The sequence below is a fragment of the Bifidobacterium sp. UTCIF-1 genome (genome assembly GCF_006408915.1).
Lineage (GTDB): Bacteria > Actinomycetota > Actinomycetes > Actinomycetales > Bifidobacteriaceae > Bifidobacterium > Bifidobacterium reuteri.
Genome location: NZ_JFAG01000018.1, coordinates 1 through 57,671, shown reverse-complemented (window position 1 = coordinate 57,671; position 57,671 = coordinate 1). Strand labels below are relative to the sequence as shown.

45 protein-coding genes, 1 tRNA gene and 2 pseudogenes (1 of these 48 running past the window's edge) are annotated in these 57,671 nt (G+C 61.6%); 26 read left to right on the top strand and 22 right to left on the bottom strand.

The features are described from left to right. From BW09_RS08835 to BW09_RS08820, 4 genes are all read left to right on the top strand, one after another. Positions 1-4,557: the 3' portion of a type I polyketide synthase gene (locus BW09_RS08835; protein ID WP_140463361.1), read on the top strand. Its footprint begins 5,076 nt before the window's first position; the window shows 4,557 of its 9,633 coding nt (coding positions 5,077-9,633); the start codon falls outside the window, past its left edge; its stop codon occupies positions 4,555-4,557. Between the two features lie 608 nt (positions 4,558-5,165). Next, on the top strand, positions 5,166-5,711 hold the full coding sequence (locus tag BW09_RS08830) for a holo-ACP synthase (protein WP_140463377.1): 546 nt from the start codon (positions 5,166-5,168) through the stop codon (positions 5,709-5,711). 220 nt (positions 5,712-5,931) lie between these two features. After that, positions 5,932-7,959 carry an alpha-amylase family protein gene (locus tag BW09_RS08825; RefSeq protein WP_181161809.1) on the top strand — a complete coding sequence of 676 codons (2,028 nt, stop codon included), beginning with the start codon at positions 5,932-5,934 and terminating at the stop codon, positions 7,957-7,959. 99 nt (positions 7,960-8,058) lie between these two features. Beyond that, positions 8,059-8,132 (top strand) — tRNA-Gly (locus tag BW09_RS08820). 208 nt (positions 8,133-8,340) lie between these two features. Here the strand turns inward: BW09_RS08820 and BW09_RS08815 are convergent. Continuing rightward, complete coding sequence (locus tag BW09_RS08815) at positions 8,341-9,594, bottom strand: Fic family protein (protein ID WP_044090466.1); 1,254 nt, start codon at positions 9,592-9,594, stop codon at positions 8,341-8,343. Positions 9,595-9,982: 388 nt separating this feature from the next. On the opposite strand from BW09_RS08815, the gene BW09_RS08810 reads away from it, so the two are divergent. From BW09_RS08810 to BW09_RS08765, 9 genes are all read left to right on the top strand, one after another. Then, the gene (locus BW09_RS08810; RefSeq protein WP_181161808.1) at positions 9,983-12,490 is read left to right on the top strand and encodes a SpaA isopeptide-forming pilin-related protein; all 2,508 of its coding nucleotides are present in this window, start codon (positions 9,983-9,985) and stop codon (positions 12,488-12,490) included. Between the two features lie 194 nt (positions 12,491-12,684). Further along, entirely contained in the window at positions 12,685-14,286 is a 1,602-nt protein-coding gene (locus BW09_RS08805) for a SpaH/EbpB family LPXTG-anchored major pilin (RefSeq protein WP_140463357.1), read from the top strand. A gap of 120 nt (positions 14,287-14,406) precedes the next feature. Beyond that, positions 14,407-15,018: a hypothetical protein gene (locus BW09_RS08800; protein WP_140463355.1), complete on the top strand. Its 612-nt coding sequence runs from the start codon at positions 14,407-14,409 to the stop codon at positions 15,016-15,018. 436 nt (positions 15,019-15,454) lie between these two features. After that, the gene (locus BW09_RS11195) at positions 15,455-15,856 is read left to right on the top strand and encodes a hypothetical protein (protein ID WP_258185040.1); all 402 of its coding nucleotides are present in this window, start codon (positions 15,455-15,457) and stop codon (positions 15,854-15,856) included. Between the two features lie 16 nt (positions 15,857-15,872). After that, on the top strand, positions 15,873-16,100 hold the full coding sequence (locus BW09_RS10990; protein WP_258185039.1) for a hypothetical protein: 228 nt from the start codon (positions 15,873-15,875) through the stop codon (positions 16,098-16,100). An 84-nt stretch (positions 16,101-16,184) separates the two neighbouring features. Then, entirely contained in the window at positions 16,185-16,865 is a 681-nt protein-coding gene (locus BW09_RS08785) for a hypothetical protein (protein WP_140463352.1), read from the top strand. Positions 16,866-17,030: 165 nt separating this feature from the next. Further along, complete coding sequence (gene rpsO, locus BW09_RS08780; RefSeq protein WP_044089619.1) at positions 17,031-17,300, top strand: 30S ribosomal protein S15; 270 nt, start codon at positions 17,031-17,033, stop codon at positions 17,298-17,300. A 312-nt stretch (positions 17,301-17,612) separates the two neighbouring features. Continuing rightward, entirely contained in the window at positions 17,613-20,432 is a 2,820-nt protein-coding gene (locus BW09_RS08770; RefSeq protein WP_044089618.1) for a polyribonucleotide nucleotidyltransferase, read from the top strand. 646 nt (positions 20,433-21,078) lie between these two features. Then, positions 21,079-22,101 carry a hypothetical protein gene (locus BW09_RS08765; protein WP_223847896.1) on the top strand — a complete coding sequence of 341 codons (1,023 nt, stop codon included), beginning with the start codon at positions 21,079-21,081 and terminating at the stop codon, positions 22,099-22,101. A gap of 273 nt (positions 22,102-22,374) precedes the next feature. Here BW09_RS08765 and BW09_RS08760 read toward each other — a convergent pair whose 3' ends face one another. Then, a complete protein-coding gene (locus tag BW09_RS08760) occupies positions 22,375-23,106 on the bottom strand; it encodes an ABC transporter ATP-binding protein (RefSeq protein ID WP_140463350.1) in 732 nt (243 codons plus the stop codon). A 242-nt stretch (positions 23,107-23,348) separates the two neighbouring features. Further along, entirely contained in the window at positions 23,349-25,091 is a 1,743-nt protein-coding gene (locus tag BW09_RS08755; RefSeq protein ID WP_044089615.1) for an ABC transporter permease, read from the bottom strand. A gap of 475 nt (positions 25,092-25,566) precedes the next feature. Here BW09_RS08755 and BW09_RS08750 point away from each other — a divergent pair, with 475 nt between their 5' ends. From BW09_RS08750 to BW09_RS08735, 4 genes are all read left to right on the top strand, one after another. Beyond that, complete coding sequence (locus tag BW09_RS08750; protein WP_044089614.1) at positions 25,567-26,145, top strand: LemA family protein; 579 nt, start codon at positions 25,567-25,569, stop codon at positions 26,143-26,145. Beyond that, positions 26,145-28,415, top strand: coding sequence for a DUF2207 domain-containing protein (locus tag BW09_RS08745; RefSeq protein WP_044089613.1), 2,271 nt, complete (start codon positions 26,145-26,147; stop codon positions 28,413-28,415). Before BW09_RS08750 ends, BW09_RS08745 begins: the two co-directional genes overlap by 1 nt. Positions 28,416-28,565: 150 nt before the next feature. Continuing rightward, positions 28,566-29,432: an aldo/keto reductase gene (locus BW09_RS08740; RefSeq protein WP_044089612.1), complete on the top strand. Its 867-nt coding sequence runs from the start codon at positions 28,566-28,568 to the stop codon at positions 29,430-29,432. Positions 29,433-29,639: 207 nt separating this feature from the next. Next, a complete protein-coding gene (locus BW09_RS08735; RefSeq protein ID WP_140463348.1) occupies positions 29,640-30,728 on the top strand; it encodes a nucleoside hydrolase in 1,089 nt (362 codons plus the stop codon). A 199-nt stretch (positions 30,729-30,927) separates the two neighbouring features. Here BW09_RS08735 and BW09_RS08730 read toward each other — a convergent pair whose 3' ends face one another. From BW09_RS08730 to ffh, 7 genes are all read right to left on the bottom strand, one after another. Continuing rightward, positions 30,928-32,178 (bottom strand): OFA family MFS transporter, encoded by a 1,251-nt coding sequence (locus BW09_RS08730; protein ID WP_044089609.1) that lies wholly within the window; start codon positions 32,176-32,178, stop codon positions 30,928-30,930. A gap of 222 nt (positions 32,179-32,400) precedes the next feature. Continuing rightward, positions 32,401-33,180 carry an SDR family NAD(P)-dependent oxidoreductase gene (locus BW09_RS08725; protein ID WP_044089608.1) on the bottom strand — a complete coding sequence of 260 codons (780 nt, stop codon included), beginning with the start codon at positions 33,178-33,180 and terminating at the stop codon, positions 32,401-32,403. Positions 33,181-33,557: 377 nt separating this feature from the next. Next, positions 33,558-34,178 (bottom strand): ribosome maturation factor RimM, encoded by a 621-nt coding sequence (rimM, locus tag BW09_RS08720; protein WP_044089606.1) that lies wholly within the window; start codon positions 34,176-34,178, stop codon positions 33,558-33,560. A 21-nt stretch (positions 34,179-34,199) separates the two neighbouring features. After that, positions 34,200-34,433: an RNA-binding protein gene (locus BW09_RS08715; protein ID WP_044089605.1), complete on the bottom strand. Its 234-nt coding sequence runs from the start codon at positions 34,431-34,433 to the stop codon at positions 34,200-34,202. 20 nt (positions 34,434-34,453) lie between these two features. Further along, positions 34,454-34,915, bottom strand: coding sequence for a 30S ribosomal protein S16 (gene rpsP, locus BW09_RS08710; protein WP_044089604.1), 462 nt, complete (start codon positions 34,913-34,915; stop codon positions 34,454-34,456). 176 nt (positions 34,916-35,091) lie between these two features. Further along, entirely contained in the window at positions 35,092-36,183 is a 1,092-nt protein-coding gene (locus tag BW09_RS08705; RefSeq protein WP_044089602.1) for an endonuclease/exonuclease/phosphatase family protein, read from the bottom strand. Between the two features lie 95 nt (positions 36,184-36,278). Continuing rightward, the gene (gene ffh, locus BW09_RS08700) at positions 36,279-37,934 is read right to left on the bottom strand and encodes a signal recognition particle protein (RefSeq protein WP_181161806.1); all 1,656 of its coding nucleotides are present in this window, start codon (positions 37,932-37,934) and stop codon (positions 36,279-36,281) included. 547 nt (positions 37,935-38,481) lie between these two features. On the opposite strand from ffh, the gene BW09_RS08695 reads away from it, so the two are divergent. Next, positions 38,482-39,390, top strand: a complete 909-nt coding sequence (locus BW09_RS08695) for a cation transporter (RefSeq protein ID WP_044089600.1) — start codon at positions 38,482-38,484, stop codon at positions 39,388-39,390. A 250-nt stretch (positions 39,391-39,640) separates the two neighbouring features. Here the strand turns inward: BW09_RS08695 and cysS are convergent, their stop codons facing one another. Then, positions 39,641-41,290: a cysteine--tRNA ligase gene (gene cysS / locus BW09_RS08690; protein ID WP_140463347.1), complete on the bottom strand. Its 1,650-nt coding sequence runs from the start codon at positions 41,288-41,290 to the stop codon at positions 39,641-39,643. A 517-nt stretch (positions 41,291-41,807) separates the two neighbouring features. Between cysS and BW09_RS08685 the strand changes: the two genes are divergently transcribed. From BW09_RS08685 to BW09_RS11325, 3 genes and pseudogenes are all read left to right on the top strand, one after another. Beyond that, positions 41,808-42,545, top strand: a complete 738-nt coding sequence (locus tag BW09_RS08685) for a type 1 glutamine amidotransferase (protein WP_140463346.1) — start codon at positions 41,808-41,810, stop codon at positions 42,543-42,545. Between the two features lie 265 nt (positions 42,546-42,810). Further along, positions 42,811-44,755: pseudogene (locus BW09_RS08680) on the top strand (ABC-F family ATP-binding cassette domain-containing protein); the annotation flags it as partial. Positions 44,756-44,859: 104 nt separating this feature from the next. Beyond that, positions 44,860-45,087, top strand: a pseudogene (locus tag BW09_RS11325) (ABC transporter C-terminal domain-containing protein); the annotation flags it as partial. Between the two features lie 228 nt (positions 45,088-45,315). Here BW09_RS11325 and BW09_RS08675 read toward each other — a convergent pair. From BW09_RS08675 to coaD, 9 genes are all read right to left on the bottom strand, one after another. Beyond that, entirely contained in the window at positions 45,316-45,735 is a 420-nt protein-coding gene (locus BW09_RS08675; RefSeq protein WP_140463344.1) for a type II toxin-antitoxin system VapC family toxin, read from the bottom strand. A 3-nt stretch (positions 45,736-45,738) separates the two neighbouring features. Then, positions 45,739-46,023 (bottom strand): Arc family DNA-binding protein, encoded by a 285-nt coding sequence (locus BW09_RS08670; protein WP_044089594.1) that lies wholly within the window; start codon positions 46,021-46,023, stop codon positions 45,739-45,741. Between the two features lie 153 nt (positions 46,024-46,176). After that, entirely contained in the window at positions 46,177-46,731 is a 555-nt protein-coding gene (gene ilvN / locus BW09_RS08665; RefSeq protein WP_044089593.1) for an acetolactate synthase small subunit, read from the bottom strand. 16 nt (positions 46,732-46,747) lie between these two features. Continuing rightward, positions 46,748-48,715 (bottom strand): acetolactate synthase large subunit, encoded by a 1,968-nt coding sequence (locus tag BW09_RS08660; RefSeq protein WP_044089592.1) that lies wholly within the window; start codon positions 48,713-48,715, stop codon positions 46,748-46,750. 173 nt (positions 48,716-48,888) lie between these two features. After that, positions 48,889-49,698, bottom strand: a complete 810-nt coding sequence (gene rnc / locus BW09_RS08655) for a ribonuclease III (RefSeq protein ID WP_081886653.1) — start codon at positions 49,696-49,698, stop codon at positions 48,889-48,891. 262 nt (positions 49,699-49,960) lie between these two features. Beyond that, positions 49,961-50,155 (bottom strand): 50S ribosomal protein L32, encoded by a 195-nt coding sequence (rpmF, locus tag BW09_RS08650; RefSeq protein ID WP_044089590.1) that lies wholly within the window; start codon positions 50,153-50,155, stop codon positions 49,961-49,963. Positions 50,156-50,278: 123 nt separating this feature from the next. Then, positions 50,279-50,884, bottom strand: a complete 606-nt coding sequence (locus tag BW09_RS08645) for a DUF177 domain-containing protein (protein ID WP_044089588.1) — start codon at positions 50,882-50,884, stop codon at positions 50,279-50,281. 90 nt (positions 50,885-50,974) lie between these two features. Then, positions 50,975-51,991, bottom strand: coding sequence for a DivIVA domain-containing protein (locus tag BW09_RS08640; protein WP_140463369.1), 1,017 nt, complete (start codon positions 51,989-51,991; stop codon positions 50,975-50,977). After that, positions 51,988-52,536, bottom strand: coding sequence for a pantetheine-phosphate adenylyltransferase (gene coaD / locus BW09_RS08635; protein WP_044089586.1), 549 nt, complete (start codon positions 52,534-52,536; stop codon positions 51,988-51,990). Before coaD ends, BW09_RS08640 begins: the two co-directional genes overlap by 4 nt. A 133-nt stretch (positions 52,537-52,669) precedes the next feature. On the opposite strand from coaD, the gene BW09_RS08630 reads away from it, so the two are divergent. Beyond that, the gene (locus tag BW09_RS08630) at positions 52,670-52,963 is read left to right on the top strand and encodes a DUF3039 domain-containing protein (RefSeq protein WP_044089585.1); all 294 of its coding nucleotides are present in this window, start codon (positions 52,670-52,672) and stop codon (positions 52,961-52,963) included. A 566-nt stretch (positions 52,964-53,529) separates the two neighbouring features. Here BW09_RS08630 and BW09_RS08625 read toward each other — a convergent pair. Next, positions 53,530-53,877: a hypothetical protein gene (locus BW09_RS08625; RefSeq protein WP_140463342.1), complete on the bottom strand. Its 348-nt coding sequence runs from the start codon at positions 53,875-53,877 to the stop codon at positions 53,530-53,532. Positions 53,878-54,016: 139 nt separating this feature from the next. Here BW09_RS08625 and BW09_RS08620 point away from each other — a divergent pair, with 139 nt between their 5' ends. From BW09_RS08620 to BW09_RS08605, 4 genes are all read left to right on the top strand, one after another. Beyond that, positions 54,017-54,532 carry a glutathione peroxidase gene (locus BW09_RS08620; protein WP_140463340.1) on the top strand — a complete coding sequence of 172 codons (516 nt, stop codon included), beginning with the start codon at positions 54,017-54,019 and terminating at the stop codon, positions 54,530-54,532. An 87-nt stretch (positions 54,533-54,619) separates the two neighbouring features. Next, on the top strand, positions 54,620-55,411 hold the full coding sequence (locus BW09_RS08615; RefSeq protein ID WP_140463338.1) for a DUF1295 domain-containing protein: 792 nt from the start codon (positions 54,620-54,622) through the stop codon (positions 55,409-55,411). Between the two features lie 31 nt (positions 55,412-55,442). Next, positions 55,443-55,931, top strand: a complete 489-nt coding sequence (locus tag BW09_RS08610) for a GNAT family N-acetyltransferase (RefSeq protein ID WP_140463336.1) — start codon at positions 55,443-55,445, stop codon at positions 55,929-55,931. Positions 55,932-56,178: 247 nt separating this feature from the next. Further along, positions 56,179-57,177, top strand: coding sequence for a colicin transporter (locus tag BW09_RS08605; RefSeq protein ID WP_140463334.1), 999 nt, complete (start codon positions 56,179-56,181; stop codon positions 57,175-57,177). A gap of 106 nt (positions 57,178-57,283) precedes the next feature. Here BW09_RS08605 and BW09_RS08600 read toward each other — a convergent pair. Next, the coding region (locus BW09_RS08600) for a hypothetical protein (RefSeq protein WP_258185038.1) at positions 57,284-57,671 on the bottom strand (388 nt) is incomplete at its 5' end.

Here is a 57,671-nt window from a genome sequence, read left to right as displayed (position 1 = left end):
GCCGCCGACGACCAGAAGCTCGGCCGACTCCTGCTCACCGAGCTGCTCTCCTGGCAGTTCGCATCCCCGGTGCGTTGGATCGAGACCCAGGCGCTGCTGTTCGGCAAGCGCGAACAGGGCGGCCTCGGCGTCGAGGAGTACGTGGAGGTCGGCCTCGGCAACGCGCCGACCCTGGCCAACCTCGGTGCCAAGACCCTGCGCCTGCCCGAGTTCGCCGGCAACGATACGGTGGTTTACAACGTCGGCCGCGATGAAGGCCGCGTGTACATGACCGATTCCGATTCGCTCGTGCCCGACGACGACGCGGACGAGTCCGCATCGGCCGCGGCTTCCGCGCCGGTCGAGACCGCTCCCGCCGGCGGCTCCGCAGTCGCCAAGTTGGGTTCCGGGGTCGCCAAGCCGGCTGCCGCCTCGGCTCCCCTCTCTGAGGGGAGCGCCCGCGCAGCGGGTGAGGGGAGCGCCGCCGTCGCAGGTCAGGGGAGCGCCGGCGCCTCCGTGCCGGACCTCCCGTTCAAGGCCTCCGACGCCATCGGCGTGCTCATGGCCTACTCCGCCAAGCTGCGCATCGACCAGATCGGCAGCAACGACACCACCGATACGCTGACCAATGGCGTCTCCTCGCGTCGTAACCAGCTGCTTATGGACATCAGTTCCGAGCTCGGCGTGGCCAGCGTGGACGGTGCGGCCGAGGCCACGCTCGACAAGCTCGCCGTCATCGTCAACAAGGCAGCCCCGAACTACAAGCCGTTCGGTGCAGTGCTGTCCGAAGCCCTGCGCGACCGTCTGCGTGCGCTGTTCGGCGCCGCAGGCGTCAAGCAACAGTACATCCGCGACCGCGTGACCAACGTCTGGCAGCTCGGCGAGGGCTGGGTGGCCAGCGTGCTCGCCGCGCTCCTGCTCGACACCCGTGAGGGTGCAAGCTCCCGCGGCGGCGATCTGGCCAAGCTGCCTACCTCGGCCGTGCAGAACAAGTCCGAGGCGGACAAGCTCATCGATGCCGCCGTCGAAGCCGTGGCGCAGCTTAAGGGCGTCGCCGTCGCACTGCCCACCGCCGGTGGCGCTGCTGGCGGTGCCGTGGTCGACTCCGCCGCGCTGGACGCCTTCGCCGAGAAGGTCACCGGTGCCAACGGCGTGCTCGCCGCCACCGCCCGATTCGTGCTGAACGAGCTCGGCGTGGCCGCGCCTGTGCCCGAGGAAGGCGAGGATGAGAACGCGGCCGTAGTGGCCGCCGTCGACGCCGAGCTTGGTTCCGACTGGCCCAAGCAGGTGGCACCGCGCTTCGACGCCAACAAGGCCATCCTCTTCGACGACCGTTGGGCCTCCGCCCGCGAGGATCTGGCCCGCGCGTTCTATGAGCAGGACGCTTCGGCTCTGAACGGTAGCTTCATCGGCCTCGGCAAGGCCATCGCAGCCGAAGCCCAGTGGTATGCCTCTCAAGCTCCCTCTGATGAGAGAGCTGGCGTGCGCAGCGCGACTGAGGGAGAGACCAAGAGCATCCTGCGCGATGCCTTCGCTCGCGTCGCTTCTGAAGCCCTCGAAGCCGTCGCCGCCGACAAGAACGCGTCCCGCTTCGCGAACGACATCGCCATCGTGACCGGTGTGAGCCCGAACTCAATCGCCGCCCAGGTGGTCGAAGGACTGCTCGCTGGAGGCGCCACCGTGGTGGCCACCTCGCACAGCTTCAAGCCGTCCATCAAGGCATGGGCCAAGCAGGCGTACCGCGAGCACGCCACCGGCAGCGCCAAGCTCTGGCTGGTCCCGGCCAACCTGTCCAGCTACCGTGACGTGGACGCGCTGGTCGACTGGGTGGGCCACGAGCAGAAGAAGACTTCGGGTGCCACCACGACCATCCTGAAGCCGGCGTGGGAGCCGACCCTGTTCTTCCCGTTCGCCGCCCCGCCAGTGCACGGCACCTTGGCCGACGCCGGCGACCTGTTCGAATCGCAGGCCCGACTCATGCTGTGGGGCGTGGAACGCGCCATCGCCGGCTTCTCGAAGATCGGCGAGGACACCAACGTGCAGCACAAGCTGCACGTGGTGCTGCCCGGCTCCCCGAACCGTGGCGTCTTCGGTGGCGACGGTGCATACGGTGAAGTCAAGAGCGCCTTCGACGCCATCGTGAACCGTGCGCGCGCCGAGCGCGACGCATGGGCCGGTCGCGTGACCTTCGCCCACCCGAAGATCGGCTGGGTGCGCGGCACCGGCCTCATGGGCGGCAACGATCCGCTGGTCGCCGTCGTCGAGCGCCATGGCATCCACACCTATTCCACCGCGCAGATCGCGGTCAGGCTGCTCGACCTGTGCACTGCGGAATCGCGTGCGGCAGCCGTCCAGCATCCGCTCGACGTGGACCTGACCGGTGGCCTCGGCAGCGAGCCCATCGACATCAAGGCCCTGCGCGCGGAGGCGATGGCCGACGCCGCTAAGGAAGCTCCCTCTGATGAGGGAGCTGGCGCGCGCAGCGCGACTGAGGGAGAGAAGCCGGAGAACAGCGCCGAAGGCTCCGCCATCAAGGCGCTGCCCACCCCGATTATCGCCAAGCAGGCCCCGGTCGACCTCGCTGATTGGCAGAGCGTCACCGCCCGCCCGGAGGACGAGATCGTCATCGTGTCCATCGGCGAGCTGGGCCCATGGGGCTCCGGCCGCACCCGTGCGGAAGCCGAACTCGGCATCCACCCGGACGGCACCGTCGACCTGAGCGCCGGAGCGGTGCTCGAACTGGCGTGGAGCATGGGCCTGCTTACCTGGCAGGACAGCCCGAAGCCCGGTTGGTATGACACGGACGGCAACCTGGTGCCCGAGGAGGACATCGCCGAACGCTACCACGACGAGGTCGTGGCCCGCTCCGGCATCCGTCCGTTCGAGACCGGCATGGGCAACGACTACAAGGACGGCGCCGACGAGGAGGAAGCCGAGGTCTACCTCGACCACGACGTCACCTTCTCCGTGCCGTCCGAGGAGGTTGCGCGCGAGTACGTCAAGCTGGACGAGGCGCACACCTCCATCGCCGCGGATGCTGAATCCGGCGAATGGAACGTGACCCGTCACGCCGGCTCGATGATTCGCGTGCCGCGCCGCGCCACCATGACCCGCACGGTCGGCGGCCAGTTCCCGACCGGCTTCGACCCGACCCGCTGGGGCATCCCGGCCTCGATGGTCGGCGACGTGGACGAGATCGCGCTGTGGAACATCGTGACCACCGTGGACGCCTATCTGGCGGCCGGCTTCACCCCGACCGAAATCCTCCAGTCGATTCACCCCTCGTTGGTGGCTTCGACCCAGGGCACCGGCTTCGGCGGCATGATGTCGATGCGCAAGCTGTACCTCGACCGCTTCCTGAACCACGAGATCCCGACCGACATCCTGCAGGAGGCGCTGCCGAACGTGGTGGCCGCGCACGTCATGCAGTCCTACATCGGCGGTTACGGCAATATGATCCAGCCGGTCTCCGCCTGCGCCACCGCCGCTGTGTCGCTGGAGGAGGGCGTCGACAAGATCGCGCTCGGCAAGGCCGACTTCGTGGTCACCGGTGCAATCGACGACATCGGCGTGGAATCGGTGATCGGCTTCGGCAACATGAACGCCACCGCCAACTCCGAGGAGATGTACGGCAAGGGCATCGACGCGCGCTTCTTCAGCCGCGCGAACGACCGTCGCCGTGGCGGCTTCCTGGAGTCCCAGGGTGGCGGCACGATCCTCGTGACCCGTGGCGACCTGGCCCTGAAACTCGGCCTGCCTGTCGCGGCCGTGGTCGGCTTCATCCACAGCTACGCGGATGGCGCACACACCTCGATTCCGGCACCGGGCCTTGGCGCCCTAGCGGCCGGCCTCGGCGGTCGCGACTCCAAGCTGGTGCATGATCTGGCCCGTCTTGGTGTCACGGCGGACGACATCGCCGTGGTCTCCAAGCACGATACGTCCACCAACGCCAATGACCCGAACGAGTCCGAGCTGCACAACACGCTGGCCCACGCCATCGGACGCGCGGACGGCAACCCGCTGTTCGTGATTTCGCAGAAGACGCTCACCGGCCACGCCAAGGGCGGTGCCTGCGTCTTCCAGGTCAACGGCCTGACGCAGCTGTTCAAGTCCGGTGTGATTCCGGGCAATGCCTCGCTCGACTGCGTCGATCCGAAGCTTGAGCGCGACGATCACATGGTCTGGCTGCGCAAGCCGCTGCGCATCGGTGGCGGTGAGGACGAGTTCGGTCGCGTCACGCCGGGCCGTCCGGTCAAGGCCGGCTTGGCCACCTCGCTCGGCTTCGGACACGTCTCCGGATTCGTGGCGCTGGTGCACCCCGGTGCCTTCGAGGCCGCCGTGGCCAAGGCTGACGGCGAGGCCGCGCTGGAGGCTTGGCGCGAGCGTGCCAACGCGCGTCTGGCGGCAGGTCAGCGCCACCTCGAGGAAGGCATGATGGGCCGTGCGGCGCTCTACGAGCCGATCGACAACCGTCGCTTCCATGAGGATGGTCGTGGCTACGACCACCACGAGGTCGAAAAGGCGATGCTGCTGAATCCTGATGCTCGCCTCGGCGAATCCGGCTTCTTCGAAGCCTGATTTCCTCGGTTCGCATCAGGATTCCCTCGCGGGGCACCTGTGGTGTGCCCCGCTCACTTCGCCTACGGGCGATTCGCGCGAAAAGCCCCTTTTCGGAGGGGCTTTCTGCGTTACGAGGGGCTGATTTCCGCTTCTGGGAACATCTATCTGCGTTATGAGGGGCTGCTCGCCAATGTATCTACGGCTATACAGTGCGTGATGACTACGCCATTACGCCGTTTTGTCAGCCGGGTATTGCGGACGGCAACCCCTCGTAGCGCCGATAGATGCTCCTGAAGACGAAAATCAACCCCTTGTAAGCGAGAATGCATGTTTCTACTAGTGGTCTGTCTCACAAATGATTGAGCACTGCTTCTCCTGTCTCTCCCCCAGTCAGCTTCGCTGACAGCCCCCTCGTCAGAGGGGGCCAAAATACCACCGCTGTCTGTTTCATGGCAACGTCCCATCAGGGGGCCAACACCACTCAACCAATTACGAGACGGACCACTAGCTGCGCGCGTTGCCGCAAAGCGAGAATAGGGTCGTGTCGGCAATGCGCGACGGCTTGCTGACAGGTGTTCTACTGTTGAAATGGGTGCAATCAAGCGTTAAGGGAGGCGAATATGGCCATGGGCGTGCGTGGATTGGGTCATGACGTGGTGGATGTATCGGCGTTCGCGGCGCAGCTCGCCGAACCGGGAACGCGCATGCGCTCGCTGTTCTCGGTGCGAGAGGTGCGGCAGGCATTGGAACGCGCGCGCGTCAAAAACGACGGCGAGGCCGTGCATCTGGCGGCCAAATGGGCAGGCAAGGAGGCGTTCCTCAAGGCGTGGTGCGAAGCGTTGGGGGAGAGGCCTTATCCGTTCACGTTGGATGTTTTTCCATGGCGCGAAGTGGAGATCCTTGACGATTCGCACGGTGTGCCGCATGTGATGCTGTCCGGTAGGGCGGCGCGGGAGTTCCGTGATTCGTTGGCTGGCGATGGGCCCTCTGCTGGTTCGTCATTCGCGCCGCGTGCCTCCGGTGGTGGGGCGGCAGGCCGTTGCGCCGGTGATAATGGCGTGCAGCCCTTTCGCGCCGATCGCCCCGATTGTGCAGGTTCGATTCCCGGCGTCCATATCTCTCTGAGCCATGACGGTCCCATTGCTTCGGCTGTGGTGATGGTCGCCGTTTGATTCTCGAGCGATAATCGTCTCAATCGCACTCCCAATCTCGCCCCTTCATCTCACTCCCCATTGCATCCGATGCCTCGCGCGACACAATGTGCATGGGGTCGCTGGGATGCCGGTTCCTCTCCGGTGTGTCGCGCGCCATCCCGTCGAACCGGTTCGATATGATAGGCGTCAACGTCAATCGGTTGACGCAGATATGAAGCATGGAACGAAGGAGTTTCCGATGGCTCAGGGCAACCAGCCGGCACAGCACACAACTATCAGCGACACCAAGGCCGCGCAATCAGCCAAAACCGGCGCGACCAGGGCCGCGACCAAGACCGCGGCGAAGGCCCCAAAGCCAGACAAAACCGCAGCGTCGAAGCGCCCGACCGCAGCCAAATCCGTCACCGCGGCTGCCGCGGCCAAACCGAAGCGCACTGCTCCGAGCCCTGTGTTCCTCTCCCGTCTCGAATCACACAAAGCCGAACTTGAGCGCCTGTTCATGAGCCTGTACGGCGAGCGCGAAACCGCCACGGAAGACTTCAGCGCACTCCTCGGTGCCATGGCCGAAGCCTACGCCGAGCGTCCCGCCGACCTCAAACGTCTCGACAAGTCCCGCGAAGCCGATCCGGACTGGTACAAGCGCGGCGACATGTTCGGCATGACCATGTACACCGACCTGTTCGCCGGCGACCTCAAGAAGCTCGCCGACAAGATCCCGTACCTCAAGGAACAGAAGCTCACCTACCTGCATCTCATGCCGCTGCTCCAGATGCCCCGCCCGAACAATGACGGCGGCTATGCGGTCGAGGATTTCGATACCGTCGACCCGAAGCTCGGCACCAATGAGGACCTCGCGAATCTCGCCAAGAAGCTGCGCCGCGCCGGCATCAGCCTGTGCATCGACTTCGTGATGAACCACACCGCATCCACCCACCGCTGGGCCAAGGCCGCGCAGGCCGGCGACCCGGAATATCAGGATTATTACTTCTGCTTCGATGACCGGACCATGCCCGACAAGTACGAAGAGCATGTGCCGCAGGTCTTCCCGAACACCGCGCCCGGCAACTTCACGTGGAACGAACAGATGGGCAAGTGGGTCATGACCCAGTTCTACCCGTTCCAGTGGGACCTGAACTATCGCAACCCCAAGGTGCTCGTGGCGATGCTCGGCAGTGTGATGCATCTGGCGAATCTCGGTGTGGAGGTCTTCCGCATCGACGCCGTGCCGTACATCTGGAAGGAGCTCGGCACCGACTGCCGCAATCTGCCTCAGGTCCACACCATCGTGCGCATGCTGCGCATCATCCTCGAATGCGTCTGCCCGGCTGTGGTGCTCAAGGGCGAGGTCGTCATGGCCCCCAAGGAACTCGCGGCGTACTTCGGCACTCGCGAAGCGCCCGAGTGCCATATGCTGTACAACGTGTCCGTCATGGTGAACCTGTGGAGCGCGCTCGCCAGCCGTGACGTGCGCCTGCTCAAGACCCAGATCGACAAGCTGGACGCGCTTCCCGAGAACTGCTGGTTCGTCAACTATCTGCGCTGCCATGACGATGTCGGCTGGGGACTGGACGAGGACGTGGAACATGAGCTCGGCATCGATCCGCTCAAGCACAAGGAATATCTGTACCACTTCTACGAGGGCGCGGTGCTCGGCGGCTGGTCGATGGGGGAGCTCTACAACTACGACGAGGCCACGCGCGACGCCCGCAACTGCGGCACCACCGCATCGTTCTGCGGCATCGAAAAGGCCGTCATCACCCATGACAAGCCGTTGCTGGAGACTTCGATCAGGCGAGACCTGCTGATGCATCAGACCATGGCGTTCCTGCGCGGCTTCCCGATGCTCAACTGCGGCGACGAAATCGGTCAGCTCAACGGCTGGGAGTACAAGGATGATCCCGATCGTGTGGAGGACAGCCGCAACCTCCACCGCAGCAAGTTCGACTGGGACAAGGCCGCGCTGCGCAAGAAGCCCGGCACGTTGCAGAACCGTCTATGGAAAGGCATGGAAGGACTGCGCGAGATGCGTCACGACCCGTGCTTTGCCCCGGACGCCTGGGTCTCCACGTGGGATACGTCCAATGATGCCGTGCTCGCCGTGGTCCGCAAGGTTGATGACGCTGTGCTGGTCGGCCTGTTCAGCTTCTCCGAACACGAGCAGCACGTGCATCTGAACCCGGGTGCCGACGAGCAAGGCGCCGCCGTGGTCAGGGAGCCGCTCGACGCTGACCTCGCCCCGTATGAGGCGCGATTCGTGCGGCTGTAATGGCTCTGGAGGGTGTGATGGCGTCGTGAGTATGCGCGACTTGCCGCTTTCTGGGATTTGTGTATAATGTCTCAAGTCGCCAAAAGCGACGCCCTACACGCGGATGTAGCTCAATGGTAGAGCCTCAGTCTTCCAAACTGATTACGCGGGTTCGATTCCCGTCATCCGCTCCAAGCTGAAAGGCCGGAAACCCAACGATTCCAAGGGTTTCCGGTCTTTTTCGTTCCTTCTTCGATGCTCCCGTTCGCGGCCATGTCGAGTGCATCGAGCGCATCGAGGGCCTCGGACAGGTCGTGGCCCTCGATGACGAGGCCGGGCATGCCCGGGCGGAGTGCCGTGTATCCACCGAGGCTCCGGACGGGTAGGCGAGTTTCCGATTCTTCAATCGTCTATTCCGGTCTCAAGGATGCCCCTCAACGATTCCGATGCCCGGATTTTCAAAGGACGTTTCCCGGACTGGGTGACGAGGCCCGCACTCATGAGCTCACCCACATACTTTCTCGCGCTTTGCTTGGATAGGCCGATATGATATGCGGCATCGTCCAGCGTCATGGATTTGGATGAGTCGAACATCTCCTCTTGGATTACGCCGTACAGTATCGATGCCGCTTTTGCGGACAGGCCATGTTTTCGTTCAAGCTGCTCGCACATTCTTCCGCCTTTGTTGAGCTGGTCGACTCTGACCTCGAGTTCGTCGATCAGCTCGTCTTGGGATCGTCGGATGAACCCGAGGATGGTGTTCACGAAGAACGTGAGCTCGCCGCAGTTCAGTCTGTCCTCCGCCTCGGTGAATGCCTTGTAGTAGGCGTTCTTGTTCTCCGCGATGGTTCGGGACAGTGACAGCACGGTGGGCATGGTCAGGTCGTGGTTCAGGTACAGGGCTAGGAGGTACCGGCCGGTTCTGCCGTTACCGTCGTAGAACGGGTGGACGTATTCGAACAGGAAGTGCGACATGATGACAGCCGGTAGTCGGGGGATTTCGTCGGAGGTCGCAAGATGGATCATGTTGGTGAGGAGTGCGCCGATGTTGCCTTCGCCTTTGACTCCGTTGTGGATTGCAAGGCCGTGCGGTCCCTGTATCTCCACGTCGCCTTTTCGGAACAATTCGCCGTCCGGCTTGTCGTTCTCATCGATTTCGTCCAGCACGACCTTGTCGTAGATGTCGCGGATGTCCGCGATTCCCGACGGCAGCGCGGTGTCCTTGTCGGTGAGGTTCAGGTACAGCTTGGCGAATTCGCTGAACCGGGCCTTGGAGCCGTCTCCGTCCTTCCTCGCCCTGTCGGCAGCATCCACGGCGTCTAGGATTTCCTTGCGGGTGCTGCGCACGCCTTCCATCTCGTTGGTGGCGAACAGCTCCTCGCTGATGGAGTGCCGTATGTAGTCCCAGTGCATGATGCCGGGAATCTGGTTCCAGAGCCGGGACACCCGCCGTTCGGCGAGGAGTATCCTCTCCGTGAGCATGGATGTCTCGCGTGGCGTGCAGGTGAACAGTTCGCCCAGAGGGGTGATGATTCCGGTTCTGAATGTGGAGTCCGCCTCGAGCCGTTGCCTGGCGAGCTTTGCATGGTTGTTGAAGGCATCGTTCGACTTGTCGGCGTGGAACGACCGCGCCAGGCTCCTATATTTCATATCCATTGCTCAAGCAGTCTTTCCTGATTCCATCATAAATTATAGAAACTATAAGAAAGGGAAAGAAATAAGTCAAGCAAAAGCCGATGAGGATATAAATAATACAATTACAGTGCAATTGGATACGGAAGACGTGAAACAGCGGTAGGCGGCGGCCGCGAACGCGACCATGATGTTTTACGGGGTGGAGTCGAGGCAATCGAATTCCTTGTATTCCAACGATTCCTGTTATTCCGGGGTACGCAATCCCCCTATAGGGGTGTACGCATCCGCTTTCTTCTCTGAATACCTTGACGACTTGTAGGCGCATAGCTGGGCTTCCGGCGTGCGCGGTCGTGAGAGACAGGCAAGGCATATGAAGAGAATCGGACAATGGCTCGCAACGGTTGCGGGCATGATTGGTACAAGCGGCAAGCGGTTGGCGGCCGTCGTTGCCGCTGTGGCGATGCTCGTCGGTGTCGCCGGTGTGAGCGCAACCGCCATGGCCGACAATCGTTCAGACCTGTATGACAATGGAGCTTCACAGGCGAATCCCCAGGACGCTCGGGTCGAATCCCTTCAGGCGCAACGGAAGGAAGCCCTTGCCGAGGCGACTAATCTCAAGGCTGAGGCCATGCCTGCCGCTGCAGGGGATGCCGATCTGGGTGCCCCGACCCATCGTAAATACATCAAATACAACAATGACGGCACCTACTGGCTGAGTCTCGACGTGACGGGAGCCTCCCGCGCCAGTACCGAAGAGAAGCGTCAGCCCGCCGACGTGGTGCTGGTGATGGACACTTCCGCCAGCATGTCATCCTGCACGAGACCGGAATACAGCAATGGCACATGGACCTGTGCCGAGTATGCGAGCCCGTCGCGTTGGGATATCGCCAAAAAGGCGGCTTCCGATCTTGCCGAGAAGCTGCTTACCGACCAGAACGCGGCCCTGCCAGAGGATCAGCAAGTGCAGATGTCCGTGGTTGATTTTGACACCACATCCAGAATCGAAAACCTCGGCAGCGGTCAGTGGAGTACTTCGGCCCAGGCGGTCATCAACTCGTACGACGGCATGGACGTAAGCTATGAGAACGGTGGCGGCACCAACTGGGAAGCCGCCCTTGCGGATGCGAATACACTCAACACCAACCGTGCCGGCGCGCAGAAGTACATCGTATTCGTCTCCGATGGTGCCCCATCATTCCGCAACAGCGAGATGAATACGGATTGCGGCACCTTGAAGGACCCGTCGGATTCGTATACTTACGGCGACTGCGACTACCGCGACACCGAGGGCGTCTACGGCACTGGCCAATCAAATCTCGACTACAACAATTACAACTTCGATGCCGCGGTGCAGGCTGCGAACAAGCGCAACAGTGCCACGCTCTATGCAGTGAGCACCGGTGACGAGGCGAACGACAAGATGACGAAGTTCGCCGAAACGATTGATCCGCACGGTACGTTCTTCGATGGCACCGATGCCACTGGCCTGACCAATGCGTTCGACGCGATCGTGCAGCAGATCACCACTAATTCGTCCTATCAGGACGTGCTCATCAAGGACACCTTGTCCGGATACGCGGTGAACACCGATGCGAACGGCGGTACCGGTTCGTTGGTAGGAACCTCCGCCCATAAGGCCGACGGCAGTGATGTGACGCAGACGGATGCCGCCGCCAAGGCCATGACCGCTGATTACGATCCGCAGACCAAACAGCTGGAGCTGAACTTCCCCAAGGGTACGGTGCTCAGCCCGGACGTCACCTATACGGTGTCGATCATGCTCAAGCCGTCCGATGCGGCGTACGAGTATTTCATCGACCATTCCGGCGCATACCCAAGCGTCGGCGATCAGGGTACGGATGCCGAGGGCAATGCCACGAGCTCCGGCAAGCCCGGATTCTATGCGAATGCGGATGTGGCGGACGGGTCGACTTCCGCCAAGGTGTATTACAAGACGGTCACGCAGGTCGAAGGTCAGGATCCTGTGGTCAGCGAGCAGAAGAGCTCCGATTATGACCGGCCGGTCGTTCAGGTCAATGTGCCGAGCCTGACCCTCACCAAGGCCGTGGACAATACGAACGCCGGCGACTATGGTGCCAAGCCGTCCGATTGGGCGCTGTCCGCTACGAAGAACAACGGGGCCTATGGCATCCAATCGCAGGTGCCTGCTGGCCAGACCACTGCCGAAGGCGCAGTGACGAGGCAATCCGTCGCCACAACGAAGCTCGCCCCCGGAACCTACACGCTGAGCGAAACGGCCAACCTGCAATCCACATACCAGTACTTCGGCGGATATTCCGCCGGCGACTGGTCGTGCACGGACGATCGGGGAGCAGCGGTCAACGTCACCAAACGCCAGGATGGCTCGCAGACCATGAATCTCCTCCAGGGTGCGAACGTTACCTGCACCGTGACCAACACCGCCAAGCCGGGCGCCGTCCAGTGGCAGAAGGTCGATCAATACGACCAGTCCAAGACCCTGCCAGACTCCGAATGGACGCTCACTGCCAAGGACGCCGCAGCCGCGGGGTTCGCGAGCAAGAACGTCGTGGACGAAGGGGCCAACGATGACGCTGCCAGCAATCCCGGCACTGTGAAGGTTGCCAACCTCAAGTGGGGTGAATACACGCTGCAGGAGACCAAGGCGCCAGGCGGCTATGCCAAGTCCGACAAGACCTATGAGGTCTCCGTCCTGCCTCCGGCCGCATCGACCGGCGACGCTGCTGAGCTGGAATTCACGGTGAACGCCGGCGACAACGGCAAGATCACCAACACTCGGCTGGCAGTTTCCCAGTTGCCGCTCACCGGCGGCACTACTGGGCGGCAGTGGCTGATTGCCGGTGCCGGTGGCTTGGGCTTCGCGATGCTACTCGCCGCGGCCGGTCACACCATCTGGCGCAAGCGGCGATTGATCTAGTTCCGGGTAAGGGCGGGTTGGCCGGGCGATGGCGAATCTGCCGGACGCCGATCGGGAGGTAAGCCGGCATTATTCATGCCCGGCTGGCGGACAACAGAAGATTTGCGGATTGCGAAGACCCCGTGTTGCGGGACCGGAGCCTCCGCGATTGCAGAAAACATATCAACAAACAAACAGGAAAGAAGGGTTCTCTCATGGAGATGAGGAAACTGTTCGCAGGCGCGGCCGCTCTGGCCACCCTGCTGGGTGGCCTGGCGTTCGGCGCCACCACCGCCAGCGCGGCGCCGGCCGATGATGCGGCCATCACGGTGAACAATGCGCAGGACGGTCACACGTACACGGCGTACAGGTTCGCCACGTTCGACAACGCGCAGGGCGCCGGCGGCACTGCGACGTCGGTCGAGGTGAACACGGAGGCCGCGTGGCGGGAGGCCGTGTACAAGGCCGCCGATGTGGCCAACGGCGATGCGGTTGTTCCTGCGGAGTACGGTACGCCCGCAAACAATGACTACTCCGGCACGAACGCGGCCGCCTATGTGGCCACGTTCGATGCCGCCACCGCCCGCAAGTTCGTGGACGAGCTGTCCAAGAACATCCCCGCGGGCCAGACGGGTGCCGTGGCTGAGAACGGCGTTATTTCGGTGAGCGAGGGCTGGTTCCTCGTGACCGACACCTACCAGAGCGGAAATGATACCACGTCCGGCAAGTCCGCATTGGTCGCCACCCAGATCAAGAACGGCGCCGATACGTTCACGAAGCTCGCGCTTGACAAGGAAGACGGTCAGGGCGACATCGAGGTGCTCGGCGTATTCAACGCGAAGAACGAGAACGCCCCGACTCCCCCCGAGAAGACTGTTGATCATACCGCCGCGACCGTGAAGGTCGGCGACGTGCTGAACTACACCATCAAGGCCATGGTGCCGTCCACCGCTTCCGGCTACGGAACCTATGCGTTCACCATCACCGATACCGCGTCCAAGGGCCTTGACGTGACCGCTGGCGACACCAACCCGTTCACCGTGGTCGTCAAGGACTTCGACCGGAACGGCGACAAGACGTTGGCTGCCGGTACCGACTACAAGCTCACCCAGACCGGTTCCGCGGCTGCCGCGGACGGCACGACGACCACCATCGCCTTCCCGAACGTGAAGGACTATGCGGGCAAGACCATCCAGGTCACCTACAAGGGCACCGTCACCAAGGACGCCGTAGACGAGGTCACCAACAAGGCCTTCGTCAAGAACCATAACGGCCAGACCGGCGAAGGCACGCCGGTCACCAAGAAGCTCGGCAAGTTCGAGTTCACCAAGATCGGCGTCGGCAATGACGCCAAGGGTCTGGCTGGCGCCGAGTTCAACATCAAGGATAAGGATGGCAATGTCCTGAAGTTCTCCCAGGACACGGACGGCACCTATTACCCGGACGCCAACGGTTTGGGGACTCTGACCTCCTCCAACGGAGCTGGAACCCTCGGTAAGATCGCGGTGCGCGGCCTCGCCGCCGGCACTTACACCGTCGAGGAAACCAAGGCTCCTGGCGACTACGCGCAGAACTTCCGCGCCACCTTCACCGTGACCATCGGCGACAACGGCGGCGAGGGCACCCTCAACGAGGACACCCTCGGACTGGTCGGCACCACCAACAAGACCGTGAGGAACGTCAAGTCCATCACCCAGCTGCCTCTCACCGGTGCCGCGGGCACTGTGCTGTTCGTGGTCGTGGCCGCACTGCTCGCTGGCTCTGCTGTGACCGTGTACGCCAAGTCCCGCTCCACCAAGCGCGCACTCACCGCGTGAGTGGTGACAGTCATTCGACATTGATTGAGTGATTCCGAAGCCGGTCTGAGCAATCAGGCCGGCTTTTTCAATGCAAATTACGCGCGATTACATGTTGCGATGGAAGAAGAATAGTCTGAGATGCCCAATTCTATGTATCAGAGAAAAAGAATGAATGACCGAGGGAATGCGATGGGAGTAATCCCGCCAGTGTATTACGGTCGTAGACATTTATTTAAATATGACCCCAAAGCTGTTATCGCATATCGAATCAGTATTGAAATCATTGCGCCTGGACTCAACGCATCTACATTGGACCGTTCTCTACGGGTTTCTGCAATACGTTTTGCTGGATTTATTGCTGAAAGACAACTGGCGAAAGTTCAGAAAACAATGCATGCGCGTTATCCTTTGCGGTCGGACCTTATAGCGGCCGGAATTAGGGACGGGTCTGTCTTTATCGATGTTGCTGGGCAGATTATTCAGTATGGTTTCGATGTCATAGGGATTTTGGCTGCTGTTGATGGCGCTCGCAGCTTTGTAGCTCATTGTGTTAGCGATATTGAAAGTATTGCGAATCGGATGAATAAAACCGGCAGCAGGCCGAAGCATGAACGTTCTTCAAACGATAGTCAGGTGGAAAGTGACTTACGCGATTTGAAGAGTAGCGGCCAAGTCAATGTTGATATTACTGCTCAGCCGGTTCGAAGAAGTGGGCCTAAGCATAAGGCGCATCAGCGAATCCGGCTGTGAAGAGTGGGGCCTGGATAGTTCTGGATTGTGCCACGGAAATGCAAAAGCGCGGATTATGCGCTCGCGTGGCATACAACCGTGCCACGCGAGCGCATAATGGCTTGATTGGCGTCTGTGTGGCATGTTTTTGGGCGGAAAATGAGTGTAGCGCGCGGTGCAACGTGTCACGAGACTGCATTTTGCCTGTTATTGCACTGCCGTGGCACGCGATTCACGCGCGATTCTCCGAAAATGCGCAGCACAGCGTTATGCTGCGCTGCGTCGCGCGACTGCGACTCAACCTGGCCTCGCACAATGCAATGGGGACAGAACAGCCCCCAATAGGGGGTATAAGTGTCCGAACTGCAAGCGATATCGTCCTACGTAATGGAGCCCCTCAGTCGAGGGGCGCGGAATCCAAGACAATTCGCAATTCCTCAGCGGAATCGAGGGAGAGATGACCAGTGGCGGAGGAATGTTCAGCCCGGAGGAAATCAGATACCTTAAATCATTGCCGGCGGTGGCGGAGGTCACCGCGAAGCGCATCACCTATACCGATGAATTCAAACGGTATTGCATAAGGCGTTACAACGAGGGGGCCTCGCCGGTGCGATTGTTCCGGGAAGCCGGCCTGGACCCGGCCCTGATCGGATACAAGCGGATCGAACGGTGCATCGCCCGCTGGCGTGCCGCGCAAAGCAGGAATATGCACGCTGCCTTGGCCGTTTTGGCGAAAACGCCCGCGGGGGGGGGTATCGAAAGCTACATCCCCGCGCGAAATACAGGAGTCTGCGGAGCTGTCAGAATCGCCGTCGTCGGTCGACACTGCGGACGAATCCGGCTTCCATATCGCCCCTGAACGGCGTGCCATCGTCGTGCCATCGTCCGGGCAGGCGGAGCGCGATACCGACTTGCGCGACCTGCTCATCGCGCAGCAGGTGCGTCTCGTCGATGAGCTGGAGCGGAAGGTCGATATGCTCGAGGCCATGCTGCATGCGCAGCATCGTAATGGCCAATCCGATGACGAATCTGACGGTCAATCCGACGATGAATCCGACGGCGAGGGGCACGGTGGCGCAGCCCGAACCCGGGGAACCGCCTGACTTCCCGACGTGCACTAAGATAGGCATCGCGGTCACATATGGGCGCGCAGCAGGCAATCAGGCAGTCAATCGGCGAGGCGGTGCATGGAAACACAGGCCAAGGAACCCAACGAGGCGACGGAAATCGTAGGCGACAAAATCGAAACCGTTGAGGTATCCAAACATCCCGAGGCATCGATCCCCGTCACGGAACTCTCTCTGGCGGACATCGAGCGCCGGCGTTCGCATCCGGTGCGTTGGATGGTCGTCATTCTGTCTGTGCTCGTGGCCATCGTTGCGCCGTACTGGTTCGGCCGCACGCTTGCCGTGAACAATACGGACGCCGTGGTCGCCGCGCTGGGCGGGGTCGAGCCGCGCGGCATCGCGCTGATCGGCTGGGCTGTGGTCGTCGTCGCCTATGTGGGACTGGCGATGGCCGTGGTCGTTTCGCCGTCCTGGCCGTGGCTGATCGTATTCGTGCTGGGGCTGGCCGCCGAGCAGTTCATCGCCGGGCTGAGCATGCTGAACCTGAACTTCTGGTACTCCACGTATGTGGTGTACGGAGATCAGGCCGGGGTCGCGAATGCAGCCAATCTGGGGATTCTGGCCGCCGCCATAGGCATCGCGGTGTACGCGGTGGTTTTTGTGGGACTGCTGGTGCTGATCAAGAAAACGTCGCCCCTGAACTTCCTGACCAGAAGCTGGGCCAGCTTCATCCTGTACTTCGCCATTGAAGCGTTGGCTTTGCTTGTCGTGCTGTTCGGCGGACTGCTGACTGCGGTGTGAGCGGTGTGAGCGGCGGATGCGCGCGTGCCGCGTTGCCTCGTCCGCTCAGCTACGTCCTTACCCTGACCTATAGTTTCCATTTGGCGTAATTTCGCCCGCGGATAGAGAGCGTTTCGAGCGAGCCCGCACGGAACACCGCGCAACGGAACAATTAAGGAGGATGCCGTGGCACTGACGGCTGAAGAGAAGACCCAGATTATCAACGAGTACGCAACGCACGAAGGTGACACCGGTTCCCCCGAGGTTCAGGTTGCCCTCCTGTCCAAGCGTATTTCCGACCTGACCGAGCACCTGAAGCAGCACAAGCATGATCACCACTCCCGTCGTGGTATGCAGCTGATGATCGGTGACCGTCGTCGTCTGCTTGACTACCTCAAGGGCGTTGACATCAACCGTTACCGTTCCCTCATCGAGCGTCTGGGTCTGCGTCGATAATTGAAGACTTCCGCCCGAGTGCCTAAAATGGTGCTCGGGCGTTTTGCATATCGCCAACCAACGGCAACAACAACAAGAGGGTTAGAGGATAGGCCGTAACGTAAGCGGCAGAACAGAGAACCCGAATGAGATGGGTTGACACGAGGAACGGTGGCCAAGGGGCCAGCCGAAGCAAGGTATGTGACGTCCGCTGAAGAGGACATGCGGCATGCATCCGACGCGTTTGCAGTACACCATGTTTGCGGTACCGGCGCATGCGATGCGGCTGTGAAGTATGTAGGAATAATCAGATAAATACAAAGGAGGAACCCTATGGAGGGTCCCGAAATCAAGGCCGTTGAGGCCGTAATCGATAACGGGTCGTTTGGCAAGCGCACATTGCGCTTCGAGACCGGTCGTCTGGCCCAGCAGGCCGATGGCGCCGTGGCTGCCTACCTGGATGACGATTCTATGATTCTGTCCACCACCACCGCAGGTTCCAGCCCGAAGGAGAACTACGACTTCTTCCCGCTGACCGTCGATGTGGAAGAGAAGATGTACGCCGCCGGCAAGATCCCGGGCTCGTTCTTCCGCCGTGAAGGCCGTCCGAGCTCCGAGGCCATCCTCGCCTGCCGTATCATCGACCGTCCACTGCGTCCGCTGTTCCCGCACACCTTGCGCAACGAGGTGCAGGTCGTCGAGACCGTGCTCGCCGTGAACCCGGATGACGCCTACGACGTCATTGCACTGAACGCAGCATCCGCCTCCACCATGATCTCCGGCCTGCCGTTCTCCGGCCCGGTGTCCGGCGTGCGTCTGGCCCTGATCGATGGCCAGTGGGTCGCCTTCCCGCGCTGGAGCGAACGTGAACGCGCCGTGTTCGAGCTCGTGGTCGCCGGTCGCGTGATCGAGAACGGCGATGTCGCCATCGCCATGATCGAGGCCGGCGCCGGCAAGAACGCCTGGCACCTCATCTACGACGAGGGCCAGACCAAGCCGGACGAGACCGTGGTCGCTCAGGGCCTCGAAGCCGCCAAGCCGTTCATCAAGGTCATCTGCGACGCCCAGAACGAGCTCAAGGAGAAGGCCGCCAAGGAGACCAAGGAGTTCGAGCTCTTCCCGGAGTACACCGACGAGCTTTACACCCGCATCGACGAGATCGCCCACAAGGATCTGGACGAGGCGCTCTCCATCGCCGAGAAACTGCCGCGCCAGGAGCGCATCCACGAAATCAAGGAGCACGTGCGCGAGGTTCTCGCCAACGAGTTCCCCGAGCTCGACGATGCCGAGAAGGACAAGGAACTCGGCAACGCATTCAAGGAGCTGCAGCGCCAGATCGTGCGCCGCCGCATCCTGACCCAGGACTACCGCATCGACGGCCGTGGCCTGCGCGACATCCGCACCCTGTCCGCCGAGGTGGACATCGTGCCGCGTGTGCACGGTTCCGCCCTGTTCCAGCGCGGCGAGACCCAGATCCTGGGCGTCACCACCCTGAACATGCTCAAGATGGAGCAGCAGATCGACGCGCTGAGCGGTCCGCAGTCCAAGCGCTACATGCACAACTACGAGATGCCGCCGTACTCCACCGGCGAGACCGGCCGCGTCGGCTCCCCGAAGCGCCGCGAAATCGGCCACGGCGCCCTTGCCGAGAAGGCTCTGGTGCCGGTGCTGCCGAGCCGTGAGGAGTTCCCCTACGCTATTCGCCAGGTCTCCGAAGCCATCGGTTCCAACGGCTCCACCTCCATGGGTTCCGTGTGCGCATCCACGCTGTCCCTGCTTGCCGCTGGCGTGCCGCTGAAGGCCCCGGTCGCCGGTATCGCCATGGGCCTCGTGTCCGGCGATGTCGATGGCCAGCACATCTACAAGACCCTCACCGACATTCTGGGTGCCGAGGACGCTTTTGGCGACATGGACTTCAAGGTGGCCGGCACCTCCGAGTTCATCACCGCCCTGCAGCTCGACACCAAGCTCGACGGCATCCCCGCCGACATCCTGGCCGCCGCCCTGCAGCAGGCCAAGGAAGCCCGCACCACCATCCTCGAGGTCATCAACGAGTGCATCGACGGCCCGGCCGAGATGAGCGAGTTCGCCCCGCGCATCATCACCACCACCGTTCCGGTCGAGAAGATCGGCGAGGTCATCGGCCCGAAGGGCAAGATGATCAACCAGATCCAGGAGGACACCGGCGCCGAAATCGCCATCGAGGATGACGGTACCGTCTTCATCTCCTCCGAAGGCGGCGAGGCCGCCGAGAAGGCCAAGCAGCTCATCGACCAGATTGCCAACCCGCACGTGCCGGAAGCCGGCGAGACCTACAACGGCAAGGTCGTCAAGACCACGAGCTTCGGCGCATTCGTGAACCTCACCCCGGGCACCGACGGTCTGCTGCATATCTCGCAGATTCGCAACCTCGCCAACGGCGAGCGTATCGACTCCGTCGAGGACGTGCTCAAGGAAGGCGACACCGTCGAGGTCGTCGTGCAGGGTGTGGACGATCGCGGCAAGATCTCCCTGGCCATCCCGGGCTTCGAGGATCAGGAATCCGGTGCTGGCGCTCGCGGCGGCCGCGGCGGCGATCGCGACGATCGTCGTGGCGGTGCCCGCGGTGGCCGTGATGATCGTCGTGGTGGTGCTCGCGGCGGCTCCCGTGGCGGCCGCGATGACCGCGGTTTCGACCGTGACGAGCATGCTGATCGCGACTTCGATCGTGACGATCGTGACGATCGCGATGTCCGTGATGTCCGTGATGATGATCGTCCGCGTCGCCGTCGTCCGGTTGAGCAGGATGACCGCGATTTCGATGACGAGTACGATGATCGTCCGCGTCGCCGTCGTTCCGCCGACCGTGATTTCGACCGCGACGATGATCGTGATGATGCCCGTCGTGGCGGCCGTCGTGGCGGCCGTGGCGCTGACCGTGATTTCGATCGCGATGATCGTGATGATGATCGTCCGCGTCGCCGTCGTTCCGCCGACCGTGGCTTCGATCGCGACGACCGTCGTTCCTCCGGCCGTGGCCGCGGTCGTGGTTCCGACCGCAACCCGCGTTACGCCACCGACGACAACTACGACGACTACCGCGCCGACCGCGAAGAGCGCTCCGAGCGCCCGCGCCGCCGCGTCCGTCGCGATTTTGATCCGTTCGAGGACTGACGTCCTCTCCGGATCCGTCGCGGCATAGCCGCTCCCCTCACCTACGGGGAACCCACTGGGTTCCCCGCTTGGCGGTTCGGTGTTCGAGGACTGACGTCCTCTCCGGATCCGTCGCAGGCGCGTGTAGCACGCGTGCTCGCTGGTGTCTTGCATCGGGAGGTCATTGTGACTGTATCTTCGGCTCCCCTTGTCAGGGGAGCTGACCTGCGGAGCAGGTCTGAGGGGTAGTTCGCCAACGACTTTCCACGCAGCCCACCAGCCCATCAGGCGGTCCGTTTCATGTCGTATGCCTTTGCACTGTGCCTATATCGCAGTGCAAAGGCATTTTTTTTCGTGCCACCGGAGTGCAGATTATGCGATATTGCGCTGGCGTGGCACGGGCTTATGTCGGAATCACTCTTTTTACCCCATAAATTGCGCCACGCGAGTGCAGCGCAAGGGGGTTGTGCGCTGTCGTGGCACTGGGCCCTGCCACGACAGCGCACAAGGCATGATATTGTGCTCGCGTGGCAGCTCGCGCTGCAGGGCATACAACACAACAACAAGTTATCCACCGTTTTTTCTCTTGCGATGTGGATAACTGAAGCTAGTGCCACATACCTTGGTAGAGCTTTCCCTTCGCGCCCCCAGCGGTTACGGTGGAACAATGGATGCGTATATCAATGACGATTTTCTTCCCGTGCCACCTCCAGGGGTGTTCGATGGCGAGTGCGAGCCGATGCCCGCTGCTTCAATGCATGCTTCAATGCGGGATAGTCTCAATACTCGCAGACAGGAAACGCTGCGTCGATGCGTACAGGAAGCCACGCGGCTTGACCGCAACCTACTGTTTGGCATGACCACCGCATTGATATTACATGAAGTGCCTCTTCCCGAGGACTGCGACTTGGACGGTTCCCGATTGCATACCGTGTTCAAGACAAAGGAGAAGCGGCTGCGTGCCAATAGTGCAACATTATGTCCGCATGTGTGGAAGTTCGTGCCACAGGCGCACATAGTGAAATTCAATGCGCGGGTGTATGCGCTCGATATGTTCCATGTGTGGGCCCAAATGGCAATCCATGTATCTCTGCGATCGCTGATCGTGCTCGGCGATTCCATAATCAACGTCATGAGCCGACGTCGCCAATGTGATACCAGACAGGTCTATTGCGAATTGGTGCGATTCGTGCAGTCGGTGACCGGATTCGCCGGCCGCCCTTCGTGCATCAGAGCATTGTCTCTGATTATGCCGGGTTCTTCGTCGCCGAAGGAATCCGAGCAAAGAATCGCCCTGCTTGCTCATGGCATTCCGCGGCCGAAGTTGAATTATGTTGTGCGCAATATCATGTTTGCCTCCGGTGCGGCAATGACGCTTGACCTTGCATGGCCGGAATATAAGGTCGCCGTGGAGTATGACGGCGACCAACATCGCACCGACAAAATGCAATGGCGCCGTGACCGGGAGAAGCGGGGCAAACTGGTGGGTCGCGGATGGTTGATTTTCACTGCTACTGCATCCAGTCTTGCGGACGATGATGCGCGAGCGGAATTCGCGTTTCATGTCGGCCGTGCACTGACTTTGCGTGGCGCGGACTTTGTCTTTCGACTGAAGGCTTTACCGATTGAAGCATTGGCTCCTTTGCCGCGGCACGTCGATTGGACTGCGCTGGAGTCGAAAGTTGAATAAGGAGTGCGCACTGCTGATCATGTGCACTGCCACGTAGTATTACAGCATGATCGCGCTGCATGGGTGGGCGTTCGTGCCATGCGAGTGCATATTTGAGTCTATTGCGCTGGCGTGGCACGGGCTTATGTCGGGATCGCCCTTTTTACTCCATAAATTGCGCCACGAGAGTGCAGCGCAGGGGGTTTGTGCGCTGTTGTGGCACGGGGTCTTGCCACGCCAGTGCAAAACAGTCCATATTACATTGGCGTGGCAGTGAGCTCGTTTGCCCGTCGATCACCGCTCGCGCAGCGGGGCGAGCTGGAAGACTTCGTCGGATTGGGCGGCGACCTCGGGGCTGTGCGTCACGATGATCACGCACTTGCCTTCCCGATGCGCCAGATCCTTGAAAATCGCCATGATGTCGTCCTGCGTGGCCAGATCGAGGTTGCCGGTGGGCTCGTCGGCCAGGATGATCTGCGGGTCGTAGCTCAGTGCGCGCGCAATCGCCACGCGCTGCTGCTCGCCGCCCGACAGATGCAGGATGCGTTCGTTGAGATATTCGGGCTGCAGTCGCACTTTGGCGATCAGTTCGGCGGCGATCTCCTTCTTCGGCTTGTCGAAGGCCTTGCCGGAGGCGTCCATCGACAGCATGATGTTCTCCGCCACGGTCAGGGCCGGCAGCAGATTGAAGCTCTGGAAGATCACACCGATGTCGTGGCTGCGGAAACGATAGCGATCGGATTTCGCCAGATCCTCGCCATTATGCAGCACACGTCCTTTGGTCGGGGTGGTGAGTCCCGAGAGCAGCGACAGCAGCGTGGTCTTGCCGGCGCCGGACGGTCCGGTGATCGCGATTACGCGGCCGGCGTGGAAGACGTAGTTCTTGTCGATGAGCACGCGCTTGCCGCCTTTGGTGTACGAGTAGGAGACGTGCTCCAGTTCCAGCGCGGCCGTGGTCGCGGAGTCTTGCGGCTTCTCATTGGCTGGAGTCGCGATGACGGTTGCGGTGGGGGATTCGGTAGTCATGATGATGTCCTTGAGGTGCTGGGATATGTGATTCGCCCACGGTGTAGGGATTCGCCCACGGTGTAGGGATGAAAAACGGCGGAATTCCGCCAATTCGAGTTTTCGGCTCCCTACATGGTGGGAAATTCCCTACACCGTGGGATAGGAAAGGGGCCGTATGCGGCGAGAAGGGATGCGTATGTGCGATGCGATGGCAGCGGAGCGGCGGCACGTGCACGTTGCATGCGCAGCCGCGGCACCGGCTACGAGCGGTCGGCGAGAATCTGCAGCGGTTCGTAGCGCATGACGAACACGATGCCGACCAGCGCGGAAATCAAAGTGAGTCCGAGTCCGATGAGGATCAGTTGACCCACCACCGCAAGATTCACCGTGGCGTTGATCTCGCTGACGTAATCGACTGCGCGATTCATGCCGAACGGTCCGCCGGACCGAGCATCGCGCGAATTGGCAGTACTGCCGGACGAAATGTTGCCATTGTCCGAAGTGGAATCGGAATCCGAGGAATCAGAGCCATTGCTCGCCCCGGTCGACGGCGAAGACCCCGCCGCCCCGCCAGGTCCGCCGCCCATGTCGGCCGCACGCCCGAATTGCTGCTGCTGGCTGGAGGCCTCGGACTCTTGCGCCGACACCTGCGAGGCGAGCAGCTGGTTCGACACCGGCACGGACGCCACTGCACCGCCGGCCACGCCCAGCGCGATGCCGCACATCGTGACAATGAGCAGCTCGATGACGAACTGCGCCGCCACCTTGGCTTTTTTCACGCCGATGGCGGTCAGCACGCCGACCTCATACTTGCGCTCGCGGATGTTGAACAGGTTGAGCACCACGAGCACCACCGCGCCCACCGCTAACACCACGATGAGCAGCGTCAGCGCGAACTTCGCCAGATTGTCGAGCGGCACAAGGCTGGATTCGTACTGCTCCACATCGGCGGATTGCACGGTGTATGTGTCGTCGAGTCCCGCGGCAGCGACATCGGAGGCGAAGGTCTCGTAGTCGTCGGCGCTGGAGAGCGCGTAGGTGTAATTGAGCTGGGTGGTCGTATTGTCGTTGTCGTCGTTCGCGGTGGTATCGGCATCAAGACCGAGCGATTGCAGTGTGGAGACCGACGTGTAGATGGCGTTGTCGGCGTCCTGCGAGGTGCCGCCCATCGGTCCCATCGCATTGGTGTTGCTGGAGGTGGAGTTCTCGTAGATGCCGCAGATGGTCAGCGTATAGGTCAGCGAGGTGTCGCTCGGGTTGGTGACGGTGATGGTGTCGCCCACCGAGAGATTGTTGAAGTCGGCCAGGGTCTTGGAGATGATGACCTTGCCGTTGTCCGACTCGTCGTAACCGAACACCGAGCCGGACGACATCGTGAACGAACCGTTTGCGGCGTTGGCGATGGCGGCGTCGGAGGAGAAGCCGGTCAGCGTGAAGTCTCCGGAGGTCATCATATTGCCTGGGCCGTCGCCGCGTCCGCCCATGTTCTGCCCGCCGTCAGGAGCCTGCATGCCCTGTCCGTTGCCGGCGTCCGCATCTGAGGAGCCAGTGGAATCCGAGGAATTCGCGGCGTTCGCGCTGCTGGACTCCACAGGCTGGAAGGAATCGGTGCCGGAGACCCCGGTGCTTTCGGAATAATAGGAGCTGACCGGCACGCTGGACGCCTTCTCATACTTCTGGTAATCCGCCAGAGTTAGGCTGCTGTCCTCCAGAGCGCTGCGCATCGAATCGAAGTCAGGCGCCGCGGTGTCGGAGGAGGAATCGCCTGACGAATCGGACGAACTCGCCTCACGCGCCTGCTCCATGAGTTTGCTGCGGTCCACGCTGATGGTGGCGGTCACCGACGTGTTCGCCAGCCCGGTTTCGCGCGCGTTGTCGGCGGCGCTCCGGATCGCGAGTCCGATGGTGGCCGCCGCGGCGATGATCGCCACGATCAGCACGATCAGAATATTGCGCCCCTTGTTCCGTATCACGGTTTTCCAGGCGTTGTTCAATACAAACATGTCGTGTCCTTGAGCTGATGCTGCATGTCGTACCTCAGCAATCCCGGCGGAAATCCCAAAACGCAATCGGCCGGGCATGATGGTATTCGGCAGATCATGGATCTGCGTTGCGCAGCATGTAATGGTGTGTTGTTTCGTGCGATTCCGCTCGGTCGGACGGACCTGATCCGTTCGCCGGCGCGGAACCTCTGCCCCCAACTATCGGCGGCGAGCATGATTGCCAGCTGCGCCAGGACTTACTGTTGCGCGCAAGGTCGATGATGCTGCCCTGTGACTTTGCTGGATGCTTCCTGAACTCGACTGCGCGGCTTCGTACGCATGCCGCAGCGATGCGATGCTCGCGTTTCGCCCGATGCTATGGAAGAATGAAACTGGAACACAGCAATCGCGCCGGCGGCTGCCGGTGCGGCGCACAGTGAGGAGCGTCGCAGACTGTCCTCACCGATGCCGCGATCGCGAGAAGGGCGGGGAAATCATGAATCCGGGTACTATTGTCGGCATTGTCGTCGTCATCCTGATCATCGCACTGATTGGTTGGGCGGTCAGCGCATACAACAATCTCGTCACACTGAAAAACCGCGTGAAGAACGGTTGGGCGCAGATCGACGTACAGCTGAAGCAGCGCGCGGATCTGATTCCCAACCTGGTGGAGACGGTGAAGGGATACGCGGGGCATGAGTCCGCGGTGCTCACCCAGGTGACCGCCGCCCGCGCCGGTGCCGTGGTGGCCGCCGGCGATCCGAATGCGACTGCCGCGCAGCGCGCCGATGCCGAGAACGCGCTCTCCCGTGCGCTGCTGAACCTGCAGGCCACCGCCGAGGCATACCCGCAATTGCAGGCCAACCAGAACTTCCTGGATCTGCAGGGGCAGCTCAAGGAACTTGAGAACAAGATCGCATACGCGCGCCAGTTCTACAACGATGTGGTGCTGAAGCTCAACACCGCCATCGAGACCGTGCCGACGAACATCATCGCCGGACTGTTCCATTTCGAGCAGGCGCAGTACTTCCAAACGGATGACGCTTCCCGGCAAGCGCCGCAGGTCAGGTTCTGATGCGCAAGCGGATGATTCGCGCCGCCATCGCCACTGTGCTTTTCACAGTGCTGATGGCGTTCATCTTCGGTTCGTTCGTATTGATTCCCGCGGGCACCAGCAGCCTCGCCGACCTGAGCTACCGCTCGCTCGACTATGACGTGAACGTCACCGGCGATGGCGATCTTGAGGTCACGCAGCACATCGATATGAAGCTGCGCAAGCGCGCCGACGGCGACGACAATGTCAAACCGTGGAAACAGCTGTACCAGCAGTACACTTTGCGCGCGGACAATCTCACCGACATCACGGACATCAGCGTCACCAACGTCACCACCGGAACCCGCTACGCCCAGCAGAGCGAGCCCAAGGTACCCAGCGACGTGCCGGATTCGGTATGGGACTCCGATTATGCCAATCACTGGTACATCGCCGACGTGGACGCGGGCGGCAACAATCCGCGGGCATACGTTCCGGGCGAGGACGGGCTGACGCCTGGCCAGGTGTCCGACTACAGCAAAACCGTGGAAATCGGATGGAATATCCCCGTCACCGAATCGGCGGACAGTCTGAAGTTCGATGTGCACTTCACCATGCACGATGTGGCGACCCAATGGGATGACATCGCCGCGTTCCAGTGGGAGCCGTTCGGCAAGTCGAATCAGGTGCCGATCGGCGTGGTCAGCGGCACCGTGCACTTCCCGGAAGGCATCACCAAGAACACGTCCTGGGGTTGGCTGCACACCGAACGCACGTCGGAAACCAGCCGTGCCGCGGACGGTGGCCTGACGTTCAAGGCATACAACATCAGGTCTGGCGATTATCTGGATGTGGTGGCCGCCTGGACCTCCGCTCCTACTACGAGCGGCATTGCGCGCACGTTGCCCGGCGATCATCTTGATGCGCTCAAGGCGGACGAGACAAGGCAGGAGCAGCAGTGGCGCGACAGACAGCACAATGCCGCCGTCGCAAGGCTCACGTTCTGGATCATCAGCGTCACACTCGGCATTGCCTTGGTGATTTGGGGCCTGTACGCCTCGATTATCAGCAACCGGAACGCCCAATACCACGGCCCGGTCGAATACTGGCGTGACAAGCCCGGCATCAGCCCCGCCTCGGCCGCCCGCCTCCTCGATGTGATGGAGCAGGGGCGTCGCTCCCGCAGCAACCGGCAGCTCACGGCCACGATGCTTGCGCTCGCCGTCAAGAAGGCCATTACGATCTATCCCGGTCCTGCGGAGATGTACCGTGGCATCGACATGAGCCGCGCCACGGCCCTGGGCGTAAGTCACATGATCGACCGTGGTGCGGTCAATCGTCAGCTGGTCAAAACCACCAGCACCATCGTGATCATGCCCGAGGCCATCGATCAGACGCCGAACAAGGCTCAGTTCGGTCTGAGCGACTCAGAGAACGCGCTGCTCAAGCTGCTTGTCGTGATCTCCAAGCGCGTGGGCAGTCCGGTGTTCGACTTCAATCAGATGAAGGCAGCATGCGAGGACTGGGAAGACGGGTATATCGAACTCGGCAAGTTTACCGGTGCCTGTGACATCGAATATACGATGCTCGACGTCTCCCGCGCCCGCGGCTGGCAGTGGATTCTCGCCGGCACTTTGGCGGCGGTCGATGGATTCGCCATCATGCTCGCCAACCTGATCATCGGGTATGCTGCGGTCGGCCTGATTCTTGGACTGCCGGTGTTCGCGATGGGTATCTTCTGCGCCACCTCAGGCTCGATGCAGGAGCTGACCAAGCGTGGACAGGGGTACGCCGGCCGCGTGCTGGGCCTGAAGCGGTATATGGAGGACTTCTCCGATTTCAGCGATCGTGGCGCCGCCGACCTCGCCCTGTGGGATTGGTATATGGTGTATGCCGCGGCGTTCGGCATCAGCGACCGCGTGGCCGCGGAATTCGCCAAGGCGTATCCGCAGGTCAACGACCCGCGTTGGCTTGACGACAACGCCTCCGATTCGGTGCTGTACTGGTCGTATCGTTCGCATATGTGGGATGAGCGCTATTATGGCGGCGGCTATGGTGCCGGTTCCGCTGGTTCTGCCGGCTTCGGTGCTGGTTCGTTGTTCGGCGGAAACTCGTACGCCCCCGATTTCTCCGATCTAGGCACGCAGCTGTCTTCCGGACTGGGTGACATCACCTCCACCATCCAAGCGGCCATGCCATCCTCCGATTCCGGCGGCGGGTCGAGTTTCGGCGGTTCCGGCGGCAGCTTCTCCGGCGGCGGCTTCGGCGGTTCCTCAGGCGGTTCCGGCGGCGGTTCCTTCGGCGGCCGCTGACCGTGATGCGCGGATACGGTGCTTTGCCGCGTTGCTGTGCTGCTGTGCTGCCGTATTGCAGAGGGCACATTGCGACGAAATCCAGACAAATGCCTAGTCTTGAAGACAAGAGGATAATCAATTCGATACACGAATCGCAAAGGAGCCATCATGGCACTGTTCCGTAACCTCGGTCCATTTTCCACCACCGCCATCGGCCACGGCGAGATGCCGCTGACCATCGAAAACAATCGCGGCCATGATGTCGGCATCGAAACCCTGCACGCCTCGCTCGACGCAGGCTGCCGCCACATCGACACAGCTTGGGCCTACTACACGCCCGGCGAGGAGGAGCAGACCGGTGAGAAGCTGGTCCGTGAGGCGCTGGCCACGTGGAAGGGACCGAAAAACGAGGTCACCGTGGCCACTAAGATCGGCCTGCGCCGCGTCTGGGGCGAGAACGGAGAGCCGCTGTGGCCCCGCGACGGCAAGCCGGAGCATCTCATCGAATACGGCAAGCAGTCCGCGCTGGCGCTCGGCGTCGACACCATCGATTTGCTGTATCTGCACCGTCATGATCCCGAAGTGCCGTACAACGAGTCCATCGAGGCTCTGAAGCAGCTGGTGGACGAGGGCGTGGCCCGTGTGGCCGGCGTATCCAACGCTTCGATCGAGCAGATCGACATCGCGCGTTCCATCCTCGGCGACAAGCTCGTGGCTGTGCAGAACCAGTACTCGCCGATTCATCTCGATACGCAGGACACGCTCGACTACTGCGCCAAGCTGGGACTGGCGTTCGTGTGCTGGAGCCCGCTCGGCGGCTACCGTCACCCCTACGACGAGTCCAAGTTCGACCCGTTCCGCGAGGTGGCCTCAGCCCACGGCGTGAGCTACCAGCGCGTGGTGCTGGCCTGGGAGCTCGCCAAGGGCGACCATATGTTCGTGATCCCCGGCGCCCACCGTCCGGAAACCATCCTCGACTCCCTCAAGGCCGACCAGCTCGAGCTCAGCCCGGAAGAACTCGCCAAGCTTGGCTGAGCATTATTGCCGACAACGTGCGAGCCAGCAGGCTGCGCGCGTAGCGCGTCCATACTTGCAGGACGGGCTGTCAGCGTAGCTGACTGAGGGAGAGACGCGAAACCGAAATTAATAACGAGGCAGATCACTAGATCGCAAAAGCTTTCGTTGAGCTGATGACAGTGAGAGCTTTTTACAACATACAGCGGTTTTTCCGGAAGGAGCGTCATGCGCAAGAAGCTGATTCTTGACCTTGACACCGGCATCGATGACGCCATGGCCATCGCATATGCCTTGGGAAGCGCCGACGAGGCGGACCTCATAGGTATCACCGCCACGTATGGCAATGTCGCGGTGCCGCTTGCCGCACGCAATGCGCTGGCCGTGCTCCACCTGTTCGGCCGCGACGACGTGCCGGTGTATCCGGGCGTGGACCATCCGATAGCGCCCGTCAATATTGTGCACAACATCGCAGACCCAGCTATAGTTGCCGCTGCCGCAGATGACGCCGTGCCGCCGATCGATCAGGCATATGCCGACTGGCGCGATGGCGGTAGGGGAGGCTGGCCGCGAGATGCAGTATGGGCTCCCAGCGCCGGTTCGGTGGCGGTTCATCATCCCAATGGCATCGGTGGCGCGGTGATTCCCGATTCGCCGAGGGAACCGGAGCCGAAAGGTTCCGCGGTCGGATTCATCGTCGATGCGATGCGTAAGTACGGGCCGGATTTGATCGTTATACCCACGGGCGCGATGACCACGATGGCCACCGTGTTCCGCAATGCGCCGGATGTGCGGGATTGCGGCGCGAACGTGACGTTCATGGGCGGGTCGCTGACGTTGCCCGGCAACGTCAGCCCCGCTGCCGAAGCGAACATCTCCCAAGATCCCGAGGCTGCCGATTACCTGTTCAAGTGCGGTGCTCGCACCACGATGATTGGCCTCGACGTGACCCACCAGACTGCGCTCACTCGTGAGAAGGCTCATCAATGGGCTGATCTCGGCACTCCGGCCGGCGACTTCCTCGTCACCATGACCGACTATTACATTGATTTCTATCTCAGGAATCAGCCGGAGATTCACGGCTGCGGACTGCACGACCCGCTGGCTGTCGCCGCAGCGCTCGACCCGAGCCTGGTGACGACGTTCGGCTTCAACCTTCAGGTGGACGTGGATGGGCCGTTCCGCGGGCGTACCATCGGCGATCGGTCGCGCCTTCAGGACCCCGACAAGCACACGCAGGTCGCCCTCGGCGTGGACGTGCCGGCATTCCTCGACCGGTTCATGGCCCGCGTCACCAACGCCGCAGCTGTATGCTGACCTGCCGCATATCTGCGGCATTCCGACGTAGATATGCGGCGGATAGTGGCAGGTCAACGCAGCGCCGTGTTCCCCTCTAGTGTGTTCCCGTCTGGCTGCTCACCGTACTACCTCACCAAACGTACACTGACTCCCGCTCAGCGTACGTTTACTGAGAAAAAGGGCGACTGTGGCTATGACCGCCGGCCCAGACGCCGGCTCAGTGCACGTCCGTTGCGATTTCGGCGGCGTCACGGGCCTGCATCCTGCCGACCAGATAACGGGCGGCGAACACCAGTCCGATGGCGGCCGCGGCCAGAATCGCGGAACCGATGTAACCGGCTACATAAGAACCGGTCGAGTCATAGAAGCTGGCGCTGATCTTCGGGCCGACGAACGCACCGATGCCATAGCCGATGAAGATCAGACCATAATTGCGATTGTAGAAGCGCGAGCCGAACACGTTCTTGACAATCGGCGCGAACACCACCAGAAGGCCTCCGAACGAGAAGCCCACCAGGCAGATGCACAGGATGAAGTACGGCAGCGTGTGCGCCATCGTGAGCATCACCATCGACAGACCGTTCAGCACCAGCACCAATACCAGCGAATTCCAGCCTTTGAGTCGGTCGTAGATGAAGCCGAAGCCGATGCGTCCGCACATGTTGGCCAGCGTCATGATGCTCACGCACAAGGCGGCGGTCATGGCAGTCTGGCCGATCTGCTTCTGCGCGATGGGGGAGGTGGCGCTGACCATCATCGTGCCGGCGGCATTGGCGAAGATGAACATGAGCAGCATCACCCAGAACACCGGAGTCTTCACCATCTGCGGAATGTTGTAGTTCTTGGTATTGAGATCCTTGGCCTGCTCCTTGCTGGGCGTCCATCCTTCCGGAGTCCATCCTTCCGGGCAGGGCACGATCATCCATGCCACCGCGCCTACACCGATCAGGAAGATCACTGCCAGAATCTTGCAGGCGGATTGCGCGCCATAGGTGTCGATAAGCCACTGGGCGATCGGCGACATGATGAACGGGCCACAGGAAGCGCCGGCCTGCACCAGACCGGAAATCGAGCCGGCCTTGTCTGGGAACCACTTCAGCGCGGTGGGCAGGCAGGCCGGATAGATGGTGCCGGCGCCGGCGCCGGCAAGGATGCCGTAGAACAGGTACAGCTGCGGAATCGAGGAGGCGAAGCCGGTGAGGAACCAGCCGGCTGCGAAGAACACCAGACCGATGTAGATGGCCACGCGCGGCTGGAGCTTTTCGGCCAGTAGTCCGCCGAGGAAGCCCACTGCGCAGTACACGAACATGTAGATGGTGTAGGCCATGGAGAAGTCCGAGCTGCTCCAGTCGAACTGGGTGGTCAGGGGCAGCGCGAACAGGCTGAAGAACGCGGTGGCCGAGGTGAACAGGCTTTGGATCCAGACGCCGGCGAACACGCGCCAGCGGGTTGCTTTGGTGATGGTCATGGTCGAAGAATCCTTGTGAACGACAATTATGAAACAACGATGATGAAACGACAATCGTGCTGGTGATTCGGGAATGGCTTGCCTTGGGAAGGTCGTTCCCGATGATTCGATTTCGCCTCAATCGGGAACGAAATCGATGCGGAACCAGACACGTGCCGTTGCTGGGGCAGTCGAAGCCTGGCCGAGTCGGATTTCGTGCCGTACAGCTTGCTGCCTGCCGGCCTACTGCTGGAGGGTGCCGAGGTCGAGGCCCAGATCGCGTCCGCTGAACTTGCCGGCTGCCCGACTGGTGCCGAGCCAGTACACCATGTCCGAAATATCCTCCACATCGAGGAACGGAACAGAGTCATACATCTCCTGCCAGGTCTGATAATGGTTGCCGGTCAGGTCGTTGATGAACTGCACATAGCTGTCGGTCTCACACATCGGTGTCTTGACTTTGGTGGGGCAGACGGTGTTCACCACGATGCCGGTACCTTTGAGCTCCTGCGCGAGCGTCTTGGTCAGGCCGCGCACGCCCCACTTGGCCATGCAGTAGGTAGCGAGCTGCGGGGTGCCGTACATGCCAGATGTAGATGCGATGTTGATGATGCGGCCGAAGCCCTGCTTGCGCATGTAAAGCGCGGCGTATTTGTCGGTGCGCCAAGTGCCGATCAGGTCGACATCGATGACCTTCTGCACCTGGGCGTCGGTGAGCTCCCAGGTGTAGCCGAAATTGATGACGCCGGCGTTGGCCACCACCACGTCGATTCGGCCGAACGTATCCCACGCCTGCGTGAACAGGGCGGACATGTCCTCATCCTTGGTAATGTCGCACTTGATTGCCAGTGCCTTGGCACCGGTGGTTTCGATTTCCTGTACGGTGGCGCGGAATGCGTCGCTTTCGGGGTCCTGCATGTCCGCGAGTACTACGTCGAAGCCGTTCTGCGCGAATTTCAGGGCGTGTGCCTTGCCTTGTCCCATGGCGCCTCCGGTAATCAGCGCGACTTTGCGTTCTGCCATGGCTGTTCCTCCTTGATGTTCTCAGCGGGGCGCGGGTGATCGTCGGCCGGCATAGGCAACCGGCGTGATTAGGGCCGCATTGCCCATGCATTCGGTTGTGCTGTGCTGTGTCGTCGATCGGAATCCGGTCTTCTCTGATCGGACAACGATAGTTGACGGAATGACAACTTAGTGGCTACGTAGTGCAAACGCAAATCTGTGCGCGTTGGTGTCCATATCAGCGTGCATTGCACGCGTCCATTGCGGGTGCCTGTCTCCGGCGTTATCTCAGTAAACGTACACTGACTCCCGCTCAGCGTACGTTTACTGAGATGGGCATGAATAATCCCCGGGCGAACGTACGCTCGGGGATTATTCATGCTGAGGTGTGCCGTGGCTTACAGGCCCGGAATCAGGCCTCCGGGCGGGTCGAGCGTGAGGTACTGCTCCTCCAGATCGATGTCGGGAACCAGTTCCTCCACGAACGGTACGAGCGCGGTCTTCTCGACCACGTCCTCGCCCTTGGAGTTCTGCCCGGTGACCACGGGCTCGGCCAGACGAATCTTCAGCAGGGACTGGGCGGGGGAGTCAATCACATCCACCACGGTGCCCACCACCTGACCGACCGGCAGATTCAGCCCGTTGCCGTCAGCCAGTCGTGCCTCAAGACCGATGAGATCCTTCGGATACCATTCATCCGCCTCGAGCATTTCGTCCGGGTCATCGGCTTCGCCGTAGAGTTCCACGCCGTTCAAGGCCTCGGCCGCAGTACGGTCATCGACGCCCTCGAACTTGATGATCCACCGGTCGCCCGCGGTGCGGGAGCGCTCCACGACGTATTCGGTTTCGCCATCGTCGTCCTGCTCATAGAGAACGGAATCCGGCTCGAATCGCCACTCGGGGTCGTCGGTGAAAATGCGCACGTTGACTTCGCCCTTCAGGCCCTGTGCGCGTCCGATACGAGCGACCCTCAGCAACTCGAGCTGCTGAGGGTCGTCGTGCATGTCGTACTCTGCCATGCTGTGAAATATCCTTATCGCTTATCGGCGGACGTCCATGATGTCGACGCGCACCTTGTGATCGGACAATGCCTGGATCACCGTGCGAATCGCGTTGGCGGTACGGCCACCACGACCGATCACTCGGCCGATGTCTTCCGGGTTCACACGCACACGAAGCAGTTCGCCGCGCGCATTCTCATAGGACTTGACAGAAACATCGTCGGGAAAATCAACGATGTTCTTGATGAGATGTTCCACAGCCTGTGCGAGCATTGCCAGCCTTCCTCGAAATCTCAGGCTTCGGCCGGAGCTTCTTCAGCGGCATCCTCGGCCGGGGCTTCCTCGGCGGCGGCAGCGGCCTCAGCCTCTGCCTTGGCCTTAGCTTCGGCTTCGGACTTGGCGGCCTTCAGCTTCTGGGCCTCGTTCTCGACGGCTTCGACGCGAGCTTCGGCATCCGGGCCGGCTTCAACGGTCTTGAGGGTGCCTTCGGCACCTTCGAGGCCCTTGAACTTCTGCCAGTCGCCGGTGATCTTCAGCAGGTGGGCAACGGGCTCGGACGGCTGAGCGCCGACGCCGAGCCAGTACTGAGCACGGTCAGACTTGATCTGGATGGTCGAGGGCTGGGTGTTCGGGTTGTAGATACCGATCTCTTCGATAACCTTGCCGTCACGCTTCTTGCGGGAATCAACGACCACCACGCGGTAGAAGGCGTAGAACTTCTTGCCCTGTCGCTTCAGACGAATCTTGGTTGCCAAAATGGCTCTCCTTGTAAATACTAGGTTTGTGGTTTCTCAGTGTGCTGTGTGGGGCACGGCTCGCCGGAACCCACGTGTCCTCACGGCACGGGGTGTAGAGGGCGCCACGCGCGCGTGAATAACTGGGTTATTATAGCCCCATGCCCAGGACGTGAGACACGCGTTGGACTATCGCGCTAGCACTCACGCAGCGCGAGCGTCGCGGTGAGCGCCAGATGGTCGGTGTCCGGTATTTCGAATGACTGCACTCCGGACGGATTCAATCCGGGTGTGAACAGGATATGGTCCAATTCGATGCGCGGCCAGGGAATCCATCGGGGGAATGTCAGCGTCGGCCCGGCGGCCTGTGTCAGGCTCGCGTCCTTGAATCCGGATTTGAGCAGCGCGCGGAAGCTGGGGTGGTCGGTGCTGGAGTTGAGGTCGCCCAGAACCACGGCGATATTGTGATCGCCGATGACTGAGGCGCGCGCGATGGCTCCGAGTCCCAGAATGCCCGCCGACCAGTCCGCACAGCCGCGCATCGGCGACTTCGGATGAGCCGAGCAGAAGGTCACCGTGCGCTCGGGCTGTGTGCTTGCGGTATCTGTTTGGTCTGCGACTGTGTCGTTTGCTTGGACGGTTTTACTGGACTGTGCGTTTTCGCCGGCCAGCCTGAGTGTGATGGCCGGTACGTCGGCGGCGGGGATGTCCACCACACTCGGCACGGCCGCGGCCGGTTCATAGCGGGAAAGGATGATGTTGTAGCCGCCGTTGTCCGTGTCTTGGGGATTGCCGGATTGGCGGTAGGGCAGCAGTTCGCCGATGCCTGCTTTGTCCAGTCGGGCGACGAGTGCGTCGGTGACCTCCTGCAGCGCGAGCACGGCGATGCGGCGCTCGCGAACCGCAGTGACAATGGCGTCGGCGTTCGCCCGCCCGTATCGGCAGTTCAGCGTCATGACTGCGAACTGCGGCGGAAGTGTTTCATACGATGTTTCACGCCATGTTTCACGCAGTGTTTCACGCTTTTTGCCGGCGGTGAGGCCGGTACCCCAGTAGCTGATGCGCTGGGAGCTGGTCATCAGGGCCGCGACCATGAGCAAGCACATCGCGCCCCATTCGTGCTGCCATACCGCCACGCCGGCGAGCACAATCAACGGCACCCAGAGAAACGGCGTCAGCGCGATCATGTACGGCAATGGCATGCGCGCTTCAAGCCCTGCGGGCAGTGCGGAGAGGCCGAGCCACAGCCATGCGAGAATGATAACCACAGCGAAAAACGTAGTCGTCATGGACAAACTCCTTAAGCACTGAAATACAGAAGTACAAAAAGCGGCTCTCCCCGGAAGGAGAGCCGCATCGTATTGCTGCCGATGATCGGCGGCTATCAGCGACCGAACAGTCCGCCGAGGCCACCGCCGAGGTTCGGCGGCAATTCCGCGCCGTCGTTTCCGGCGTTGCCCATCATCTGCTCAAGCCCTGCGGGCAGGGCCGGATTCTGCGGCTTCTTGGCGAACGCCGAGCCGCCGGTGGCGTTGCCGCCCTTGCCGGCGAGCTTGTCGCGCAATGCCTTTTCCTCGGCCTCGCGCTTCATCGGATTGCCGGACCTGCCGCCCTTCTTCTTGTTCTTGCCCTTCTTCTTGCCGCCACCCATCGACGGGCCGCCGAAGCCGGGGATGCCGCCGCCCATGCCGCCACGGTTCGACATGCGCTTCATCATCTTCGCGGCCTGCTCGAAACGCTGCAGCAGAGCGTTCACCTGCGAGACAGTCACACCGGAGCCGTAGGCGATGCGGGCGCGACGGGAGCCGTTGATGATCGAGGGATCGCGACGCTCTGCCGGAGTCATCGAACGGATGATGGCCTCGGTGCGGTCGATCTCCCTTTCATCGAACTGCTCCAGCTCCTTGCGATGCTGGGCCATACCCGGAATCATGCCGAGCAGCGACTTCATCGAACCGAGCTTGCGCACCTGCTGCAGCTGGTCGAGGAAGTCATCGAGTCCGAACGAGCCTTCCGAAATCTTGGCGGCGGCCTTGCGTGCCTCCTCCTCGTCGAACTGCTTCTGTGCCTGCTCGATGAGGGTCATGATATCGCCCATATCGAGGATGCGCGATGCCATACGATCCGGGTGGAAGACCTCGAAGTCCTTCAGACCTTCGCCGGTGGAGGCGAACAGGATCGGCTTGCCGGTCACACTTGCCACCGAAAGCGCGGCACCGCCACGGGCATCGCCATCCAGCTTGGAAAGCACCACGCCGGTGAAGTCCACGCCTTCGTCGAAGGCCTTGGCGGTCTTGACCGCATCCTGGCCGATCATCGCGTCGATGACGAACAGGATCTCGTTGGGCTGCACGGCGTCGCGGATGTCGCGGGCCTGCTTCATCAGCTCCTCGTCCACGCCCAGACGGCCTGCGGTATCGATGATCACCGTGTCATACAGCTTCTGCTTGGCGAAGGCGATGGAGTCGCGTGCCACCTTCACCGGATCGCCGGAAGTCTGACCGGGTGCGGCTACCGCTTCGCCGCCATCGGACTGCACGCCCTTCTCTGGCGCATATACCGGTACGCCGGCGCGCTCGCCGACCACCTGCAGCTGCGTCACGGCGTTCGGGCGCTGCAGATCGGCCGCCACCAGCAGCGGCGTGTGGCCGGAGTCCTTCAACCAATAGCCCAGCTTGCCTGCCAGCGTGGTCTTACCGGCACCCTGGAGGCCGGCGAGCATGATGATCGTCGGCGGGTTCTTGGCGAAGTTCAGCGGACGATCCACGCCCTGACCGAGCACATCGGTCAGCTCCTCGTCCACGATCTTCACCACCTGCTGCGCGGGGTTCAGCGCTTCGGACACCTCGGTGCCCAGCGCACGCTCGCGCACCTTGCCGGTGAAGGAGCGCACCACGTCGAGCGCCACATCGGCGTCGAGCAGTGCGCGGCGGATCTCGCGGATCGTGCCGTCGATATCCGCTTCGGAAAGCTTGCCTTTGCTCTTCAGATGCTTGAACGCATTCGAGAGCCTGTCAGTTAACGATGAAAAAGCTGCCATAATGGGCAACAGTCTAGCCGCCACGCGGGAAATTGCGGCACTCTCCGCTGCGCGGCCGATTCTGCCGTCGGACGGACGGGCGGGCGGCAACGATTCTGCCGCCCGTCGCCATCCGTCAGCCGGCTGACTATTCGGCCTGCAACGATTCTGCCATCGGTCCGCCGACTGGCCGAGCGGCAACGATTCTGCCATCGTGTCAGGGCGAGTGGCGTCATTCCGCCAACCCGGCTCAGCCGTCGGCAGAATCGTTGTCCTCCAGTAGCAACGATTTTGCCAATGTTGTTGCTGGATGCCCGTCATTGCGTCAGTGCCTTCCGGATTATGGCAGAATCGTTGCGATTCCTCCCTGCTGATACTATGGAATGGCAATTAATCCAGTGGTTTTGGAATGCTTACGCCGTTTGAAAATCCTTGGACACCACCTATACGCAGACTGCCGTGCGCCCTCGCGAATCGAGTCGCGAACGGATTCCCGGAGAATCCCGCCAGCCGACCAGTGAAGTAGCGGGCCAACGCAGACATGCCGTGCAATATGGAAGGCCCACCGATGCCCCAATACAAGACAATAGAACGCAAAGCCCTGATCGTCGGCAACGTCGTCAATCTGATTCAGGTCGCGGCCGGCATGGCCGTGTTCTTCATGACCGGACTCAAGGCGCTGTTCCTTGATTTCTCATTCACCGCGATATCCGTGCTCTCCGGACTGGTGGCGGTGTATCTCTCCTCGCGGACCGTCCGCACCACCGAACGATTCCCCAACGGCATGTTCGCGCTGGAACCCATCTACGCGATCTGCAAGGCCATCTTCACCATGTCGTTGCTGCTGTATTCGCTGATCGACGTGTGCCAGGTGGCTTACGACTACTTCGTATTCGGCGATGGCGAACGCATCGCGACCGGGCCGGTGGTGATCTATGAGATCGCGATGGTGCTCATGTGCTTCGGTCTCTACCTGTACTATCGCCGTGAAAACCGTGCCATCCGCAATGCCAGCACCATGCTCACCGCCGAGTGCAAAAGCACGCTGGTGGACGGCGCGATGTCGTTCGGCATCGGCATGGTGGCGCTGTTCCTGATGGTGCTGCCGACTGGCGGTCCACTTGATTTCCTGCACTACACCGGCGATTTCTTCATCACCGTGGCGCTGGTGGCCCTGACTTTCAAGGAGCCGTTCGGTGTGCTCAAGGATGCGTTTGTGGAGTTGGTGGGCGGCGTGCATGACGATGACGAGACCAACGCGTTCGTGGAGGCCGCGGCGCAGCAGCACCTACCGTCCAACACTGAGTATGAGCAGACGCTGATCTTCAAAACCGGCATGAACTACACGGTGGACGTGTATCTGGCCGGCACCGGCGAAACCATCGACGTGGCCGAGCTCGTGGAACGCAAGCGCTCGCTGGAGGCGGCGCTCAAACAGCGCCTGCACATCGTCGATGTGGATTTTGTATTCGACTGATTTCGTATTCGATTGACGCCAGTTGGCGAGCAGTGCAGTCGGCGAGCAGTGCCACTTCAGCGCAGAACCGGCGATGTTGCGCTGGCGTGCCACTTCGAGAACATGCGTGAACCCCTGTTTTCGCCGTAAAATGCGCCACGCCAGCGCGCAGTGGGGTTGAAATGCGCTGGCGTGGCGCAAGTGCATGCCACGCCAGCGCACAATAAGCGCTATTGCACCAGCGTGGCACTGCATACTAACGTAGACGGTATTACTTCAGACTCCAGGTGGAACCTTGCGGGCCGTCTTCGATGGCGATGCCGGCCGCGCCAAGCGCGTCGCGGATCGCATCGGCCTTGGCGAAGTCGCGGGTCTTGCGCGCTTCCTGCCGGGCCTTGAGCTGCTCGAAAATAAGCGCTTCCAGTGCGGAATGCTCGGGAGAGTCAGATGCGGAGTCACCAGCACCTCCTGCGGCGCCAGCGGAAACCCACGGCTCGGCTAGCGGGTCAAGCCCCAAGGTATCCAGCATGGCTCGTACGGCAACCAGAGCCTCACGCACTTCGGCCTTGGCCGTCTCGGAATCTACGCGGTCGGCTAGCTTGGACAGCAGCGTATTGCCGGAACGGATGGCGGTGAAGATTGCGGCGGTCGCGCCGGAGACGTTGATGTCGTCGTTCATCGCGGCCAAGAAGTTGGCCGGCAGCTCGTCTGCGGGCACTGCTGTGATTTCCTCGTACGAAGGCTGCTCTCCCAACACCACGCCGGCGCGCTCGATGAAGTTCGATACGCGGTCATACGCGGCCTGCGCCTCGACCAGCGCCTGATCAGACCATTCGAGCATCGAACGGTATTGCACGGAACCCAGGGCATAACGCACCACCCAGGCGGAATGCTCGGCCAGTACAGATGGTACGGACAGCCCGGTGCCCAGGGACTTCGACATCTTCTCGCCCTTGGCGGTCACCCATGCGGAGTGCATCCACCGTGCGGCGGAGGGGTATCCGGCGGCGCGCGTCTGCGCCATTTCGTTTTCGTGGTGCGGGAATCGCAGATCGAGGCCGCCGCCGTGGATGTCGAAACCGTCGCCCAGATAGCGATGGGACATGGCGGAGCATTCGATGTGCCATCCCGGACGTCCGACACCGAACGGCGTGGACCAGCGGGCGTCTTCGGGATCAGTATCCTTCGGGGCCTTCCACAGGGCGAAGTCACGCGGGTCATGCTTGTCGGGGGAGGCATCGGCCGGGTCGACCGGATTGTATTTGTCGGCTCCGGTGGCGTCCACGGACGGGCCCATGCGGTCGGCGACGGCTGCGGCCTCATCCACCTCGGCGGTCTGCTTCTGGTGGGTCAACTCGCCGTAGTGCGGCCACGACGCCACGTCGAAGTACACGTTGCCGGTGGGCTTGCCGTTCTCGTCCAGCACCACGTAGCCGTGACCGTTGTCGATGATGCGTTGAATCAGGTCGATCATATCCGACATGTGGCCGGTGGCACGAGGCTCTACGGTGGGCGGCAGCACACCCAGCGTGTTGTACGCCTGCGTGAACTCGCGCTCGTAATAATACGCACGGGCCCACCAACGCTGGCCGGCTGCGGCGGCCTTGTCAAGAATCTTGTCGTCGATATCGGTCACATTGCGGACGAACGTGACCTGATAGCCGAGCTTGAGGAACCAGCGGCGAATGACATCGAACGCCACGGCCGCGCGGATGTGGCCGATATGCGGCGAAGACTGCACGGTCGCGCCGCAAACGTAGATGCCCACCTTGCCGGGTTTGAGTGGCACGAAATGACTGACCTGATGCGAGGCTGTGTCGTACAAGCTCAGCGCTTCGGCGGCTTTGGCCACGTGTACGGGCGTCAGGCTGGAAGGCATGACGGAATTGCTGAAATCCTGCGGTTCTTGGCTGTTTCCCATAGCCCTCAAGCGTAGGAAACCAGCCAGACATGAAGCGGGGCGCGGAGTGCGTGGGGTGCAGAGTGCGGGGTGCAGAGTGCAGAGTGCAACGTGCGGAGTGCGAGGCGTGGGGTGCAGAGTGCAGAGTGCAACGTGCGGAGTGCGAGGCGTGGGGTGCAGAGTGCAGAGTGCAACGTGCGGAGTGCGAGGCGTGGGGTGCAGAGTGCAGAGTGCGATGTGCGAGGCGCGAGGCATGGGGTGCGAGGTAAACGTACTGGGTGTGCGGGGTGCAACGTGCGGGGTGCAACGTGCGGGGTGCAGTGCGCGGGGCGCGGAATACAAGGTAAACGTACTGGGACGGGGCCCAGTGCGCGGGGTGGAATGGGGAAAGGGAACATCGGTGGCCCGCGACTGTCCTCGATGGCCGCGACGGCCGGGGGAGCCGCGCGGCGTCCGCTCCGACATCGCGGCATGCAATCGGCTGCCGCGCCACGACTACGTAACATGCACGGTCGTACCTCATGCCACAATAGGTGGCATGGTCACACCAAAAGTGCTCATTATGCAACATGTTCCGTGGGAACGCCCCGGACGTATTCTGTCCAACCTTGAGGATCTTGGTATCCAGGCGGTGACTGTGAACATCGCCAAACAGAAGAAGCCCGACCTCCCCGATTTCAAGGAACTCGCCGGCGTGGTGATCATGGGCGGCCCGATGGGGGCATTGGATTACGACAACTACCCAGGCTTGAAGGCCGAGGCCAAGCTGGCGAAGGCGGCGGTGTCCGTGGGCAAGCCGGTGCTGGGCGTGTGTTTGGGACATCAGATCATCGCCACGGCTCTGGGCGCGCAGTTGCGCAAGGGCGATGCGCCTGAAATCGGCTTCGCCCCGATCAAGCGCATGGAGAAACACGACTATTTCTCCATGTGGGACAAGCAGATGAATGTGCTGCATTGGCATAACGACGTGGTGGGGCTGCCTGAAGGAGCTGATTTGCTCGCCCGGTCGACCGGCACCAAGGTGCAGGCGTTCCGCTTCGGGTCGGCGTTGGGACTTCAATTCCATCTTGAGGTATGCGGTTCGTTGCTGGACGAATGGCTTGAGGAGCCGAGCATGGTCAAGGATCTGAAGGCCGCCGGCGGCTCGAAGACCCAGCTGCGCGAACAGTTCGCGCAATACGATCCGCTGTTGCTGCCACTGGCCGAGCAGGTCTTCTCCGGGTTCGCCGCCCGCTGCAACGCCTACGCGCAGACGTTAGGCGCCGCGCAGGCGTAATAAGTGCGCCCAATAGGCGCTAGCTATCCCCATCATGTAGGGATTCCCCCATCGTGTAGGGAACAGGAATGGCCATTTTCCGCCATTTGCAGGTAATGAGGGGATTCCGGCTCCCTACACGGTGGGAAATTCCCTACATGGTGGGCGGTCGGTGGGTGGTGGGAAGCGTGGTGATGGCGTCGGTGCCGTTAACGTCAACGCCGCGCCACCGCTACCGCAACTGTGTGCCTGCGGCTGGGTAAGCATGACGCTACATTGGTGAATCATGCCGACTTACGATATTGGATTGGAACACGTTTCGCTCGCCTTCGCCACCAAGACCATCTTCACCGATGTGACGCAGGGTGTGTTCGAGGGCGATCGCATCGGCATCGTAGGCCGCAACGGCGATGGCAAATCCACACTGCTTCATCTGTTCCGCGGCACGCAGGAGCCGGATTCCGGCCGCGTGACCAAGCGTGGCGGTCTTACCTTCGGCATGCTCGACCAGCGTGACCCTCTTGATGACGATGCCACCATCCGCGAAGCGGCGCTTGAGGGGCGCGCGGATTACGAATGGGCGTCCGACAACACCTCCCGCGAAATCGTCGAGGCGCTGCTCGGCGGCATGAGCCTGGACGCGAAGATCGGTTCGCTCTCCGGTGGCCAGCGCCGCCGCGCCGATCTCGCACGCCTGCTGCTCAAGGATTGGGACATCCTCGCGCTCGACGAGCCCACCAACCATCTGGACGTGGTCACCATCCATTGGCTGGCCGAGCATCTGAAGAACCGTTGGTCGCGGGGCCAGGGCGCGCTGCTGCTCGTCACCCACGACCGATGGTTCCTGGACGAGGTCTGCGAATCGATGTGGGAGGTTCACGATGGCGTGATCGAGCCGTTCGAAGGCGGCTACTCCGCATACATGCTGCAGCGTGTCGAGCGTGACCGTCAGGCAGACGTGCGCGAGACGAAGCGACGCAATCTGGCCCGCAAGGAGCTCGCATGGCTGTCCCGTGGCGCCCGCGCCCGCTCCACCAAGCAGAAGTTCCATGTCAAGGCCGCTCGCGAGCTTATCGCCGACGTGCCGCCGATGCGCAATACCTTGGAATTGAAGCAGATGGCCACCTCCCGGCTCGGCAAGCAGGTGGTGGATCTCATCGATGTGACCCAGATCTTCGAACATGTGCAGGGGCAGGTGTCGGCAGCCGACGCAATCGACCCGGATGCGATGGCGCTCGCCGACTCCGCCTCGCGGGTGGACGTGGTCAATGCCATGTACGCCGAGCCGCAGCTGCACGGCTCGGTCGAAGTGGCGGTCACCGATATGACCGATCCTCGTCTGGTGGACGCCGGTGTGCCCGAGGCTGTGGCCGCCGCCGAGGAGGCGCGCAGGAAAGCCGAAACCGAAGGCGCAGGCAATCCGCAGCTGTCCGATGATCGCGAGGTCCGCCGCATGAACACCGGCGGCGAAACCATCGGCGTGGACGACCAGACGGCTGCCGATGCGGAAGGTTCCACGTCCGCGGCCCGCAAGGTCACCGTGTCCGGCCGCGAGATTCTCGACGATGTGACCTGGCTGATTGGTCCGGGCGACCGTTTCGGCATCGTCGGCGCCAACGGTGCTGGCAAATCCACGCTGCTGAAGCTCATCGACGGTACGCTCACCCCGACCGCGGGCCATGTGAACATCGGCAAGACCGTGAAGTTCGCCGTACTCTCGCAGCGACTTGACGAGCTGGAGAAGCTCGGCAAATACAAGATCAAGGAAGTGCTGTCCCGCTATAAGCCGAGCTACATCGTGGACGGCAAGGAAGTCACGCCGGGGCAGCTGATGGAGCGTCTGGGCTTCGAGTCCGCCCAGCTGATGACGCCTATCGCCGACCTGTCCGGCGGTCAGAAGCGCCGCATGCAGCTGCTGCTGATCCTCCTCGACGAGCCGAATGTGCTCATCATGGATGAGCCCGGCAACGACTTGGACACCGATATGCTCGCGGTGATGGAGGACCTGCTCGACACCTGGCCGGGCACGTTGATCGTCGTCTCCCACGACCGGTACCTGCTTGAGCGTGTCACCGATCAGCAGTTCGCGCTGATCGGCGGCAAGGTGCGTCATCTGCCTGGTGGCGTGCAGGATTACCTCGACATGGTCGAGGACATCAAGAACGGCAAGGGATTGCCTGCGGACAATCCCGGATTCGCCGGAACGGGTGGCAGTTCGTCCAAGCGGGGAGCCAAAGGTGCCGCCGCCTCCGCTCAGGGAGGCTCGGGTTCCGGCATCCAGACTTCGAACGACGGCAAGGCCGACGGCGACGCCGGGGAATCCGCCGCTGAGGCGAAGCTCACCGGTAAGGCGTTCCATGAGGCGTCGAAGCGCGTGAAGGCCATCGAACGCAAGCTGGCGAAGCTGGAGGGCCAGAAGGCCGATCTCGAGCAGCAGATGGCCGCCCACGACCCGGCCGACTATGAAGGCCTCAACAAGCTCAACGGGCAGCTGACCGCCATCAACGCCGAGTCCGATGATCTCACCGCCGAGTGGATGGAGCTGTCGGAGCAACTTGAGTAGTGGCAGTTGGAGTAGTGGCAGTTGGAGTAGCGGAAGCAACTGCAACGCTCACTGGGCCTCGCCGTAAGTTCGTTGATTAATTCACTACCCCTCAGTCCCGCTTCGCAGGCCAGCTCCCCTGACAAGGGGAGCCTCCAATTTCTTCAACGAATTAATGACGCGGGATACTAGGCCTCGGTACGTTTGCTGCCGGGGCCACCGCGTGGTGGATGGCCTCATGCACGCTGACTATGCGCACTCCCATGGATTGATCAATTCCACGTCGGTGCCTTCGAAGTCCTTGATGTTGCGCGTAGCCACGGCGGCTCCCCAGGAACAGGCAGTCGCCGCGATCATGGCGTCTTGAATACTAGTAGGTTTGCCCCTGTGCTCGCGTTCGACAAGGATACGGGCATAATCTGAGGCTGCCTCGGTATCAAATGCAAACGTCCTGTCCTCTAATGTCATAAGCGCCAGCTTGACGGTTGCATCTGTGTATTTCTGTCGTTTACCTTCAGGCATACGGCGTATTCCGGCCAGCAACTCGGCAACGGTGATAGTGGTGGTCGCCAAGTTGCTGGCATCTTGGTTCCTCAGCCAATTGGCAACGTGCTCGTCTGGTTGCTTCTTGACAATTTCACTGATGACGTTGGTGTCCAGAATGATCACGGATTATTCCTCTTCAAAAGATACTGGTGGTCGGGAATCAGCGGGATCTCGCTTGGGTAGCAGGAGCTCACCTTCGTCGAGTCCTTCAAAATCCATGCTTTTCATGAATTCGCGGATTTCATCATAGAAATTGGTCTTTCGCGTGATTTCACGCGACACCGTGCCGGCCAACCATTCTTCGAGAATGGACCGTACCTGAGATTCCATGGAGCGGTTGTTCTTTTCAGCCACTTCCTTGAGCTGTTGAATTTGTTCGTCGGGTATCTTTCGGATAGTCAGTGTTGCCATGTCGCACCTCCTCGTTGCTTTCATAATGCTAGCATGACGTGCTGTCATTATGAAAGCAACGATTGAGGTTGTGTCGGCGGAATGATGTCGCCAAGAACAACGAAGGGGGAATGCACTATAAGTGCATTCCCCCTTCGTTGTTATGTGAGGCAATCAGCGTCCGGTGACTTCGGAGCCGACAACCTTCTCGGCCAGCGCACGCGGGCCGCGGGTCACGGCCACCGCGCCGGAGCGCACCAGCTCGATGACGCCGTAATGCTCCAGCAGGCCGAGCAGCGCGTCGATCTTGCCCTCGGCACCGGTGGCTTCGATGGTCAGCGACTCAGGGTTCACATCCACCACGCGCACGCGGAACAGACGCACGATCTCCAGCACGTCGGAACGGTTGGACTCGTCGGCGGCCACCTTGATGAGCACCAACTCGCGTTCCACGGTGGAATTCGGGTCAAGCTCCACGATCTTGAGCACATGCAGCAGCTTGTTGAGCTGCTTGATGATCTGCTCCAGCGGCACCGCCTCCACGTCGGCAGTCACGGTGACGCGGGAAATGTCGGGACGCTCGGTGGGGGAGACGGACAGCGAGTTGATGTTGAACGCACGGCGCGCGAACAGGCCTGCGATACGGGCCAGCACGCCAGGACGGTTCTCCACCAGCACGGACAGCGTATGACGCTCGGAACCGGGCTGCGATGCAGGATACATAGCCATCGTCAATCTTCTCCCCTCAGTGCTCGTTCACCGCGGAATCAATGGAATCAGCGGACCCAGCAGAATCAGCGGAATCCACCGCTCCTGTTCCCGGGGCCGGCGTGCCGCCGATCAGCGGCTTGATGCCGGGCTTATACGTCACTTCATCATTCGATGCGCCAGCGGCGACCATCGGCCAGACCATCGCATCCTTCCAGACGCGGAAGTCGACAAGCACCGGACGGTCGTTAATCTCGTTGGCCTTCTTGATCGCCTCGATGGCCTCTTCTTCAGTGAACGCGCGGATGCCGACGCAACCGTATGCCTCGGCCAGCTTGATGAAGTCCGGCACCTCCAGCGGCGCATTGCCGTCAGCCAGCGCGGTCTCGCCGTCCACGCCGTGCGCCTCGCCGTCCTTGAGGTTGGTCTGCGAATAGTGGTGCTGGTAGAACAGCGTCTGCCACTGACGCACCATGCCGTACACGGAATTGTTGAGGATGGCGATCTTGACCGGGGCATGGTCAAGGAACGCGGCGGCCAGTTCCTCCGAAGTCATCTGGAAGGAGCCATCGCCATCAATCAGCCACACCGGCTTCTTTCCGTCGAATTCGCGCGCGGAACCCACGGAAGCACCGATTGCGGCCGGCAGGCCATAGCCCATCGTGCCGAGGCCGCCGGAAGACAGCCAGGAGTGCGGATTCTTGAAATCGATGAACTGGGATGCCCACATCTGATGCTGTCCCACACCGGTGACCCAGATTGTGGACGGGTCGGCCAGATCGGACAGCTTCTTGATCACCCATTGCGGGGCCAGCGAACCGTCGGTCGGTTCATCCCACGTCATCGGGTACGCGTTGCGCCAGCCGTCGATCGCCTGCCACCACGGAGCCAGATTCGGCTTGCCGACAATGGCCTGCGTACGCTCGATCTCCGGAATCAGATCGTCCAACACCGTGGCCACGTCGCCCACGATCGGCACGTCTGGCTGACGGTTCTTGCCGATCTCGGCCGGGTCGATGTCGATATGGATCACACGGGCGGTGGGCGCGAAAGCGTCCAGCTTGCCGGTCACGCGGTCGTCGAAGCGGGCGCCGATAGCCACCAGCAGATCGGCGCGCTGAACGGCACCGGTGGCGGCGATCGTGCCGTGCATGCCCAGCATGCCCAGGTTCTTCGGATCACTGTCCGGAATGATGCCGCGTGCGGGCAGAGTGGTCACCACAGGGGCGCCGGTCAGATCGGCCAGCCGCTTGACCTGGGCGCCGGCGTTGGAGCGGGCGGCGCCACCGCCCACATAGAGCACCGGGCGGTAGGACTTGGAGAACAGTTTCGCGGCGTCGGACAGCACGCGGCCGTGCGCCTTGGTTGTGGGATTGTATCCGGGCAGAATCATGCGCTGCGGCCAGGAGTAGTACATCTCACCGGTCTGCGCGGTCTTGGTCAAGTCCACGACCACGGGGCCGGGGCGGCCGGTGCTGGCGATGTGATACGCCTCGGTGAGCACGCGCGGGATATCCTGAGCGCGGGTCACCAGGAAGGAGTGCTTGGACACCGGGTAGGTGATGCCCACGATATCCGCCTCCTGGAAGGCGTCCGTACCGATGGCCTGTACGCCCACCTGACCGGTGATGACCACCATCGGCACCGAATCCATGTTTGCGTCCGCGATGGCGGTGACCACGTTCGTGGCACCCGGGCCGGACGTCACGATGCACACGCCCACCTTGCCGGTGGCCAGCGCATAGCCTTCGGCGGCATGGCCGGCGGCCTGCTCGTGGCGCATCAGCACGAAGCGGAACTTCGTGTCATCGTTGATCTGATGGTAGACCGGCAGGATAGCGCCGCCGGGGATGCCGAAGACGTCGGTGACGCCCAGGTCCTCCAGCGAGCGCACCAGCGCTTGGGCGCCGGTCATCTTCTCGCCGTCTACGATGGTCTGCTTGTCTACGGCCGCAGTGGTTTTGGGCACACCGCTGAAGGCCTGCAAAGGCGTGGGTAAAGCCATGATTCCTCTCACCTCATCATGTATCGCGCTGCGCCATCCGGCTGCTAGTGTTGCCGGGGCGGCGCGCATACCATTCCGTCCGCTGCTCTGGGCTTGTGGCTCGGCATGCGGCTCGCTGCTCATGTTGTGGTATCAGTCTATTCACAAAGCAGACAGCGCACCTAGTCGGTTTGCTATTTCGTCCGCTTCTTGGGCTTCTTGGCATTCTTGGCCTGCAATGCGGCTTCCAGCGCCTTCCATCCGGCTTCGGCGGCGGCCAGCTGCGCCTTGCGTTTGCTGCTGCCCTTGCCGATGCCGATGATCCGGTCGCTGTCGCCCAGGCTCACGCGCGCGGTGAAGACCTGCGCATATTCCGGGCCGGTGACCTCCATGTGGTAGACCGGCTCGTCCTTGCCCATGTCGTGCGCCTTGACGGTGAGCGACGTCTTCCAATCGAGCGCCGGCCCTTCGGTGGCCACTTCGGCGAGCGTGTCGTCAATTAGGTGATGCACCACCTTGCGCGCTTCGTCGATGCCGTGCTCCAGGAAAGTGGCGCCGATCAGCGATTCCACGATGTCGCACAGGATGGAGCTCTTCTCCGCTCCGCCCTGCTCCGCCTCGCCGTGTCCGAGCAGGATGTACGGGCTCACCTTGAGCTTGGTGCGGGCGATGGCGCTCAGCGCCTCTTCCGAAACGGCCTTGGCTCGCATCTTGGCGAGCTGCCCCTCGGTCATGTCCGGATGGAGGGTGAACAGGGTTTCGGTGGAGATGAGCTCAAGCACCGCGTCGCCGAGGAACTCGAGGCGTTCGTAGTTGAGCGCGCCCGGATGCTCGTGGGAGAAGGAGCGGTGGGTGAGCGCTTGCACCAGCAGATCGGGGCTGATGGTGGTGCCGAGCGCCTGGAGCAGCTCGCTCGCCGGTGTGGCGTCTGTGTTGGTTCGGCTGACGCGCACTGTGCGGTCGGTGCGCTGCTCGTCGTATTGTCCGGCTGATGATTCAGTCATGATGATTGATGATCCTTCGCAATGCGGTGATGATGGATGGCTGATGCAGGTCGGTCGTGGGCTGCCGAGGATTGCCGGGTGACGGCGTCGCCGAAAGGCCACGACTTGCCTGTGCGTTGGTGTGTGCTCGTGTTGATGTGTTCTTCGGGCGTGCTCTTAGGGAAGCGTCTCTTAGGGTAACGTCTCTCCGGGCAACGCCCGATATGCGAAGGCCCCGCCACCCGTCGATGGCAGGGCCTTCATCATGCCGTTGTCGTTACGCTCACTTGGTGTGGGCGGAACGGATGGCGGCGCGGTAGGTGCGGCCGCGGTAGTTACCGCAGCTCGGGCAGGCCATGTGCGGCAGGGCCGGAGCGCCACAGTTCGGGCAGCTCACGGTCTGGGCAGCGGTAGCCTTCCAGTTCGCGCGACGCGAATGCGTGTTGGCGCGAGAGGTCTTGTACTTAGGCAGTGCCATTTGAGTATCCTCTATTTCGTTCGAACAATTGAGCTTAAGCGTCCGTTATCTTAACGCATGGCTCGTACAAACGCGAGACACGCAACTTCTGCGGGCTCCGACATGCCCTCTCGGACGCTCCTGTCACTTGCCTTGTTCGGCTTCAAGCTGCGCTTTGAGCGCCTCCAGACCGGCGAAGCGGATGTCTGCGACGTCGTGATGATGGTCCGGCTCCTCGTTCAGGTCCGCGCCGCACTGGGAGCACAGGCCTTTGCAATCCGGCTTGCACAGCGGCTGCAGCGGCAGCGATTCCACCAGCGTGTCGCGGATCAGCGCCTCGATGTCCGCGAATGCGCCGTTCTCCAGCAGCGGATAGGTGTCTTCGGACTCGTCCTCGCCCGCGATGATCTCCACTTCCTCGCCCTTGCCGCCGCGCACGGTGTCATGCGCCGCGGACTCGTACGGGAAGAACACGGTGACGTCGACCGGCCAATCCTTGTCGATAGGCTTCAGGCACCGCGTGCATTCGCTGACGAACGGCGCCACGAGGCGACCCGTGAAGATTAGTCCGTCCACGATTGAATCGAACTGTCCGCGCACGTGCACCGGCGTGCCTTCCTTGATGCCGACGATGTCGTCGCCGATGCCGCTCGGGGCCGGGAAATCGGCGTCGATTGTTTTGGACTGACCCGCGCGTGATGCGATCTGCGCCACCGGAATCGCCCAGGGGGAATGCTCTACTCGTGCCATAATCTGGTCTTTCTGCCTTGTTTTTTGATGCTATTGATGCTGTGCGCTCGCCATGCGCCGCGCCTTGGTCGCGCGCGGCCCGAGCGCGGGTTACTGTGCCTCAGGATAATCGTTCAGCGTGATGTTCGGCATGTCCTCGGCCGCGGCCTGCTGCCGTTCGTGCAGCACGTTCAGCCCCGCCTGAACGTCGTGGTTGAGCTTGGTGAGCTGCTGGGACAGGCCTTCCATCACCGTGATGCAGTACTGGTCCGCGCCTTGGGTGAGATGGTCGGACTTGTTCTGCGCCTGCTCGAGAATCATGCGGGCCTTCTGTCGCGCCAGCTCCGTCACGTTCTCCTGACCGGCGAGGAACTGCGCCTGCTCGTTGGCGTCTTTGATCATGTCGGCGGCCCGGCTTTGCGCCGATGCCACCACCGCGTTGGCCTGAGATTGCGCGGATTCCAGACGACGCTCGGCCTCGCGCATCAAAGCGGACGCGCGCTCCAGCTGCACCGGCAGCAGTTTCTTCAACTCATCGAGCTGCGCGGTGAATTCATCGCGGTCCACGCGCACCATGCCGGGGGTGAAGATGCTGGTCTTGGCTTCGGCGAGCATGGCGTCCAATTCATCGATCACGTCATACACGGTGGTGAATTCCGCGCGGCTTTTCTCGGTCGCCGGATCGGATTCCGCGTTCTCGCGCAGATCGGGAAGCGCGTCCATGTTGAATCCTCGAGGCCTGCCTCCGTTGGCGTTCGCAGTGCTCGCGGCGTTCGAGGAGTTCGGCTGCGACGCCGGGGCCGCCGGGGTTGCCGTTTCGGGATGGTCGGTGTGCGGCGCGCGCGAATCTGCCGAAGGCATGACCGTCGAGGCTTCCTCGGTGGATGCCAGCACGAAATCGGGGGCGTGGGGAGCGCCATTGTCCGCAGTGTTATTGCCGGATGCCGCAGCGGCTGTACCTGTTGCATCGGTCGCTGCAGCTGCGTGTCCCAGCGCGTTGACCGGCACGGCGGGCGGTTCGCTGGCCGCGCTCGTATTGCCGGCTGCGGCACCGGCGCCAAAGCCCTGATTCGGCTCCGGCTTGGTCAGATCGATGTATCCCGTAGGGTGGTCGTCGCTCATCATCAGTCCTTCTTCTGGCTTTCCTTCGTCAGTGCTTTCTGGCTTTCCTTCGTCAGTGTCTTCCGGCTTTCCTGCGTCAAGGCGTCGGCGAGCAGGGGAACGACGCAATCGGGCACCATGCCGGTCACATCTCCACCATGGCGAGCCACGTCCTTGACAATGGAGCTGGATATATGTTCAAGAATCGGGTCGGCCGGCAGGAACAACGTCTCCACTCCGGCGAGCTTGCGGTTGACCAAGGCCATGCCGAGCTCGGCCTCGTAGTCGCCGTTCTGGCGCAGTCCCTTGACGATGACGGTCGCGCCGACCTTCTTGCAATAGTCGGTGATCAATCCTTCCGTGGAGGATACGACCACGTTCGTGCAGCCGGCCTCAGCCAAGGCGCGCCGGATCACGTCGACTCTGATGGCTTCGGAAAACATCGGTGTTTTCGCGGCGTTGACGGCCACCACCACGTGCACCTCGTCGAAGAACCGCGCCGAGCGCTCGATTACATCCAAGTGGCCGGCGGTTACGGGGTCGAACGAGCCGGGGCATACTGCGATAGTCATGACTTCTAGACTACATCGTCTGACGTATGCGGACACCTCGCGATTACGCGCTACGGGTTTCCGCAGGGAACAAAGGGAATCTATGATGGAAGCCGGTCGAATCTTGCATCGTACAACAGTAAGGAAGTGCATCATGGCTTTTGCCGGTATGTTCGTTGATGACGCCGAACCATTGCGCAATCCCGATCAAAGCGCCGGAACTTCGGTATTGGAGCGCCCGCAGGTCGAGGAATCACCGGTGCGTGACGATGGCGGCGACGCCGATCGATTCGCGCATTACGTCTCCCGCGACCGCATCGCGGAATCCCGCGCCACCGGACGTCCGGTCGTGGCGCTGTGCGGCAAGGTCTGGGTGCCCAAGCATGACCCGTCCAAGTATCCGGTCTGCCCCGATTGCAAGCGCATCTATGACGAGATGATGGGCTGAGGCGTGAAGCGGACAACCCGGTGGGTTGTCCGTAGTCTCGGCCTGAGCTGAGGCGGTAGCCGGGCGAGGGTGTGTTGGGTCTCCGCGTTGCGGAGTCCATTCTTGCGGATTGAGGCGTGAAGCGGACAACCCGGTGGGTTGTCCGTAGTCTCGGCCTGAGCTGAGGCGGTAGCCGAGTGAGGATGATAATTGCCACGGTGAAAGAGTCAATCGTTTGACGCCGATACCGTGGCAATTATTCGTGTCCCTGAATGACGATTTCGTTGTTTTTCACGTATCGGGACAAGCCTACTGTGCGGCGTCGCGCGGTCGTCGGTGATCTCGATGTCCAAAATGGCGGAATTCCGCGGTTTTGCAGATTGTCGCGATTGTCCCGGTAGATAATGTCAATCGTTTGACCGACGTTGTGGGCCAAATCGACTGTCCCGGAACCGGAAAAACCGCCGAATCGCGCTAGCGGGACAGAAAACTGTGTCCCGCTAGCGCAACCATGCGGTTATTTGCGCTAGCGGGACAATTATCTATGGGGCATCGCCGAAATGGAGGGCTCGCGTTCCGGCGTGCGCTCACATTCGTACTTGCGTGCGCGTTCGCACGTTCATGCGTGCATTTCGCGCGCCGCCACGCCCGTCGCACGCCATGTGCGGCGCGCGCTCGCGCTGCTCGACGCCGCGTCCGGGGTCGCGAACGAGGAGAACGCGCGCCGGCGCGGGGTGCGCGTGAACACGGTGCGCGCGCACCAGTTCCGGGATCAGACCCCCATCGCCGGCCGGCTCCACATCGCCCCTGTCTATACGCTCGAACAGGGAATCCAACGAACCCGACGAAACAAGACCATCCACCAGCTCACGGGCGGAACCCACGGCAACGGCACCATCGCCGCACCCTACTTCATCATGCGAGGTCACCATCATAATATCCTTTCACCCGGCAACCCCATACACAAACAATTAGACACCCTCAGAGGAACGGCACGACCACGCTGTTTGCCGACACCACGTTCCCACGATCGACCTCGACAACATACAATAGACCATCATCAAGGAGCACACCATGACTTCTGTCTATGACTTCACCGTCACCACCATCAACGGCGGCAAACAATCGCTCGGCGATTACCGGGGCGAGGTGCTGCTGGTGGTGAACACCGCCACACGGTGCGGTTTCACGCCTCAGCTTGAAGGACTGGAGTCGCTGCAACGCGCCTATCACGATCAGGGCTTCGAAGTGCTGGGCTTCCCCTGCAACCAGTTCGCCAACCAGGCTCCCGAGTCCGACGAGGAAATCGGCAACTTCTGTCGGCTATCGTACGGCGTGGACTTCCCCACGTTCGCCAAAATCGATGTGAACGGCAAGGATGCCGACCCGCTGTTCGTCTGGCTCAAGCAGCAGAAGGGAGGCGCATTGGGAAACGCCATCAAGTGGAATTTCACCAAGTTCCTCATTGACCGTAACGGTCAGGTCGTGGCCCGCTATGCGCCGACCACCAAGCCGGAAAGCCTCGAAAACGACATCAAAACATTGCTGTCGGAACTCACGTCACTATACGCTACAAAAATAGTTAATTAATTAACTAATACATCTTAGTTTCAACGACCAAGAATCATTCCGTACTTATCTGCGGATTGCCGATCCAAACCGTCTTACTCTTGTTGCATGGAGTTTTTAGCGTTATTCGGTGTGGCGGCGCTTGTCAGTGCCATCGGCTTCCGCAGGTTCGTATGGTTCATCTCATTGGGATACGGCTTCTCCGTCGCGGCCATCGGTTTGGTGCTGACGGTGATGTCGTTGGACGCGCGTGCTCTGGTCCCACTGGCGCTGTCGGTGCTGCTCGTCGTGTACGGCTGCCGTCTCGGCGGGTATCTCATGGTACGTGAACGCCGCAGCGCCGCCTACCGCGAGACGATGCGCAACGAAATCAAGGACGGGTCGGGCACCCCGTTGCCGGTGAAGGCCGTGGTGTGGCTGTCGTGCGCGCTGCTCTACGCCTGCGAGACGTCACCAATCCTGTTCCGTCTGACCAACCATGCGCCCGTGGACGCCGCAGCCGTGGCCGGCATCATCGTCATGGGGGCGGGCATCGTGTTGGAGTCGGTCGCCGACCATACGAAGAACCGGTACAAGCAGGCGCATCCGCACCGGTTCTGCGATGTGGGCGTGTTCCGTCTGGTACGTTGTCCGAACTATCTGGGCGAGGTGCTGACCTGGACCGGCGTGTATGTCTCAGGCCTCACCGCCATGCAGGGTACATGGCAGTGGCTTGCGGCTACGGCCGGATGGCTGTGCATCGTGTGGATCATGTTCGGCGGCGCCCGCAGGCTGGAGATCCGTCAGAACAAAAACTATGGCGACGACCCCGAGTACCAGGAGTACGCGTCCCGGACGCCGATCCTCATCCCGTTCATCCCCCTGTACTCGGTCGCCAAGTACCGTTGGCTTGTCGGCTGAGCGGCGTCATCGAGGAAAGGGGCTGCATCTCATGATGGTGTCGATTCGCGCTTACGATGCCATGGACGGGCGGGAGCGGGACATCAGAACGCTGGTGTTCGTACGGGAGAGCGCATGGAGGCCTGAATTCGACGAATGGGACGAGCCTGGCGCCTCCACCCACCTGCTCGCGCTCGACGACGCCGGCGAGCCGGTCGGGACATGCCGGTTCTACCTGGATGCCGCCGTCGTACCGCACCGATACGTCATCGCGCGTCTCGCGGTACTCGCCAAGCAGCGCGGCCACGGTATCGGATCCGCGCTGCTGGACGAGGCCGAATCCCGGATAGCGGCTCTCGACGGGGAGAGCGCGTGGGTGCACGCCGAATTCGACTACTACCCGTTCTACGAATGGCACGGCTATATGCTGTCCGACGACGTGTATGACAACGGCCGACACGGATGGCTGAGCAAGCAGCTTCGGCGTAGACCGAACGGGACTGAGACACACCGCAGGCTACCAACAGAAACAATTAAATAATTAATTATCGCATCATCGCTGCGCTCAATCCGCCTCTTGAAGGCCGGTACGACCTATGTTCGTATGGGGGAGGCTCGGCATTCATCGCATTTGCGGCGGGCTTTTCCAGCAAACGGCAATAATTATTTAATTAATTATTTGGGCTTTCTCTTCCGCGACCGCGAAGCACTTATGCCGATCAATCCTCCGCTATCCACATCGTTTTCGTCTTGGAACTTCATACCATGGCCTGTTCTACACTGTGATCATGCAGAATGAGAGAGATGGCGAAGAAACAGCAGGCACTCCTGCCGTGCAGACAAAGCGCCACCAATGGCTGGTTCCCGTTATTGCGGCTGGTGTCGCTGTGGTCCTTGTGGCTGCTGGTGTCGGTGGATGGCATGTGTGGACGGTCCGTGAGCTTGCCGCCGCCAAGTCGGCGTGCGCGACTGCGGCGGATCATACGCGGGAGGCGATGAACGCGTACAACCTGCTGCTCAACGGTGCCGCCGCCGAGGCGTCGAAGACGGTGAAGGATCAGGTGAAGGACGCGAAGACACTGGACACGCTGTCCAAGGCGTTGAAAGAGGAAGCTCCCGTTTACGCGGGGTGCACGGCCGACGACAAGAACGGTCTGACGGACGCCGCCAAGACACTGGACGAACAGACGGCCTGGTATAGGACGCATGAGGAGAGCCTGTCGGAGACGGTGAAGGCGGTCAATGAGTCCAAGGCCGCGAAGACCCTGGACACGGCGCGCGCGAACCTGAAGGCGAAACTGGAGGAGGCGTCCAAGCTGCTCGCGGATTCGGACGACAAGGTGGCCGACAATGCGGTGCGTGACGTGTTGTCGAAGGCCATCGACGCCGGAAACAAGCTGAAGGACGGGAATGATCCGTCGAAGCTGGATGCGGCGCGCGCGACGTTGGAGGATGCTGTCGTCAAGGTCAACGACAGCGTGAAGGCCAAGCAGGATGCGGATGCGAAGGCCGCAGCCGAGGCGCAAGCCGCCGACGAGGCCGCTGCGGCGGCGCAGACGCCGTCTTCCTCGTATGCGGGCGACGGATACCAGGGCTACGGATACGGCAGCAACAATGGGTATAACGGTGGCGGCACAAGCTCAGGCGGCGGACAGCAGTCCACCGGGCCCAGCCTTCAGTACACGCCTTCCGGCAACCCATACACCGACAACGGTGACGGCACCATCACCTGGTGCGAGATCGGAGACACCAGTGGCAAACCCGGCACCATAGTTCCCTGTAGCTGATTCATGCACGCCTTTCTTTCCTCATGTCCCCCGATTCCCGTCAAGGATCGGGGGACGCCTCATTCCGCCACTCCTCCAGCACCATGCCGGACGCATACGTTGTCCGTCACGCGTTGACGAGCTGGTGCGCCCGCTGGTAGGAGACGCCCAGCATGATGCCGATATCCCGCAGGGTCACGCCCATACCATGCAGGGTTTTGGCTGCGAGCCGGCTTTCGGAAGCGGCCTTGCGGGCTGATTCCTCCGACACCATGCGTTGCCGTTTCGACTCAAGCACATGCGATTCCACCGTTTCGGGCAGTCTGACGTGCACGTCAAGGTTGATGGACCCCGGAGCCTCGTCGGTCATGATGCTGATCAGGTCACGCGCCATCACGTCCACCATCCACGCGTCTTCGTCTCTGGTGACGTTCACTTCGTAGGTTTTCATTTCCGCCGCCCATAGATGATGGTTCAGTCGGCGATCAGCTTGTGCACCGCCATACGATTCAAAC

Bases quoted from the DNA above. Each gene is read 5' to 3' on its own strand.
- BW09_RS08765 (WP_223847896.1), top strand. From the start codon at position 21,079: ATGGATGCGTATATCAATGACGATTTTCTTCCCGTGCCACCTCCAGGG.
- BW09_RS08620 (WP_140463340.1), top strand. From the start codon at position 54,017: ATGACTTCTGTCTATGACTTCACCGTCACCACCATCAACGGCGGCAAA.
- BW09_RS08705 (WP_044089602.1), bottom strand. From the start codon at position 36,183: ATGACGACTACGTTTTTCGCTGTGGTTATCATTCTCGCATGGCTGTGG.
- BW09_RS08830 (WP_140463377.1), top strand. From the start codon at position 5,166: ATGGGCGTGCGTGGATTGGGTCATGACGTGGTGGATGTATCGGCGTTC.
- BW09_RS08670 (WP_044089594.1), bottom strand. From the start codon at position 46,023: ATGGCAACACTGACTATCCGAAAGATACCCGACGAACAAATTCAACAG.
- ffh (WP_181161806.1), bottom strand. From the start codon at position 37,934: ATGGCAGCTTTTTCATCGTTAACTGACAGGCTCTCGAATGCGTTCAAG.
- rimM (WP_044089606.1), bottom strand. From the start codon at position 34,178: ATGGCAGAGTACGACATGCACGACGACCCTCAGCAGCTCGAGTTGCTG.
- cysS (WP_140463347.1), bottom strand. From the start codon at position 41,290: ATGGGAAACAGCCAAGAACCGCAGGATTTCAGCAATTCCGTCATGCCT.
- BW09_RS08750 (WP_044089614.1), top strand. From the start codon at position 25,567: ATGAATCCGGGTACTATTGTCGGCATTGTCGTCGTCATCCTGATCATC.
- BW09_RS08760 (WP_140463350.1), bottom strand. From the start codon at position 23,106: ATGACTACCGAATCCCCCACCGCAACCGTCATCGCGACTCCAGCCAAT.
- BW09_RS08825 (WP_181161809.1), top strand. From the start codon at position 5,932: ATGGCTCAGGGCAACCAGCCGGCACAGCACACAACTATCAGCGACACC.
- BW09_RS08815 (WP_044090466.1), bottom strand. From the start codon at position 9,594: ATGGATATGAAATATAGGAGCCTGGCGCGGTCGTTCCACGCCGACAAG.
- BW09_RS08800 (WP_140463355.1), top strand. From the start codon at position 14,407: ATGCCCAATTCTATGTATCAGAGAAAAAGAATGAATGACCGAGGGAAT.
- BW09_RS08645 (WP_044089588.1), bottom strand. From the start codon at position 50,884: ATGGCACGAGTAGAGCATTCCCCCTGGGCGATTCCGGTGGCGCAGATC.
- ilvN (WP_044089593.1), bottom strand. From the start codon at position 46,731: ATGGCTATGTATCCTGCATCGCAGCCCGGTTCCGAGCGTCATACGCTG.
- BW09_RS08615 (WP_140463338.1), top strand. From the start codon at position 54,620: ATGGAGTTTTTAGCGTTATTCGGTGTGGCGGCGCTTGTCAGTGCCATC.
- BW09_RS08735 (WP_140463348.1), top strand. From the start codon at position 29,640: ATGCGCAAGAAGCTGATTCTTGACCTTGACACCGGCATCGATGACGCC.
- BW09_RS08740 (WP_044089612.1), top strand. From the start codon at position 28,566: ATGGCACTGTTCCGTAACCTCGGTCCATTTTCCACCACCGCCATCGGC.
- BW09_RS08770 (WP_044089618.1), top strand. From the start codon at position 17,613: ATGGAGGGTCCCGAAATCAAGGCCGTTGAGGCCGTAATCGATAACGGG.
- BW09_RS08715 (WP_044089605.1), bottom strand. From the start codon at position 34,433: ATGCTCGCACAGGCTGTGGAACATCTCATCAAGAACATCGTTGATTTT.
- BW09_RS08625 (WP_140463342.1), bottom strand. From the start codon at position 53,877: ATGATGGTGACCTCGCATGATGAAGTAGGGTGCGGCGATGGTGCCGTT.
- BW09_RS08685 (WP_140463346.1), top strand. From the start codon at position 41,808: ATGGTCACACCAAAAGTGCTCATTATGCAACATGTTCCGTGGGAACGC.
- BW09_RS08725 (WP_044089608.1), bottom strand. From the start codon at position 33,180: ATGGCAGAACGCAAAGTCGCGCTGATTACCGGAGGCGCCATGGGACAA.
- BW09_RS08755 (WP_044089615.1), bottom strand. From the start codon at position 25,091: ATGTTTGTATTGAACAACGCCTGGAAAACCGTGATACGGAACAAGGGG.
- BW09_RS08660 (WP_044089592.1), bottom strand. From the start codon at position 48,715: ATGGCTTTACCCACGCCTTTGCAGGCCTTCAGCGGTGTGCCCAAAACC.
- BW09_RS08730 (WP_044089609.1), bottom strand. From the start codon at position 32,178: ATGACCATCACCAAAGCAACCCGCTGGCGCGTGTTCGCCGGCGTCTGG.
- BW09_RS08810 (WP_181161808.1), top strand. From the start codon at position 9,983: ATGATTGGTACAAGCGGCAAGCGGTTGGCGGCCGTCGTTGCCGCTGTG.
- BW09_RS11195 (WP_258185040.1), top strand. From the start codon at position 15,455: ATGACCAGTGGCGGAGGAATGTTCAGCCCGGAGGAAATCAGATACCTT.
- coaD (WP_044089586.1), bottom strand. From the start codon at position 52,536: ATGACTATCGCAGTATGCCCCGGCTCGTTCGACCCCGTAACCGCCGGC.
- BW09_RS08610 (WP_140463336.1), top strand. From the start codon at position 55,443: ATGATGGTGTCGATTCGCGCTTACGATGCCATGGACGGGCGGGAGCGG.
- rpmF (WP_044089590.1), bottom strand. From the start codon at position 50,155: ATGGCACTGCCTAAGTACAAGACCTCTCGCGCCAACACGCATTCGCGT.
- BW09_RS08805 (WP_140463357.1), top strand. From the start codon at position 12,685: ATGGAGATGAGGAAACTGTTCGCAGGCGCGGCCGCTCTGGCCACCCTG.
- BW09_RS08785 (WP_140463352.1), top strand. From the start codon at position 16,185: ATGGAAACACAGGCCAAGGAACCCAACGAGGCGACGGAAATCGTAGGC.
- BW09_RS08605 (WP_140463334.1), top strand. From the start codon at position 56,179: ATGCAGAATGAGAGAGATGGCGAAGAAACAGCAGGCACTCCTGCCGTG.
- BW09_RS08695 (WP_044089600.1), top strand. From the start codon at position 38,482: ATGCCCCAATACAAGACAATAGAACGCAAAGCCCTGATCGTCGGCAAC.
- rnc (WP_081886653.1), bottom strand. From the start codon at position 49,698: ATGACTGAATCATCAGCCGGACAATACGACGAGCAGCGCACCGACCGC.
- BW09_RS08630 (WP_044089585.1), top strand. From the start codon at position 52,670: ATGGCTTTTGCCGGTATGTTCGTTGATGACGCCGAACCATTGCGCAAT.
- BW09_RS08745 (WP_044089613.1), top strand. From the start codon at position 26,145: ATGCGCAAGCGGATGATTCGCGCCGCCATCGCCACTGTGCTTTTCACA.